The following is a 56,323-nucleotide window of genomic DNA, read 5'->3' on the forward strand; positions in this document are numbered from 1 at the left end:
TCGAAGATTTCTTCAACAACTTCAACCACTTGCGCTTCCGATCTCTCGTTAGCGGGAGGCGAATTCTACAGCGTTACACGCTGCTGTCAACACCTCTTTTTCTCCGCTTTCGACCGAGAAGATCGAAACGTCAAAAGAGCCAAACATCACTGCCCTTTCAACTCCTTCCAGGCTTCGATGAACTGAAGCAAACCGCTGCCGAAAACTGCGCAACTCATTGAATCTCAAGGAGTTTTCCGTTTCGACTGCGCCGGAAGTGGGGCGAATTATAGAGACTCAGAATCTGCCGTCAACCCTTATTTTCATAAATCTGTCATATCGGTCAAAAAAGCCCGAAACGCGAAGGCCGACCTTATAAGGTCGGCCTTCTATGCACTGCCCTGCTACTTACAAGCTAGGGAAAGCGAATTGCGAAGCTTCATGGCTCGCACGCTGCGGCCAGCGCTGGGTGATGGCCTTGCGACGGGTATAGAAGCGCACACCATCCGGGCCATAGGCATGCAAGTCGCCGAACAGCGAACGCTTCCAGCCGCCGAAGCTGTGGTAGGCAACCGGTACCGGCAGCGGTACGTTGACGCCGACCATGCCGACTTCGATCTCGTCGCAGAACAGACGCGCCGCTTCACCGTCACGGGTAAAGATGCAGGTGCCGTTGCCGTATTCGTGATCGTTGATCAGCTTCATCGCTTCTTCCAGGCTGTTGACCCGGACCACGCACAACACCGGCCCGAAGATCTCTTCCTTATAGATGCGCATCTCAGGGGTGACGTTGTCGAACAGACAGCCGCCGAGGAAGAAGCCCTCTTCGTTACCCGGAATGCTCAAGCCGCGACCATCGACGACCAAGGTCGCGCCCGCTGCCACACCGTCATCGACATAACCACTGACCTTGTCCCGCGCCTGACCGGTTACCAGTGGCCCCATGTCCAGGCCACACGAAGTGCCGGCACCGATTTTCAGTGCCTTGATCTGCGGGACCAGTTTCGCCACCAGCGCATCCGCTACCTGATCGCCGACACACACTGCGACCGAAATCGCCATGCAGCGCTCACCGCAGGAACCGTAGGCCGCGCCCATCAGCGCGCTGACCGCGTTGTCCAGATCCGCATCCGGCATCAGTACCGCGTGGTTCTTCGCCCCGCCCAGTGCCTGAACGCGCTTGCCGCGCTTGGTGCCTTCGGCATAGATGTACTCGGCAATCGGCGTCGAGCCAACGAAGCTCAGTGCTTTGACTTCCGGCGCTTCAATCAGCGCGTCCACTGCTGTCTTGTCGCCATGCACCACGCTCAGCACGCCTTTCGGCAGGCCAGCTTCCAGCAACAGTTGAGCGATCAACAGCGTCGAGCTCGGGTCACGCTCGGATGGTTTGAGAATGAAGCAGTTACCGCAGACGATCGCCAGCGGATACATCCACAGCGGCACCATCGCCGGGAAGTTGAACGGTGTGATACCAGCAACCACGCCCAGTGGCTGGAAGTCCGACCACGCGTCGATGTTCGGGCCAACGTTGCGGCTGTACTCACCCTTGAGGATTTCCGGGGCAGCGCAGGCGAACTCGACGTTCTCGATACCACGCTTCAGTTCACCGGCGGCGTCTTCGAGGGTCTTGCCGTGTTCTTCGCTGATCAATTGCGAAATACGCGCTTCGTTCTGCTCCAGCAGTTGCTTGAAGCGGAACATCACCTGGGCACGTTTGGCCGGCGGGGTGTTGCGCCATGCCGGGAACGCAGCCTTGGCGGCGTCGATCGCGTGTTGAATGGTTTCGCGGGTGGCCAGCGGCAGCTTGTGGATCGCCTGACCGGTAGACGGGTTGAACACATCAACCGCGCGACCGTTCTCGGTCACCAGTTCGCCATTGATCAAATGCGGGATAACGCTCATCGAAAACTCCTGAATTCTTGTGTACAGACGCCCGCATGGGGCGCCTGTTATTCGCAGGTATATATAGAGGGAAAAATCAGTCGAGCTTGTTCAGCACTTCGCCAACCGCGTCGAACAGACGATCGAGGTCTTGCGGCTTGCTGTTGAAGGTTGGGCCGAACTGCAGGGTGTCGCCGCCGAAGCGCACGTAGAACCCGGCTTTCCACAGGGCCATGCCGGCCTCGAACGGACGCACGATGGCGTCGCCATCACGGGCCGCGATCTGGATCGCACCGGCCAGGCCGTAGTTACGGATATCGATGACGTTCTTCGAACCTTTCAGGCCGTGCAGGGCGTTTTCGAAATGCGGGGCGACGTCGGCCACGCTCTGCACCAGGTTTTCCTTTTGCAACAGGTCGAGTGCCGCCAGACCAGCGGCGCACGCCACCGGGTGCGCCGAGTAGGTGTAGCCGTGCGGGAATTCCACCGCGTATTCCGGAGTCGGCTGATTCATGAAGGTCTGGTAGATCTCGGAGCTGGCAATCACCGCGCCCATCGGGATCGCGCCGTTGGTGACTTGCTTGGCGATGCACATCAGATCCGGGGTTACACCAAAGCTCTCGGCGCCGAACATCGAACCGGTGCGGCCGAAACCGGTGATCACTTCGTCGAACACCAGCAGGATGTTGTGCTGATCGCAGATCTCGCGCAGACGCTTCAGGTAACCCTGAGGCGGAACCAGTACGCCAGCGGAACCGGCCATTGGCTCAACGAAGACCGCCGCGATGTTCGATGCGTCGTGCAGTTCGATCAACTTCAGCAGTTCATCAGCCAGCGCGATACCGCCCTGCTCCGGCATGCCACGGGAGAATGCATTGCTGGCCAGCAGCGTGTGCGGCAGGTGATCGACATCCATCATCGCCTGACCGAACAGTTTGCGGTTGCCGTTGACGCCGCCGAGGCTGGTGCCGGCGATGTTCACGCCGTGATAGCCACGGGCACGGCCGATCATTTTGGTCTTGGTCGACTGGCCTTTCAGGCGCCAGTAGGCACGGACCATTTTCACTGCAGTGTCGGCGCACTCGGAGCCGGAGTCAGTGAAGAACACGTGGTTCAGATTGCCCGGGGTCAGGTCAGTGATCTTCTCGGCGAGCTGGAACGACAGCGGATGGCCGTACTGGAAGCCTGGCGAGTAATCGAGAGTGCCCAGTTGCTTGGAGACCGCTTCCTGGATTTCCTTGCGGGTGTGCCCGGCGCCGCAGGTCCACAGACCGGACAGCGAGTCATAAACCTTGCGGCCCTTGTCGTCGATCAGCCAGCTGCCTTCGGCGCCAACGATCAGACGCGGATCGCGCTGGAAGTTGCGGTTGGCGGTGTACGGCATCCAGTGCGCGTCCAGCTTCAGTTGGCTGGCCAGTGGCGACGGCGCGTTTTCAGGCATGTTCATCGGGCAAAACCTCGCAGGGCATAAGCATCAGGGAGATAAAAAGCGTTGTTGCAGCTAAATTGCCACGGCGATAAAGTCGGTGAAATCCAACTTTTCTAACCTTCAGTTAGAAGTCTGCTAAACAATGAGAACAACAATATGAGCAGCCGTCGCCCCGATCCGCTGGCCCAGGTCAGTGATTTTGATATTCGCCTGCTGCGGATTTTCCGCAGCGTGGTGGAGTGCGGCGGCTTCTCGGCGGCGGAAACCGTGCTCGGCATCGGTCGCTCGGCGATCAGCCAGCAGATGAGCGATCTCGAACAGCGTCTCGGCCTGCGCCTGTGCCAGCGCGGGCGCGCCGGCTTCTCGCTGACCGAAGAGGGCCGCGAGGTTTATCAATCGGCGTTGCAACTGTTAAGTGCGCTGGAAAGTTTCCGCACCGAGGTCAACGGCCTGCACCAGCACCTGCGTGGCGAACTGATCATTGGCCTGACCGACAACCTCGTCACCCTGCCGCACATGCGCATCACCCATGCCCTCGCCCAGTTGAAGGAACGCGGGCCGGACGTGCAGATCCAGATCCGCATGATCGCGCCCAATGAAGTCGAACAAGGCGTGCTCGACGGCCGCCTGCATGTCGGCGTGGTGCCGCAGGCCAGTGCGCTGTCGGGGCTGGAATATCAACCTTTGTATAGCGAACGTTCGCTGTTGTATTGCGCGGTGGGTCATCCGCTGTTTTATGTCGATGACAAGCAACTGGATGACGAGCGCCTGAACAGCCAGGACGCGATTGCCCCGACGTTCCGTTTGCCGGCGGAGATTCAGGCGCATTATCAGGCGCTCAATTGCACAGCCAGCGCGTCCGATCGTGAGGGCATGGCGTTTCTGATTCTGACCGGGCGTTACATCGGTTATCTGCCGGATCACTACGCCAGTTTGTGGGTGCAGCAAGGCCGTTTGCGTGCGCTGAAATCGAAGACGCGTTTTTATGATTTGAGTCTGGCATCGGTCACGCGCAAGGGTAGGCGCCCTCATTTGGTGCTGGAGAGCTTTTTAGAGAGTTTGGCGGCGACGCGTTGATCGGGATTGCGATGTTGGTGAAGTACAGCAAGATCAAGGGATCGCAGCCTTCGGCAGCTCCTACAGAGAGAATAAGTTGAGCAAGTGGACAGGTTTTTGCAGAGGAGGAATTACTTCGTTCCTTTGATAAGAAGCCCTCAGCCATGCAGCCAGACTCCGTACCGTCCAGCGACCTGATTTACGGCCTCGACGACCGCCCCAAACCACCCGCCGCAATCCTCGCCGCCCTGCAACACGTGCTCGCCAGTTTCGTCGGCATCATCACCCCGCCGCTGGTGATTGGCTCGGCCCTCGGGCTGACCGCGCACTTGCCGTACCTGATCAGCATGGCCTTGATGGTGTCGGGCGTCGGCACCTTTATTCAGGCGCGGCGGCCGTTCGGCATCGGCGCCGGGATGATCTGTTTGCAGGGCACCAGTTTTGCCTTCCTCGGCGCGGTGCTGTCCGCCGGATTTCTGGTCAAGCAGCGCGGCGGCAGCCCGGAAGACATTCTGGCGATGATCTTCGGCGTGTGCTTTTTCGGCGCCGTGGTGCAGATCGTCCTCAGCCGTTTCATCGGTCAATTACGCCGGGTTGTTACGCCGCTAGTGACCGGGATCGTCATCACCCTGATCGGCGTCAGTCTGATCAAGGTCGGCATCACCGATCTGGGCGGTGGATTCAATGCGCCGGACTTCGGCGCGCCGGGCAATCTGGCGCTGGGGGTGTTCGTGTTGCTGACGATCATCCTGCTCAATCGCTCGAACACGCCGTGGGTGCGGCTGTCGGCAATCATTGTCGGACTGCTGCTTGGCAGTCTGGCCGCGTGGTTCAGCGGAAAACTGGTCCCACAGGCATTGCCTGACCTGCCGCTGGTCAGTCTTCCTGCGCCGTTCAAGTTCGGGTTCAGCTTCGACTGGACGGCTTTCCTGCCCGTCGCGCTGATTTATCTGATCAGCACCATCGAAACCGTCGGCGACCTCACGGCCAATTGCATGCTCGCCCGCCAGCCGATCAGCGGCCCCTCTTATATAAGCCGACTGCGTGGCGGCGTGCTCGGTGACGGCGTGAGCTGCATGATCGCCGCCACCTTCAGCGCCTTCCCCAACACCACGTTTGCGCAGAACAACGGCGTGATCCAGTTGACCGGCGTCGCCAGCCGCTATGTCGGACTTTACATCGGTGCGATCCTGTTTTGTCTCGGCCTGTTCCCCATGATCGGCGCGGTGCTGCAACAGATCCCGAAACCGGTGCTCGGTGGCGCCACTCTGGTGATGTTCGGCAGCGTGGCGGCGGCCGGGGTGCGGATCCTCGCACAGTCGCCGCTGGACCGACGCAGCATGCTGATCATCGCCACCTCGCTCGGCGTCGGCCTGGGCATTGCCGCGCAACCCAACCTGCTGCACCTGCTGCCGAAACTGGTGCAGAACCTGTTCGACTCGGCAATCACCAGCGGTGGCCTGACCGCGATCATCCTCTGCCTGTTACTGCCAGAAGCGAAAACCAACCCCGTCGAATCCGCCGCAGCGCTGAACAAGATCGAACAGGCGTAACGGTTTTATTGCTTCAGGACTTGTCGGATGCCTGTGGGTGCGTTATCAACGCAACTGGTTGCACCCACAGACAAACCGGAAGTGCCTATGACCTTTGAAGTCCCCGCTCACGGCGGCAAACCCGCCAGCCGCATTCGTCAGAAGAACGAAGAGACCATCCTCAAAGCCGCCGAAGACGAGTTCGCCCGTCACGGTTACAAAGGCACCAGCATGAACACCATCGCCCAGAATGCCGGGTTGCCCAAGGCGAACCTGCATTACTACTTCACCAACAAGCTTGGGTTGTACGTGGCGGTGCTGAGCAACATCATCGAGCTGTGGGACAGCACCTTCAACACCCTGACCGCCGAGGATGATCCGGCCGAAGCGCTGACCCGCTACATTCGCGCCAAGATGGAATTCTCCCGCCGCCAACCGCAGGCGTCGCGGATCTTCGCGATGGAAGTGATCAGCGGCGGCGAATGCCTGACCGAGTATTTCAACCAGGATTACCGCGCCTGGTTCCAGGGCCGCGCGGCCGTGTTCCAGGCGTGGATCGATGCCGGCAAGATGGACGCGGTGGATCCGGTGCACCTGATCTTCCTGCTGTGGGGCAGCACCCAGCATTACGCCGACTTCGCCACGCAGATCTGCCGCGTCAGCGGGCGCAACAAGTTGACCAAACAGGACATGGAAGACGCCGGCAACAACCTGATCCGCATCATTCTCAAAGGCTGCGGCCTCACCCCGACTATTTAAGACGTTTATGCCTTTCACCCTCAGCGGTTTTTGCGAGTACCGCGAAGAGATTCGCAAAAGCCGCTTCATCACCTTCGCCGCGCCGATCGGCAGCCCCGCCGACGCGCAGGCGTTCTTCGAACAACACAGCGACTTGAATGCCTCGCACAACTGCTGGGCGTGGAAAATCGGTGCTCAATACCGCAGCAACGACGATGGCGAACCCGGCGGCACCGCCGGACGACCGATTCTGGCAGCCATCGAGGCGCAGGATTGCGACCAGGTCGCGGTGCTGGTGATCCGCTGGTATGGCGGCATTCAATTGGGTACCGGCGGTTGGGCCCGGGCCTATGGCGGCGGCGCGAACAAGTGCCTGCAAGCGGCGGCAAAAGTCGAGTTGATCAGCCGTGTGCCGCTCAGTTGTGCCTGCGGCTTTGCCGAGTTGGCGTTGGTGAAGCTGCGGGTGGCGGATCTGGGTGGCTTGGTAGTGGAAGAAAACTTCACTGCCAATGGTGTTGAGTTGCAGTTGGCAGTGGGTGAGGCGCAGATCGAGTTGCTGCAAACGCAGTTGGCGGATTTGAGTCGGGGGCGGATAGTGCTGCAGCGTTAGAAGATCAAAAGATCGCAGCCTTCGGCAGCTCCTACACAGGACTTTGCGTTTCCCTGTAGGAGCTGCCGAAGGCTGCGATCTTTTAGGGCAGCCCACAATCTGCTTATTCCACGGAGTTGCCCACATCTGCTGTGCACCCGACTGTGGATAACCTGAGCACATATGGCTGTAACCCTTCTGTCACGTGGCTTTGCGCGATTTGCTCAATTTTCGTCCATTCCACCTGAAAAAGATTAATCCCACGTAAAAACAAATAGTTAGCGCTTTTTATCACCTTTGGGAGATAGCACTGCGGCGCTTATGCCAAGGATTTCCAATTGCGCACAAATACTGTGGAGCAACCTGTGGATAACCCGTTCATGGCTGGCGCAGCCGCAGGTTCTGTATAGCTTCGACCCGGTTGCTCGTTTTTTAACCAGTTCGTCACGGTGCAAAAGTGGAGCCGGATCAACAGCTTTGCGCTGAATTGGTGCCCGCTCCCCCTGCGATTTTCATCGCGAAGCTCTGCCGCCGGCGCGCGGCGACAGTGACGGCGGGCGTTCCTGACTCAATGGCCAGGAAATTGCTTTATCCACAGGCACAACTCCAAGCCAGTCGAGCCTGTCATGCCAAGCCCAGATTCAACGCCGCGCCTGCAACTGCGCCAGATCAGCAAACGCTACCCCGGTTGTCTGGCCAATGACGCCATCGACCTGAGCATCGCGCCGGGAGAAATCCACGCACTGCTGGGTGAGAACGGCGCGGGCAAAAGTACCTTGATGAAGATCATCTACGGCGTGACCCAGGCCGATTCCGGCGAAATGCTCTGGCAGGGGCAACGGGTGAATATTCGCAACCCGGCACAGGCCCGGCAGTTGGGGATCGGCATGGTGTTTCAGCATTTCTCGCTGTTCGAAACCCTCAATGTGGCGCAGAACATTGCCTTGGCGATGGGCGCCAGAGCCGGAACGCCGAAACAACTGGAGTCGAAGATTCGCCAAGTATCGCGCCGCTACGGCATGGCGCTGGAGCCGGAGCGACTTGTCCACAGCCTGTCGATTGGCGAGCGACAACGGGTGGAAATCATCCGCTGCCTGATGCAGGACATCCGCCTGCTGATCCTCGACGAGCCGACGTCGGTGCTGACACCGCAAGAGGCCGACGAGTTGTTCATCACCCTGCGTCGTCTGGCGGCCGAGGGCTGCAGCATTCTGTTCATCAGCCACAAACTCGCGGAAGTGCGCGCGCTGTGCCATAGCGCGACGGTGTTGCGTGGCGGACGAGTAGCTGGACATTGCGTCCCCGCCGAATGCTCGGATCAGCAGTTGGCGCAGATGATGGTCGGCGAAGCGGCGGCGTTGATCGGCGAATACCCGAAGGTCAGTGGCGGCGCGGATTTTCTACAGGTCAACGGTTTGAGCTGGCACAACCCCGATTCCTTCGGTTGTTCGCTGAGCGATATCGACCTGCAAGTACGCAGCGGCGAAATCGTCGGTATCGCCGGGGTCGCGGGCAATGGCCAGGATGAGTTGCTCGCCCTGCTCAGCGGTGAGCAAACCCTGCCTCGCGACAGCGCGACAACGATTCGTTTCGCCGGGCAAGCGGTCGCTGATTTGCGCCCGGATGCGCGGCGCCAACTCGGTCTGGCGTTTGTCCCGGCAGAACGCCTGGGCCACGGCGCGTTGCCGGAACTGAGTCTGGCTGACAACGCCCTGCTCACGGCCTTCCAGCAAGGACTGGTCAACCATGGCTTGATCGAGCGCGGCAAAGTCGAGGCTCTCGCCCAACAGGTCATTCAGCGCTTCGGGGTGAAAACCCCGGGCACTCACGCTGCCGCACGCAGCCTGTCCGGTGGCAATCTGCAGAAATTCATTCTTGGCCGGGAAATCCTCCAGCAACCGAAACTGCTGATCGCCGCGCACCCTACCTGGGGCGTCGACGTTGGCGCGGCGGCGACCATTCACCGCGCGCTGATTGCCCTGCGCGATGCCGGCGCGGCGATCCTGGTGATCTCCGAAGACCTCGACGAACTGTTCCAGATCAGCGACCGCCTCGGCGCGCTGTACGCGGGGCGTCTGTCGCCGCTGCAGAACACCACCGACACCCTGCTGAGCGATGTCGGCGGCTGGATGGCCGGGCACATCAACCACGCGCATTCATCGGCCACGGCCTGACGGAGTTTCCCCAACATGCTGCTTTCTCTCGAACCCCGTGGCCAGCAATCGCGCCTGATGCTGTGGTGCTCGCCGTTGCTGGCGGCGCTGCTGACCCTCGGTTGCGGCTCGCTGTTGTTCATCGCCCTGGGGCATGAGCCGCTGCAAACCTTGCACACGCTGTTGATCGCACCGATCAGCGATCTGTATGGCGTCTCCGAACTGCTGGTCAAGGCGCTGCCGATTCTGCTTTGCGCACTCGGTCTGGCGGTGGCTTATCAAGCGCGGATCTGGAACATCGGCGCCGAAGGTCAATTGCTCCTCGGCGCACTCGCCGGCAGTGCCTTGGCGGTGAACATCATCGACCTGCAAAGCCGCTGGGCACTGGTGCTGATCCTGCTCACCGGCACCTGCGCCGGCGCCGCTTGGGCCGGGCTGACGGCATGGCTGCGCACACGCTTCAACGCCAACGAAATCCTCACCAGCATCATGCTCAATTACATCGCGCTGAACCTGTTGCTGTTCTGCGTGCACGGGCCGCTGAAGGATCCGGCCGGCTACAACTTTCCCGAGTCGGCGATGTTCGGCGACGCCAGTCGCCTGCCACTGCTGATGGAGGATGGGCGAGTGCATGCCGGGGTGTATTTCGCCCTGCTCGCGCTGGTTGCGGTGTGGGTGTTGTTGCAGAAAAGCTTTGTCGGTTTCCAGATCAAAGTGCTCGGTCTGGATAAACGTGCCGCAGGGTTCGTCGGCTTTCGCGAAAAACGTCTGATCTGGCTCGCGCTGTTGATCAGCGGCGGCTTGGCCGGGCTGGCCGGGGTTTGCGAAGTGACCGGGCCGATCGGGCAATTGGTGCCGCAAGTCTCGCCGGGCTATGGCTATGCAGCAATCACCGTGGCGTTTCTCGGGCGGTTGAACCCGATCGGGATTCTGTTCTCCAGCCTGCTGATGGCGCTGCTGTACATCGGCGGTGAGAGCGCGCAGATGACCCTCAATCTGCCGCAAGCGATCACCCAACTGTTCCAGGGAATGATGCTGTTTTTCCTGCTGGCCTGCGACGTGCTGATTCTCTATCGGCCACGTCTGAAACTGCGCTGGACACGGCGCGCATCGTCCCTTGCCGTAACCGCCGGAGCGCTATGATGGATATCGATCTGCTGAGCAATATTTTCTACGCCATGGTGCGTTGCGGCACGCCACTGTTGTTGGTGGCGCTGGGTGAGTTGATCTGCGAAAAGAGCGGCGTGCTCAACCTCGGCCAGGAAGGAATGATGCTGTTTGGCGCGGTGATCGGTTTTATCGTCGCCCTCAACAGCGGCAGCCTGTGGCTCGGTGTGCTGCTGGCGATGCTGGCGGGGATGCTGCTGTCGTCGCTGTTTGCCTTGGTGGCGCTGGTGTTCAACGCCAATCAGGTGGCGACCGGGCTGGCGCTGACGATTTTCGGCGTGGGCCTGTCGACCTTTGTCGGCGCGGCGTGGGTCGGCAAGCCGCTGGCCGGATTCGAGCCGTTGGCGATTCCGTACTTGAGTGAGATTCCGCTGATTGGACGGATGCTGTTTGCTCAGGATCTGCTGGTGTATCTGTCGTTCGCGCTGTTTGCGCTGGTGGCCTGGGTGATCATCAAGAGCCGTGTCGGCTTGATCATTCAGGCCGTTGGCGAGAACCCGGACGCGGCCAGTGCGATGGGCCTGCCGGTGCTGACCGTGCGCACGCTGGCGGTGCTGTTTGGCGGGGCGATGGCCGGGCTGGCCGGGGCGTATCTGTCGCTGGCGTACACACCGATGTGGGCCGAGAACATGACCGCCGGGCGTGGATGGATTGCGCTGGCGCTGGTGGTGTTCGCCAGTTGGCGGGTGTGGCGCTTGTTGCTCGGGGCGTACCTGTTCGGCCTCGCCAGCATCCTGCACCTGGTGGCGCAGGGGTTGGGGCTGGCGATTCCATCGAGCCTGCTGGCGATGCTGCCGTATGTGGCGACGATTGTGGTGTTGGTGCTGTTGTCGCGCGATGCCGTTCGGACTCGGTTGTATGCGCCGGTGTCGTTGGGGCAGCCGTGGCAGGCCGGGCATTAAGGCGGTGATTTCACCGACCTCATCGCTGGCAAGCCAGCTCCCACAGATTTTTGCAGTGTGATATGGATTTCACTTACACCCTCGATCCCTGTGGGAGCTGGCTTGCCAGCGATGGGGCCCTGACAGGCAACACCTGCGCAACGCCCCACGCCAACTCGAAGACCAGAAAACCGATCAGCAACGAACTGGCGCCATGCATCAGGGCATACGCCTGCCAAGCCGCAAACAGAAACCGCGCCACCGCGTCATAGCGCCCATACACCGGTTGCGGATCACGAATGCGCAGCACCGCCCACACACAAACCACCGAGCCCAGCAGGTTTGCCATCAACATATGCACGGGCTGAAACGCAGGCAGCTCACCGGGCAAATTCAACGCGGTCAAAAAACCGTGCAACACAGCAAAACTCCACGGCGTGGCAAACGCCGCCGTCACGATCAGGTCATACCAGGCGCTGCCGCGCACCACGTTTCGATACTGGGTCGAAGTCCACATCATCCATGCTCCAGAAATTCAGGGAGCACTCACGGTAAAGCCTGGAGTATGCTCCAGGGTCAAGACCTCTTTTGAGACCCAGTATGCGCATCGGTGAATTAGCCCAGGCCAGCGCCGTCAGCCGCGACACCTTGCGTTTCTACGAGCAACGCGGACTGATCGCGGCGCAACGCAGTGCCAACGGTTATCGCGACTACCCGCCGGAAATGCTGCAACTGGTGCTCTACATCAAGACTGCACAGCGCCTGGGTTTTACTCTCGGCGAAATCGGCGACAGTGTCGCCGCGTTGTGGAACGCGCCCGACCCGGAAAATGCCGTGGCGCAGTTGCTGCGCGACAAACTGCATTTGATCGAAACCCGCATGAGCGAACTTGATGTGTTGCGACGAGAGTTGCAACAACGGCTCGGTCAGGCGTGTCCATTGAATCCGTGAACCGTAACTTTCAAGGAATCCCGTCATGTCCCAGGCAAAACACGCACTGATCATCGGCGCCTCTCGTGGCTTGGGCCTCGGGCTGGTGAAAACCCTGCTGGCCGACGGCTGGCAAGTGACCGCCACCGTGCGCAATCCGCAGAAGGCTGAGGCGCTGCAAGCGCTGGGTAACGTGCGGATCGAGAAACTCGACATGGACGACCAGCAAGCAGTGATCGCCCTGAGCCAACAGCTCAAGGGCGAGACCTTCGACCTGCTGTTCGTCAACGCCGGGGTCAAAGGTCCGGAGGTGCAAACCCCGGGCGGCGCGACCCTGGCCGAAGTCGGGCAACTGTTTTTCACCAACGCCGTGGCGCCGATCAACCTCGCGCAGCGCTTCGTCGGACAGATCCGCGACGGCAGCGGCGTGCTGGCGTTCATGAGTTCCGGCCTGGGCAGCGTCACCGTACCGGACGCGCCGGAGTTGGCGCTGTACAAGGCGAGCAAGGCCGCGCTGAACTCGATGACCAACAGTTTCGTCACCCAGCTGGGCGAGCAGAAACTCACCGTGCTGTCGTTGCATCCGGGCTGGGTGAAAACGGATATGGGCGGTGAAGGTGCTGATCTGGATGTAGAGACCAGCACTCGCGGGCTGATTGATCAGGTGAATGCGTATACCGGCAAGGGCGGGCATCACTTCATCAACTACAAGGGTGAAACCATTCCCTGGTAAGCACTGCCCCCCCTGTAGGAGCTGCCGCAGGCTGCGATCTTTTGATTGTAAAAAACAAGATCAAAAGATCGCAGCCTGCGGCAGCTCCTACAGGGGGTGATGCGTTGGCTGTCGGGTTGGGCTTGCCCGATCCGGCGATTTGTTTGAAACTGCGCGCCTCGTCCTTCGCGGCGACCCTGGATCAGCAGACAGGGCAACACTGAGCTGGCAACCCTGAACCCAACTTTCAGAGGAGCCGGCCACAATGCCTGCGACCCGTACCTGGTTAAAAAATCCCCTCGCCATTTTCACGGCCAACGCGCTCGATGCCCGTGGCGGTCTGGTGCTGCAAGACGGCGTGATCGTCGAAGTGCTGGCAGCCGGTCAGCAACCGTCCGCGCCATGCAATGACGTGTTCGATGCCCGCGAGCATGTGATCCTGCCGGGCCTGATCAACACCCATCACCACTTCTATCAAACCCTGACTCGCGCCTGGGCGCCGGTGGTCAATCAGCCGTTGTTCCCGTGGCTGAAAACCCTGTACCCGGTATGGGCGCGGCTGACCCCGGAAAAACTCGCCCTTGCGACAAAAGTGGCTTTGGCTGAATTGCTGCTGTCGGGTTGCACCACCGCCGCCGACCACCACTACCTGTTCCCGGACGGTCTGGAAAACGCCATCGACGTGCAAGTCGACACCGTGCGCGAACTGGGCATGCGCGCCATGCTCACTCGTGGTTCGATGAGCCTCGGCGAGAAGGACGGTGGCCTGCCGCCGCAGCAGACCGTGCAGGAAGGTCAGGTGATTCTCGACGACAGCCAGCGCCTGATTCACGAGTACCACGAGCGCGGCGACGGTGCGCAAATTCAGATCGCGCTGGCCCCGTGCTCGCCATTCTCGGTGACCCCGGAAATCATGTCCGCCAGCGCCGAACTGGCGAATCAACTCGACGTGCGCCTGCACACGCATCTGGCCGAAACCCTCGACGAAGAAGATTTCTGCCTGCAGCGTTTCGGCCTGCGCACCGTGGACTACCTGGACAGCGTCGGCTGGCTCGGCCCGCGCACCTGGCTGGCCCATGGCATCCACTTCAACCCGGACGAAATCGCCCGCCTCGGCCAGGCCGGCACCGGTATCTGCCATTGCCCGAGTTCGAACATGCGCCTGGCCTCCGGCATTTGCCCGAGTATTGATCTGACCGATGCCGGTGCGCTGTTCGGTCTGGGCGTGGACGGTTCGGCCTCCAACGATGCCTCGAACATGATCCTCGAAGCGCGGCAGGCGCTGTACATTCAGCGCCTGCGTTACGGGGCCGAGAGGATCACCCCGGAACGCGTGCTGGGCTGGGCAACCAAAGGCTCGGCAAGCCTGTTGGGGCGTACCGACATCGGTGAGCTGGCGGTGGGCAAGCAGGCGGATCTGGCGTTGTTCAAGCTCGATGAACTGCGTTTCTCCGGCAGTCATGATCCGATTTCGGCGCTGCTGTTGTGCGGTGCCGATCGGGCGGACCGGGTGATGATTGGTGGCAAGTGGCGGGTGGTTGATGGCCAGGTCGAAGGCCTTGATCTCAAAGGCCTGATCGCCGATCACAGCCAGGCGGCTCGCCATTTGATCGCCGGCACCTGATCCAATAAAAACTCTGTAGGAGCTGCCGAAGGCTGCGATCTTTTGATCTTGATTTTGATTTTAAAACAAGATCAAAAGATCGCAGCCTGCGGCAGCTCCTACAGGGGGATTTGTGGTGTTTCTAGAGGCCCAGTAGCGACAGCATGATGAACGTCGCAAACAGCACAAAGTGCGTCATGCCTTCGATGGCATTGGTCTCGCCGTCATTCAGGTTGATCGCACTGACGATCAGCGTGATGAAGATCATCACCGTCTGCACCGGGGTCATCGCCATCTGAAATGGCTGGCCGGTGTACAGCGCCATCGCCTCCATCACCGGCACCGTCAAAATGACCGTCGACAGTGACGCGCCCATCGCAATGTTCACCACCGATTGCATGCGATTGGCCAACGCGGCACGCAACGCCGTCAGAATCTCCGGCGCTGCGGAAATCGCCGCCACCAGAATCGCCGTGATCACCGGCGGTGCGCCCGTGCCTTCCAGGCCCAGATCAAGGGTCTTGGACATCACTTCGGCCAGGGCGCCGATCACCACCACGCCGAACACCAGAATGCCGATCGACCAGGCCAGGCTCAGCGGTTTCGGCTCATCCTCCACCGGCTCTTTCTTGCGGCGTTTGTCCGGGTAGCTGTAGCTGAAAAAGTAACTGTGCGGCCCGACCTGCATGCGCAGGAACAGCGCGTAAAGCACCACCATCGCACCGATGGTGAACGCCGAATAAACCTTCCAGTTGGCCGCCGGAATAAACTCCGGCACCACCATCGATACGCCCATGGCGGTGAGGATCATCACGCTGTAGCTGCGTGCCGAATCATCGTTGTACGACTGCTCGCCGTGCTTGAGTCCGCCCATCAACGCGGCGAGGCCAAGGATGCCGTTGATGTCGAGCATCACCGCCGAGTAGATCGTGTCCCGCACCAGTGTGGCCGAGGCTTCGTTGCTCATCATGATCGCCAGGATCACCACTTCCACCAGCACCGCAGCGAGGGTCAGGATCATCGTGCCGTAAGGGTCGCCGACTTTTTCTGCGAGCAGTTCGGCCTGATGAGCGACGCGCATCGAGGCGGCAACGATGAAGGCGATCAGAACCAGACCCGAAATCAACGCGACGATCTGCCCGCTGTGCAGCATCCAGTGTTCCAGTGGATAGGCGATGCACGCGGCAATCACCGCCAGCAGCAGAAAGCTTTCTTGCTTGAGGATCGTGAGCATGGCGGGCCTTTTTGCCGAGAGATTCGAATGAGCTACTGACTGCGGCGTGGCGCTAACGTTTCGTTACACCTTAGCGCACCAGCCGATAGCGTGAATCCGCTGGCTTGCACTGCGTTGGTTCCGACGCTGAAAAGATCGCAGCCTGCGGCAGCTCCTACAGGTTGCGCATCCCCTGTAGGAGCTGCCGCAGGCTGCGATCTTTGGCTTTGTTGTCCTGTTGGTCAGCAATTTGCATTGCCTCCGTCCACACACAACAAAATGGGGCTCCAATTCATGCACATACGTCCGCTGCACAAACTGCTGTGCGCCGCCATCGGTCTGGGGATCAGCCTGAGCGCCAGCGCTGCCGATCCGCTGAAGGTCGGTTTCGTCTACATCGGCCCGATCGGCGACCACGGCTGGACGTATCAGCATGAACAGGGGCGCAAGGCGCTGGCGGAGAAATTCGGCGCGCAGATCAGCACCAATTACGTCGAGAATGTGGCCGAGGGTGCCGACGCCGAGCGGGTGATTCGCAACATGGCCAAGGACAACTACGACCTGATCTTCACCACCTCTTTCGGCTACATGAACCCGACGCTGAAAGTCGCCAAACAGTTTCCCAAGGTGACCTTCGAACACGCCACCGGCTACAAGCAGGACAAGAACCTCGGCACCTATCTGGCGCGCACTTACGAGGGGCGTTACGTCGGCGGTTTCCTCGCGGCGAAGATGACCAAGACCAAGAAGATCGGCTATGTCGCCTCGTTCCCGATTCCGGAAGTGATCCGCGACATCAACGCCATCCAGCTGGCGCTGAACAAGTACAACCCCGGCACCGAAATCAAAGTGGTGTGGGTCAACTCGTGGTTCGATCCGGGCAAGGAAGCCGATGCGGCCAACGCGCTGATCGATCAGGGTGTGGACGTGGTGTTCCAGCACACCGACAGCCCGGCGCCGATTCAGGCCGCCGAACGGCGTGGCGTTTACGCCGTGGGTTATGCCTCGGACATGGCGCACTTCGGCCCGAAAGCGGTGCTGACCTCGATCGTCAACGACTGGGCGCCGCACTACATTCAGGCCACGCAAAGCGTGATCGACCACAACTGGAAGTCCCAGGACTACTGGGGTGGGCTGAAGGAAGGCACGGTTGAACTGCCGATCAGCGATCTGGTGCCGGCACCGGTGAAAGCCGAGGCCGAGCAAATCATTGCCGACATCAAGAGCGGTGCGCTGCAACCGTTCACCGGGCCGATCAAGGATCAGGCCGGCGTTGAGAAAATCCCGGCGGGGGTGAGTGCGACGAATGCGGAATTGGCGTCGATGAACTATTACGTGGAAGGGATGAAGGCCGAGATGCCGAAGTAATCTCTTCAAACTTGCATCGACCCTGTGGGAGCTGGCTTGCCAGCGATGAGGCCCTCACATTCGACATCATTGTTGCCTGTCAGACCGCTATCGCTGGCAAGCCAGCTCCCACATTTTGATCTTCAGCGCTCTCAAGGATTGTGTATGGATCAGCTCCCGATCATCGACATCAGCCCGCTCTATAGCGACGACCAAAACGCCTGGCCCACCGTCGCCTCACAGATCGACCAGGCCTGCCGCGAATGGGGCTTCTTCTACATCAAGGGTCACCCGATTTCCGCGCAGCGCATCGATTCGCTGCTCAACCACGCCCAGCGCTTTTTTGCGCAACCGACAGAAGAAAAACTCAGGATCGACATCACCCAGACCCGCCATCATCGCGGCTACGGCGCCATCGCCACCGAACAGCTCGATCCCGACAAACCCAGCGACCTCAAAGAAACCTTCGACATGGGTCTGCATCTGCCGGCGGATCACCCCGAGGTGCTTGCGGAAAAACCGCTGCGCGGGCCGAATCGCCATCCGCACATGGCCGGTTGGCGAACGCTGATGGAGCAGCATTACCTCGACATGCAGGCGCTGGCGCAAACCCTGCTGCGCGCCATGACTATTGCACTGGGCATCGAACGCGACTTCTTCGACACCCGCTTCAATCAGCCGGTCAGTGTGCTGCGGATGATCCACTACCCGCCGCGCCACACCGCCAGCAGCGCCGAGCAGCAAGGCGCCGGCGCGCACACCGATTACGGCTGCATCACCCTGCTCTACCAGGACAGCGCCGGCGGCCTGCAAGTGAAGAACGTCAAAGGTGAATGGATCGACGCACCGCCGATTGACGGCACCTTCGTGGTCAACCTCGGTGACATGATGGCGCGCTGGAGCAACGACCGTTATCGCTCGACCCCGCATCGGGTGATCAGTCCGCTGGGGGTGGATCGCTATTCGATGCCGTTCTTCGCCGAACCGCACCCGGACACCCGCATCGAATGCCTGCCCGGTTGCCAGGACGCACAGCACCCGGCGAAATATCCGACCACCACCTGCGCCGAATTCCTGCTGTCACGCTTCGCCGATACCTACGCCTACCGCCGTGAACCGCAAGCGGTGTGATGAATCGCTTGGTCAGGTTTTGCCAATTGTTTCGGCGCGCATCTGTAGAATGGCCGCCATCTGCACCTGATGAGAAAAGAATATGTACGATTGGCTCAACGCCCTGCCCAAGGCCGAACTGCACCTGCATCTGGAAGGCTCGCTGGAGCCCGAGCTGCTGTTCGCCCTGGCCGAACGCAACAAGATCGCCCTGCCGTGGAGCGATGTCGAAACCCTGCGCAAGGCCTACGCCTTCAACAACTTGCAGGAATTCCTCGACCTGTATTACCAGGGCGCCGACGTACTGCGCACCTCGCAGGACTTCTACGACCTGACCTGGGCCTACCTGCTGCGTTGCAAAGCGCAGAACGTGATTCACACCGAACCGTTCTTCGACCCGCAGACCCACACCGACCGGGGCATCCCGTTTGAAGTGGTGCTCAACGGCATCGCCGCGGCACTCAAGGATGGCGAGCAGCAACTGGGCATCACCAGCGGTCTGATCCTGAGCTTCCTGCGCCACCTGAGCGAAGACGAAGCGCAGAAAACCCTCGATCAGGCGCTGCCGTTCCGTGATGCATTTGTCGCCGTCGGCCTGGACAGCTCCGAGATGGGTCACCCGCCAAGCAAGTTCCAGCGTGTGTTCGACCGCGCCCGTCACGAAGGCTTCCTGACCGTCGCCCACGCCGGTGAAGAAGGCCCGCCGGAATACATCTGGGAAGCCATCGACCTGCTGAAAATCCAGCGCATCGACCATGGCGTGCGCGCCATCGAAGACGAGCGCCTGATGCAGCGGATCATCGACGAGCAGATTCCGCTGACCGTGTGCCCGCTGTCGAACACCAAGCTCTGCGTGTTCGATCACATGTCGCAGCACAACATCCTCGACATGCTCGAGCGTGGGGTGAAGGTCACGGTGAACTCGGATGACCCGGCGTACTTCGGCGGTTACGTCACCGAGAACTTCCATGCGCTGCATGAACACCTGGGCATGACCCAGGATCAAGCTAAACGCCTGGCGCAGAACAGCCTGGATGCGCGTCTGGTAAAACCTTAAAGAGCAATACAAAAACTGTGGGAGCGGGCTTGCCCGCGATGAGGCAATCAGTTCCAACATCAATGTTGACTGACAGTCCGCCATCGCGGGCAAGCCCGCTCCCACAGGAGTTGTGTTTAGCTGGAAATCTCGAGTTCAGTCAGCTCTTCCAGCGTCTTGCCCCGCGTCTCCATCCCGAACAGCCACACCACCCCCGCCGCAATCGCAAAGCACAGCGCACCCAGCGCAAACACCCCGCCCTGCCCGGTAATCGGGAACACCAGCCCGGTCACCAACGGCCCGAGCAACGAGCCGACGCGGCCAATCGCCGAGGCAAAGCCCGAGCCTGTGGCGCGCGCTGAGGTCGGGTACAACTCCGGCGTGTAGGTGTAGAGCACTGCCCACATGCCGAACAGGAAAAACTGCATCAGCAGCCCGGAGCTGATCAGCAAGGCGACGTTGCCGCCGAACACCGCGCTCTGCCCGTAGAGAAACGCCATCACCCCGCCGCCGAGCAACGTCACGATGCACACCGGTTTGCGCCCCCAGCGCTCCACCAGCCACGCCGCCATCAGAAACCCGGGAATCCCGCCCAGAGAAATCAGCACGGTGTAATACACCGACTGGGTCACGGCAAAACCCGACTGTTGCAACAACGCACTGAGCCACGACGTCAGCCCGTAAAAACCGAGCAAGGCAAAAAACCACAGACTCCAGATCATCGTCGTGCGCTGGCGGTATTGCGGTGACCAGGTCTGCTTGAGGGCCGAGAAGAAATTGCCCGGCGGCGTTGCTGTCCTTGGCAGGCGCACCGGCTCAGGCAGCGTTTCGACACCGAGCGACGTGCGCACGCGGGCCTCGATCGCGCTCAGTACTTTGTCCGCCGCCTCATGGCGTCCGGCTTGCTCCAGCCAGCGCGGTGATTCGGGAATAAAGAAACGGATCGCCAGCACAAACACCGCCGGCACCGCCAACACCAGAAAGATGTCGCGCCAGCCAATCAGCGGCAGCAGAACGTACGACAGCACCCCGGCGGCAACAAAACCCAGCGGCCAGAAACCGTCCATCAATGCAATGTAGCGCCCGCGCCGCTGCGCCGGGATCAACTCGGAAAGCATCGACTGTGCAATCGGAAACTCCATGCCCATGCCAATCCCCAGCAGGATGCGGAACAGCGTCAGGCTCTCGACCGTTTGCGCGGTCGAACACAGATAACTGGCCACGCCCCACAGCACGATGCTCCACTGAAACACCGGTTTACGCCCGAAACGATCGGCGAGCATGCCCGACAGCGACGCCCCCAGCACCATGCCGAAAAAACTCGAACTGGCGAGCAGGCCGGCTTGTGCACTGCTCAAGCCGAATTCGGTTTTGATCGAGCCAAGCAGGAACGTCATCATGGCCAGGTCCATGGAGTCGAAAAAGAATGCCAGGGCGATGATGATGAAAATGACCCGGTGATAACCGCTGAGCGGCAGCCGTTCCAGGCGCTCTGCCGCGCTGAAGTTTCGCGTATCCATGCCCCATCCCCCATCCACAATGTGTGCGGATCGAGTGTGCGCGATTACGCCCCGGCGCTTTTTCTGGATACGACCTGTTCGCAGTCACAGGCGACGCCAGCGTCGAAGTGTCGGCCGGCGAACGCTCTACTACGCCAATTCCAGCTCGGTTTCCTTGGCGAAACGCTGGATTTCCCGCTGCCCGGCCGGGGTCACTTGCAAGGCTCGGGAGTCCTTGGGCAGCACCAGCCAGCCGGACTGCATGAACAGTTGCAGCACCGCCGCGCCCAGTGAACCGCCCAAGTGCGGGCGACGTTCACTCCAGTCCGGACAGGCACACGCCACCTGAGCCTTGCGATGAGCGAGGGCCTGGATGAATACCCCGCGGTTGGCCAGTTGCGTCGAGCCTTTGAGGGTCACCACGACCCGCTGCTCGATCTGTTCGAGCCAGCCGGCATCGAGCAGACGCTGATACAGATCGGCAGCCAGCGTGCCCCCCAGATGGTCATCGCAAAAGCGCGCACGCAGCAGTGAAGACGGCGCAGTCCGGGGATTGGCGCTCGGCGTCGAGCGTTTGAATACGTGAGGAATTTCTCGCGGTGCGCTGGCGATGGTGGCACTGGCCAGGGCTTCGATGGCCGCCGCAATCTCCGGGGCTGCCAGGCGGAAAAAGCGCTTGCGTCCACGGACCTCGACTTTCAACAGGCCCCCGGCGGACAAACGCCCCAGATGCGCACTGGCCGAGGATGGCGACAACCCTGCCAGCAGCGCCAGCTCTTCGGTCTGGCGTGCCGAGCCATCCATCAACGCCCACATCATCGCACTGCGCTTGGGGTCGGCCAGCAGCGTGGCGATCTGGCTGATGCAAGGTGCATGTTCCATGTGTTCACTCCCTGTTGAATCGTATCGTCTACTGCTCGAAGACATCTTGACCAGTAATGTGTCGTCGGCCAAGACGGGTAAAACGCCGTGAACCGGAGCACGCCAGGCCGGTGCTGCTGCACCCGTCAATGACGTGTCCGCGGCGTTTGTGCAGCGCTCGCCAGGCCCTGGAAAAACCACGCGGATTCTGTCCTGGCCGGTTATCGGTGCAGGTTTGAGGCGGTCGCTAGTATAAGCGGGATGCACGCCGCTTCCTGCGCCGTGGCTGACTCGAATGGTGATAGTTCCTGAGAGAAATTTCGCTAATTGCCTGCGACTAATGATCAACTTTCGGGAAATGCGGAAATTGACTACTCAATTCGGCGCATCGGCTGGCGAGCATTTCCCTTAAAAGGTTCACCGGCTTACTCAATTGTGCGCGATGGGCGCACAACAAATTCAGCGGAGCACGCTCACAGAGCAATTCCGGCAGCAACACCTTGAGGCGTCCGGCAAGGACATCCGCGCCAACGTCGAGCCACGACTTGTAGGCGATTCCCGCCCCCGCCACCGCCCACAACCGCACGACGTCGGCGTCATCGCTGAAGCGATCGCCACTGACCGTCAGGCCGACTTCACGTTTGCCGTCATGAAAACTCCAATGGTCGTGCACGCGGCTGCCGAGCATGTACAGCAGGCAATTGTGCTGCGCCAACTGTTCGAGCTGACGCGGTTCACCGTGGCGCGCCAGATACGCCGGCGAGGCGCAAAGCACGCGGCGATTGTCCGGAGCGATGGGCAGCGCCACCAGGCTCGAATCCTCTGGCTCGCCGTAGCGCAGGGCGATGTCCACCGGCTGGCGGAACAGGTCGGCGATGCGATCACCGAGCAACAGGCGCACGGTCAGCTTCGGATGCTCGCGTTGAAACTCGTCGAGCCATGGCAACAACAGGTTGCGCCCGAAATCCGAAGGCGCCGACAGCTGCAGGATGCCGCTGACCTGATCCTGCGCGCTGGAGAGAAAACGCCGGCCTTCGTCCAGCGAACTCAACGCGGCCCGCGCGTATTCGAGAAAGCCTTCGCCCTCGGCAGTCAGGCGCAGGCTGCGGGTCGAGCGCGCCAGCAAGCGCACGCCCAGTTGCTGTTCGATGCGTTTGAGCGCCGCGCTGGCCACAGCGGCAGACATGTCCATCACCCGCGCCGCTGCAGACAGGCTGCCCAGATCCGCCGCGCGCACGAACAACTGCAAATCGTCGAAACGCAGCATTCCCAGCCTCGATTATCAAAAAAATATTGAAAGAGACTGCTCTTTTAGCCGGTTTTATCGCGCCGAGAAATAGCCAATGATGGGTTCAAGCGAATTTATCCCGCGACCGGAGCCGCACATGTCCCAAGCATTCACCGCCATCGCCACCCTGATCGCCAAACCCGGCCAGCAGGACACCCTCGAAAACGCCCTGCGCGCACTGGTTGAACCGAGTCGCGCCGAAAAAGGCTGCAGCCAGTACGACCTGCACCGCGACCTCGCCGATCCGCTGACTTTCTATGTGATCGAACACTGGGCCAGCGAGGAAATCCTTTCGGCGCACAACGCCAGCGCGCATTTTCAGAACTTCCAGGCCGCCGCCGGCCACTGCATCGAACACTTCCAATTGAAACGCCTGGGCGCCATCGCCTGAGCCCTTCTTCTATTACCGTTATGGAGCAAGTCATGAAAGCCATCGCCTATTACGCCTCCCTGCCGATCAGCGACGAACAATCCCTGCAAGACATCGAACTGCCGGAGCCGGTCGCCGGCCCGCGCGACCTGCTGGTGGAAGTCAAAGCGATCTCGGTCAACCCGGTGGACACCAAGGTACGGCAGAACGTGGCGCCGGAGAACGGCGCGGCGAAAGTGCTGGGCTGGGACGTTGCCGGCGTGGTCAAGGCTGTCGGCAGTGAAGTGACGCTGTTCAAGGCTGGCGACAAAGTGTTCTACGCCGGCTCCATTGCCCGTGCCGGTGGCAACAGCGAACTGCACGTGGTTGATGAGCGCATCGTCGGCCACATGCCCAAGTCCCTGAGTTTCGCCGAAGCTGCCGCTCTGCCGTTGACCGCGATCACCGCGTGGGAGTTGTTGTTCGAACGCCTGCAGATCAGCGAAGGCAAAACCGATGTGGGCCAGAGCCTGCTGATCGTCGGTGCCGCTGGCGGCGTCGGTTCGATCCTCACCCAACTGGCCAGCCAATTGACCGGGCTCAAGGTCATCGGCACCGCGTCCCGTGCGCAGACTCGCGACTGGGTGACCGAGCTGGGTGCCGACCTGGTGATCGACCATAGCCAGCCGTTGAGCGAAGAACTCAAGCGCGCCGGCATCGATCACGTGACCCACGTCGCCAGCCTGACCCAGACCGATCTGCACCTCGATCAACTGGTCGAGGCCCTGGCGCCGCAAGGCAAACTCGCGCTGATCGACGATCCGAAGTCGCTGGACGTGAGCCAGCTCAAGCGCAAGAGCTTGTCGTTGCACTGGGAGTTCATGTACACCCGCTCGCTGTTCGAAACCCCGGACATGATCGAGCAGCACAAACTGCTCAACCGCGTGGCCGAGCTGATTGATGCGGGGACTTTGAAAACTACGCTGGGCGAACATTTCGGCACGATCAATGGGGCGAACCTGCGTCGCGCGCACGAGTTGCTGGAAAGTGGCAAAGCCAAGGGGAAAATTGTTTTAGAAAGTTTCTGAGAATCCGAAGGCCGCAATCAGCGCCAGACCCTTTAAGGGCTGGTGCTGTTTTTTGCCGTCAGTCAGATGCTTGAGCGTTGTCACAAATGCGATCGTATTCAGGTCTACAATCGAAGCCTCTGCGATGCATCTTTTACACAAGGGAGGTCAGCAATGAAGATCCTGATAAAAGAAGTGGCAAAGTCTCAATGGCAGGTTCGTCTGGACCAGCACGCCGTGACCTTTCGCAGTGAAGCCGAAGCCCTCGCCTTCACCCGCACCCTCGAAGCGCGCCTGCACGCGCCCCATCAGTTTCCCGACCCCGGACAGCAACGCGCCGCCGGCTGAAGGTTTCAGGCTTCGGCCTGTGCTTGCGCCAGTGCCCGGGCATTCTGCAAACGCCGGGTGTACATCGCAACGCTCACCACCAGTAATCCGCACAGGCTGATGACCATGGCCATCGGCATGGCGCTGCCGTCGTGCAGAACGCCCACCAGCGAAGCCGCGCCGGACGCCACGCTGAACTGCAGGCAACCCATCAGCGCCGAAGCACTGCCAGCACGCGCGCCCTGACCGTTCATCGCACAGGCCGCTGCGTTAGGTAGGATGCAGCCGAGGCTGGCAATGCACACGAACAACGGAAGCAACAGCGGCCACAAGGCATCGGTGTGCATCGAGCTGACCGCGAGCAAAGTCACACCGGCCAACAGATACACCCAGACCGCCCGCGCCAGCAGGAATGCCGGACCGCGCTTGGCCAACAGCCGCGCATTAACCTGGGCCACCAGAATGAAACCCGCGGCATTGGTGCCGAACAGCCAGCCGAAATGCTCGGCCGGTACGCCGTAGAGCTTGATGAAGACGAACGGTGAACCGGCGATATAGGAAAACATCCCGGCGACGGCGATACCGCCGGTCAGGGCGTGGCCGAGAAACACCCGGTCGCCGAACAACCGGCCGTATTGGCGCAACGCACCGGACAGTGGCTGGCGCGGCACATGGGCCGGCAGACTTTCCGGCAGACCCAGCGCCACAGCCAAGCCCGCCAGCGCACTGAAGCCGGTGAGCACGAGGAAGATCGACTGCCAGCCCGTGGTGTTGACCAGCAGACCGCCGAGCAGCGGCGCGAGGATCGGCGCCAACCCCATCACCAGCATCAACTGCGAGAAGACTTTCGCCGAACCAACCGCATCGCACTTGTCACTGACCACCGCCCGGGAAATCACCATCCCCGCGCAACCGCCCAGCGCCTGAACGAAACGCGCGCCGATCAGCCATTCCAGATTCGGTGCGTAGGCACAGGCCAGCGAGGCCAGGGTGAACAGGCCGACCCCGCCAAGCAACGGCAGGCGCCGCCCAAAACGGTCCGCCACCGGGCCGTAAAGCAACTGCCCGATCGACAGGCCGGCGAAATAGGCCGCCAGGGTCAGCTGCACATGCTTTTCATCAGTGCCAAAGGCCAGCGCCATCGACGGAAACGCGGGCAAATAGAAGTCGATCGCCAGCGGACCGAAGGCGCTCAAGGCACCGAGAATCAGAATGGTACGGAAGTTCATCAGGCATCCAGGTGGGATAGAAGTCGGCAGCCCGACAGTCTAGCCGCGCTGAGACACCTTGAACATTCCGATAGCTCGCTAACTATTAAAAATCAGATGACCTACACCTGAAACCTGTGGCGAGGGAGCTTGCTCCCGCTGGCCTGCGCAGCAGGCCCAGTGTTTTTCAATTGGAAAAAGGGCCGCTTCGCGACCCGACGGGAGCAAGCTCCCTCGCCACAGGGGATTTATCATTATCCGGCGAGTTTTACCGGGTAGCCTTCTTCACTGATCACCTCGATCACCTGCTCGGCACTCAGCGAACTCTCGACGCCGACTTCTTTGGCCCCCAGATCGACCCGCACGCTGGCCGCCGGATCTTTCGCCTGCACCGCGTTGGTAATGGCTTTGACGCAGTGACCGCAGGACATGCCTTGAACGTTGAACACTTGCATGGATGGACTCCTTTGAGTGAGGTTGCCGGCAGTGTCGAGCTTGCCACCATGGCAAGGTCAAGTTCTGCAGAAACCTGCCGGGCTGGCATTCGGCGCCGCGCTCAGCCAAGCTGCGTGCATCAATGACTCAAATTCAGGAGATTCAGCCATGCGCTGGTCAGCTTTCAGCCTGTTTGGCCTGCTCAGCCTCTTTGCCGCCCTGCCCCAGGCCAATGCGACCGGCGAGGACTACGCCGTACTGATCATCTCGCGCGAGCGTCTGGAAGTACCGACTCCCTGCGAGATTGGCGTGTACGTCAATGATGAACTGGCAGCGCGCCTGCTGCAGGAACAGACCACTTCGTTCAACCTGCCCCACGGCACGATTTCCATTCGGCTGAAACAGCTTCCTGGCCAAGTTCCAGGTTGCCAGGCAGGCATGCTCGCGCCGCCCGCGCAGGAGATCTCGCTCAAGGCCGGCGATGTGGTGAAGTACCGGATCGCGGCAAATGCCAAAGGTTTGTACCTGCGACCTGCCGCCCTCGAATACTGAGTCAACCGCCGAAGGCTGCGATCTTTTGCGCTTGACCTTGCCCGCATGGCAAGGTTGATCCTTGTAGACATCTTCTACAGGGAGTAAGACCGATGTCCGATTCCATCACTTTCGATCTGCCGATTGCCGGCATGACCTGCGCCAGTTGCGCCGGGCGTGTCGAGCGGGCGTTGCGCAAAGTCAGCGGCGCCCGTGCCGTCAGCGTCAATCTCGCCACCGAACAGGCCCGCGTCCAGGCGCCCGGCGACAGCTTGCCGGCGTTGATGGAGGCGGTTGAACGCGCCGGTTACAGCGTGCCACAGCAAACCGTGGAACTGAGCATCGACGGCATGACCTGCGCCTCGTGCGTCGGTCGCATCGAGCGCGCCCTGAACAAAGTCCCCGGGGTGAAGAGCGTCAGCGTCAACCTCGCCAACGAACGTGCGCACCTCGAATGGCTCGGTCAGGTCGATATTCAGTCGCTGCTCGATGCTGTGAGCAAGGCCGGTTACTCGGCCAGCGTCTGGCAAGCCGAATATCCGGCCACCGATAACCAGCAACAGCGCCTGCAACATGAGCGCTGGGCGCTGATCTGCGCGATCGTCCTGGCGTTGCCGTTGGTGCTGCCAATGCTGCTGCAACCGTTCGGCATTCACTGGATGCTTCCGGCCTGGGCGCAATTCGCCCTCGCCACCCCGGTGCAATTCATTTTCGGTGCACGTTTTTACGTGGCCGCGTGGAAAGCCGTGCGCGCCGGCGCCGGCAACATGGACTTGCTGGTCGCCCTCGGCACCAGCGCAGGCTATGGCTTGAGCCTGTACGAATGGGCCACCGCCGCCGGGCGCATGCCGCATCTGTATTTCGAAGCCTCAGCCGTGGTGATTGCCTTGGTGCTGCTCGGCAAATACCTGGAAAGCCGCGCCAAACGCCAGACCGCCAGCGCCATCCGCGCCCTCGAAGCCTTGCGCCCGGAGCGGGCGATTCAAGTGATCGACGGTCGCGAACAGGACGTGGCAATCAGTGCCCTGCGCCTCAACGATCTGGTTCTGGTCAAACCTGGCGAACGCTTTCCGGTGGACGGTGAAGTGCTGGAAGGCCAGAGCCACGCTGACGAAGCCTTGATCAGCGGTGAAAGCCTGCCAGTGCCAAAACAGCCGGGCGACACGGTCACCGGCGGCGCGATCAACGGTGAAGGTCGCCTGCTGGTGCGCACCACTGCCCTCGGTGCAGAAAGCGTGCTGGCGCGGATCATCCGTCTGGTGGAGGACGCTCAGGCGGCGAAAGCGCCGATCCAGAAACTGGTGGATAAAGTCAGCCAGGTGTTCGTGCCCACCGTGTTGCTGATCGCTTTGGCGACGCTGATCGGCTGGTGGCTGTACGGCGCGCCCATGGAAACGGCGTTGATCAATGCGGTCGCTGTGCTGGTGATTGCCTGTCCGTGTGCCCTCGGTCTCGCCACGCCGACGGCGATCATGGCTGGCACCGGCGTGGCGGCGCGCCACGGCATTCTGATCAAGGACGCCGAAGCGCTGGAACGTGCCCATGAAGTCGACAACGTGGTCTTCGACAAGACCGGCACGCTGACTTCCGGCACGCCACGCATCGCGCATTTGAGCGCGGTGGATGGCGATGAGAATACGTTGCTGACAACGGCCGGTGCCCTGCAACGCGGCAGCGAACATCCGCTGGCCAAAGCCGTGCTGGACGCGGCCGCCGAGTGTGGCCTGAACGTGCCGGATGTCAGCGACAGCCAGTCCCTGACCGGGCGTGGCATCGCCGGCAATCTTGGCGGTCGGCGTCTGGCGCTGGGCAATCGGCGTTTGCTGGAAGAAAGTGGCCTGAACGCGGGCAATCTCGCCGAATCCGCCGAGGCCTGGGAAAGCGAAGGCCGGACCTTGTCGTGGCTGATCGAGCAAAGTCCTGAACCGCGCGTAATCGGCCTGTTCGCCTTCGGTGACACGCTCAAGCCCGGCGCATTGCAAGCAGTGCAACAACTGACCGCCCGCGATATCCACAGCCATCTGCTGACGGGCGACAACCGTGGCAGCGCGACAGTGGTCGCCGAGGCTTTGGGCATCGAAAACGTGCACGCCGAAGTGCTGCCCGCCGACAAAGCCGCCACCGTCGCCGAACTGAAGAAAACCGGCGTGGTGGCAATGGTCGGCGACGGCATCAACGACGCCCCGGCACTGGCCGCAGCGGACATCGGTATCGCCATGGGTGGCGGCACCGACGTGGCGATGCACGCCGCCGGTATCACCCTGATGCGCGGCGATCCACGGCTGGTACCGGCGGCACTGGAGATCAGCCGCAAGACCTACGCGAAGATCCGCCAGAACCTGTTCTGGGCCTTCGTCTACAACCTGATCGGCATTCCGCTGGCGGCGCTCGGCTTCCTCAACCCGGTGCTGGCCGGCGCGGCGATGGCGCTGTCGAGCGTCAGCGTGGTGAGCAATGCGCTACTGTTGAAAACCTGGAAACCGAAGGATCTGGAGGAACACCGATGAACATCGGCCAAGCGGCCCGGCACAGTGGTCTGAGCGCAAAGATGATCCGCTATTACGAGTCGATCGGCCTGCTCAAGGCGGCCCATCGCACCGACAGCGGCTACCGGGTCTACAGCGATGATGACCTGCACACCCTGGCGTTCATCAAGCGTTCGCGGGACTTGGGGTTTTCTCTGGAGGAGGTCGGCAAGCTGCTGACCCTGTGGCAGGATCGCCAACGTGCCAGTGCCGATGTGAAAGCCCTGGCGCGTCAGCACATTGACGAGCTGAATCAGAAGATCCGCGAACTCGGCGAGTTGCGCGACACCCTGCAGGATCTGGTCGAGCACTGTAATGGCGACCATCGTCCCGACTGTCCGATCCTCAAGGAGCTGGCGTCGGGCTGCTGCGCGCAACCCGCCCGCGCCTGAGCGCCAGCAACCTCACGGTCAACAGCGTACCGAGCGGGATGCCGTGGAACAGCATGACCACGGCACCCGGCGTCCACCATTCGTAGAACGGCGCGGCAATCAGCATGCCGACGCCAAACCCGGTCATTTGCAGCAAGGTCAGGAAACTGAAAATCGGCAGCCGTAAATGCTCAGGCTCACGTTGCAGGCGCGACATCAGGCCGACTTCGGAAACGCCATCACCCAACCCCGCCGGCAGCGAAAACAGCAGCAGGCCGAGCAGGCTGTGCTGCTGGAACATCAGGATAAAGCCGCAGGACATCAACGCCACGCCGAAGAAATACCGTCGCTCCAGATCACGGTTATCCGTGCCTTTGAGGCGACTGGCAATTCGTGCGCCGAGCAGTTTGCCGCTGGCCCACACCGCCAGCATCAGGCCCAGCGTGGTGCTGGCCGAATCGGGTGTCAGCAGTCTGGAGATGATCGGGAACCCTACGTTGTGCGCGGCGCTGCCCAAGGTGTCGGCCATGGTCACGGCGAGCATCGCCGCAATCACCGGGGCACTGCGCAGGCCCTGCTTGAGGGCTGACAATTCGCCGCGTTCGCTGGCCGATTGTTCGCTGACTTCTGCAGCGGCGAAGCGCAACGGCGCAATCAACAGCGCCGCCAGCAGATAGGTCAGTGCGTTGAGCGCGAACACCGTTTCGAAGCCGAATGCCGCCACCAGCAACCCCGAGACCAGACTGCCGCCAACCATCGCCGCCGACGACGCCGAGGTGATCCAGGCGTTGGTTTTCAGTAGCTGCGCCGGGGCGATCAGCCTCGGCAACTGGCTGTTGAGGCCGATGGCGAACATCGAGTTGCCAAAGCCCAGGCCGAAAGCGATTACCGGCAACAGCAACGCCTGCTGGCTCACTGGCAGGATCAACAGCAGACCGAGCAACGTCGCACGCAAAAGATCGAAGACAATCAACGGCATCCGGCCATTCCAGCGCCGGTAGAAGCGCGTACCGATCAGACTGGCAAAAATCCCCCCGCCAACCCGGCTGGCGAGAAAGATCCCGACGCTCATGGCGCTGTTGCTCAGCAGGTAAACGTAAGTCGCCAGCGCGACCATGTTGAGGAAAGCGCCGAAGTCTGAGATCAAACGGGCGGTGATGATCAGGCGGGCGTTCACATTCAATCCTTGAGTGTGCGGGGGCGGACAAGATTCCCATATAACGTCCATAGATACCACCGCCCCCTGTGGGAGCTGGCTTGCCAGCGAAGAGGCCGGTACATCCGATAAAATTTTCAGCTGAACCACCGCTATCGCTGGCAAGCCAGCTCCCACAGTGAGGTGTGGTGACGGAATATACGGGCACAAAAAACCCGGCCGAAGCCGGGTTTCTGTTCAAGCGCTTACTGCATCCACGGTGGCGGCGGTGGTTCGTCGGACTTGCCTTTGGGCTCGTCATCCGCCGCACGGATCGCCTGCTTGCGCTCTTCGTCGAGCCGCGCCGCTTCGATCTCGCGCAATACACCGCCAACATCAGCCAGATCTTCCGGATCGTCGAACTCACCGGTCAGCACGCTGTTGGGATGCAAGGTGCCGGCTTCGTACAACGCCCACATTTCTTTCGCGTAGCGGGTCTGCTTCAGCTCCGGGGCAAAGCGCCCGAAGTACGAAGCCATGTTGCCCACATCGCGCTCGAGCATGCTGAACGCGTGGTTGTTGCCGGCGGCATCCACTGCCTGCGGCAGGTCGATGATTACCGGGCCGGTCGGGGTAAGCAGCACGTTGAACTCCGAGAGGTCACCGTGCACCAGACCGGTACACAACATCAGCACGATCTGCGAGATCAGGAACGCGTGATATTCGCGGGCCTGATCCGGCTCCAGCACCACGTCGTTCAGACGCGGCGCGGCATCGCCATACTCGTCGGCCACCAGCTCCATCAGCAGCACGCCATCGAGAAAGTCGTATGGCTTGGGCACTCGCACACCGGCACCGGCCAGACGGAACAACGCCGCGACTTCGGCGTTCTGCCAGGCGTCTTCGGTCTCCTTGCGACCGAATTTCGAACCCTTGGCCATCGCCCGGGCCTGCCGGCTGTTACGCACCTTGCGGCCTTCCTGATACTCGGCTGCCTGGCGGAAACTGCGTTTGTTCGCCTCCTTGTAAACCTTCGCGCAACGTAACTGGTTACCGCAGCGCACCACATAAACAGCTGCTTCTTTACCACTCATGAGTGGGCGCAGCACTTCGTCGACCAGACCGTCTTCGATCAGGGGTTCAATGCGTTTTGGAGTCTTCATCAGCTTTTATTGTGGGTCCTTTATTACCAAACACGCGAATGTCACTCGTTATACGGCAATCCTCGCGCTACGGGGAGGGGTTGCCGACCTGTGAACCCTCTGGATGCACACACTGTGCCGAAATAATCGAGCTTTGCCGATCATAGCCGAGCCGACCTTGCTTGTAGTTATCGGCTGTCGAGGGCATTTGCGACAGAATCTGACACGCAGCGGTGATGAAAAGATTCAAGGTCAAAGGATCGCAGCCTGCGGCAGCTCCTACATGAAATTGGCGTCGAAGGCTGCGATCTTTTAGCGTTCGATGATTGCGGTGACACCCTGCCCCCCAGCCGCGCAGATCGAGATCAGCCCCCTGCCCTTGCCCGCCGCATCCAGCAGTTTCGCCATGTTCGCGACAATCCGCCCACCGGTCGCGGCAAACGGATGCCCCGCCGCCAGCGAGCTGCCTTTCACATTCAACCGGCTGCGATCGATCGAGCCCAGCGGTGCGTCCAGCCCTAAACGCGTCTTGCAATACTCAGGGTCTTCCCAGGCCTTGAGCGTGCACAGCACCTGGGCGGCGAACGCTTCGTGAATTTCGTAGTAATCGAAGTCCTGCAGGGTCAGCCCATTACGCGCCAGCAAGCGCGGAACCGCATACACCGGCGCCATCAACAGGCCTTCGGCGCCGTTGACGAAATCCACCGCCGCCGCTTCGCCATCGCGCAGATAGGCGAGGATCGGCAAACCACGTTCTTTCGCCCACTCCTCGCTGCCCAGCAGCACCACCGAAGCACCGTCGGTGAGTGGCGTGGAGTTGCCCGCCGTCAGCGTGCCCTTGGCGCTTTTTTCGAAAGCGGGTTTGAGCGTGGCGAGTTTCTCCAGGGTCAGGTCCGGGCGCAGGTTGTTGTCGCGGGTCAGGCCGAGGAACGGTGTCATCAGGTCGTTGTGCCAGCCTTCGCTGTAGGACGCGGCAAGTTTGTGATGGCTTTCGAGGGCCAGTTGATCCTGCTCTTCACGGGGAATATTCCAGGCCTGCGCCATCAGTTCGCAGTGCTGGCCCATCGACAGGCCGGTGCGCGGTTCGCCATTACGCGGAAACTCCGGGATCAGGTGCCGTGGGCGCAGTTGCAGAAAAGTTTTCAGCTTGTCGCCGGTGGTCTTGGCGCGGTTGGCCTGCAGAAGGATTTTGCGCAAGCCTTCGCTGACGCTGATCGGCGCGTCCGACGTGGTGTCGACACCACCGGCAATACCGCAATCGATCTGGCCGAGGGCGATTTTGTTGGCCACCAGCAGCGCCGCTTCCAGCCCGGTTCCGCAGGCTTGCTGGATGTCATAGGCCGGGGTGGCCGGTGACAGCCGCGAGCCGAGCACGCACTCGCGGGTCAGGTTCATATCCCGTGACAATTTAAGCACCGCCCCCGCCACCACTTCGCCGATGCGCAGGCCGTGCAGGTTGTAGCGTTCGATCAGGCCTTCGAGGGCAGCAGTGAGCATCACCTGATTGCTGGCAGTGGCGTACGGCCCGTTGGAGCGGGCGAAAGGAATACGGTTACCGCCGATGATGGCGACGCGGCGCAGCTGACTCATGAAAAGCTCCTTGTTGATCCGAATTCATGGAATCCCTGTGGGAGCTGGCTTGCCAGCGATGGGGCCGGCACATCCAGCATTTCCAGTGACTGACACTGCGCCATCGCTGGCAAGCCAGCTCCCACAGGGACGGTGGTCTACTCTGCTGTTCTAGCGTAGGCCTTATTGCGTGGATCGAACGATTGATTGCCGTTGGTAGTCCACACTTTGAACCCCAACTTTTGGAGAGCGTTCCATGTCTGACCGCTATATCGACTTCGCCAACTCATCCATCGGCCACCGTCTGGTCGGGGCTTTGGGCCTGCCGTCGCCGGTGCGGCTGGAACGCTGGCAGGCCGGGCGCCTGCGGCCGGTGGACGGTGCGCTGCTGATCGGCGGCGGGCCGCTGGCCGAGCGGATCAACGCGTTCGCCAACCGCCTGACCGATGCGATCTACAGTTACGGCAGCGAACCGTCGCTGGCCACCGCGTGGATTCCCGGGCACGGGCCGAAACTCAAGGCCGTGGTGTTCGATGCCAGCGATCTGCAGCACACCGACCAGCTCAAACAGCTGCGTGAGTTCTTCCAGCCGTTGATGAAAAATCTCGACAGCAGCGCGCACCTGGTGATCCTCGGCCGCGCCCCGGAAACCTTGCGCGATCCGTTTGCGTCCAGCGCACAGCGGGCACTCGAAGGCTTTTCGCGCTCGCTGGCCAAAGAGCTGCGCAGCGGCGGCACGCTGCAAGTGATCTATGTCGGTGAGGGCGCCGAAGATCAGCTTGAGGGGCCGCTGCGGTTTTTCCTCTCGCCGAAAAGCGCCTTTGTCTCCGGGCAGGTGATTCGCCTCACCGCGTGCGCCACACCGGTCACCGACTGGACCCGGCCATTGGCCGGACGCAAAGCGCTGGTTACCGGCGCGGCACGCGGGATCGGCGCCTCGATTGCCGAGACTCTCGCCCGCGACGGAGCGGAAGTGATTTTGCTCGACGTACCACCGGCCAAGACTGATCTGGAAGCCCTCGCCGCGCGCCTCGGCGGACGGGCGATCACCCTCGACATCTGCGCCGAAGACGCCGCTGCGCAATTGGTCGAACAATTGCCGGACGGCCTCGACATTCTGGTGCACAACGCCGGGATCACCCGCGACAAGACCCTGGCCAACATGACCCCGGAATTCTGGGACGCGGTGCTGGCGGTCAACCTCAATGCTCCGCAAGTGCTGACCAAGGCCCTGCTCGACAGCGGCACCCTGCACGACAATGCGCGGGTGATTCTGCTGGCCTCGATCAGCGGCATCGCCGGCAATCGCGGACAGACCAATTACGCCGCAAGCAAGGCCGGGCTGATCGGCCTGGCGCAGGCCTGGGCGCCGACGCTGCACGAACGCGGCATCAGCATCAACGCCGTGGCCCCGGGCTTCATCGAAACCCAGATGACCGCGCACATCCCGTTCGGCCTGCGTGAGGCCGGGCGGCGCATGAGTTCGCTGGGCCAGGGCGGTTTGCCGCAAGACGTCGCCGAAGCCGTCGCGTGGTTGGCGCAACCGGGCACCGGCGCTTTTACCGGCCAGGCATTGCGGGTCTGTGGACAAAGTGTGCTGGGGGCATAGGCATGAGCATTGAATGGCACACCCTCGACCGTGAACCGAGCCTGTCCGCCCTGTACGCGCGGGCCGCGACCCGGCGCAAGATCACCGGTACCCGACTGCCCGACAGCGGTTTGCGCTGCTGGGTCGATGTCGACGGCCAGAAACTGGCGGCGTATCGCAAGGTCTGCGGCTTTGCCGATGACGGCCTGCTGCCGCCGACTTATCCACACATCCTCGCGTTCGCCCTGCAGATGCAATTGCTCACGGCCAAGGAATTTCCGTTCCCGCTGCTGGGGCTGATTCATCTGAGCAACCGCATACGCGTATTGCGACCGATGGGCGGGATCAGTCGAGCGCAAGTCAGTGTTCGCGTGCACAACCTGCAGCCGCATCCCAAAGGTGCGACCTTCGACGTACTGACCACTCTGGACGATCAACTCGGACCACTGTGGGAGGCCGAAAGCCAGATGCTCTGTCGCGGGGTGAAACTCGATGGCGAACCTGTCGAGCAACACTGGGAGCCGTCCCAGGTGTTGACGCAAGTGGCGCAATGGAAAGCCCCGGGCGATATCGGTCGGCAATACGCCAAAGTCTCGGGCGACTACAACCCGATTCACCTGAGCGCCGCCAGTGCCAAGCTGTTCGGTTTCCCCACGGCGATTGCTCACGGCTTGTGGAACAAGGCCAGAACCCTCGCGGCACTGGCTGATCATCTACCCAAGGCCAACCTTGAAATCGCCGTGCACTTTCGCAAACCGGTGCGCTTGCCCAGTGAGGTTTCATTGCTGGCGAGTGTGCCGGGATCCAGCGGCGAGTTGCGCCTGATCGGCCACGGCGATCTGGAACACATGGTCGGGCAATGGCAACCGATTGCCTGATCCTCACCCCCGGGCAAGCCTGTAAATTGTGTATATATCACTTAAGTTTTTCCACGCTTGGCGCCGCACTCTGAAAAACCCCAGGCCTTGATTTTCAAGGCCTTTTTTTATGCGTCTATATCCTGGGTATTAGTCCTTAGGCACGGCGCGGCGCCTTATATATAAAGGCGTTAATACCAACTTGAGAATGGTCGAAACCTGCGGCGCGATTGAGATTGACACCACGGACGAGGCATTACCGGCGACAGATCGGTGAGCCATCGAAAACGACGAATGTTGTTACAGGTGCAAGGAATCTCAATCATGAAAACTCAAGTGTGGTGCAAATCGGCAACAGCTCTGGCATTGATCCTCTCCCTTGGCCTCGCTGGCTGCAGCAGCGGCGGTGGCGGCCATCACAGCAGCTCCGGCAGCTCTTCGCCAGACAGCGCGACGTCGGGCACCGGCGGCACTAGTGGTACTGGCGGTAGCAGTGGCACTGGCGGTATTGGCAGCACCGGCGGCACTGGCAGCACCGGCGGCACCGATACCGCAGGCACAGGTGGTACCGGCGGCACCGGCGGTACTGGCGGTACTGGCGGTACGGGTACAACCAACCCGACCGATCCGACCAACCCAACCAATCCGACCGACCCTACGGGTCCAACCAACCCGACCAACCCGACCACCACTCCGCTGGTCACCACCACCCTGGTGCAGGATGTCGGCAAAACCGTCGCAGACGTCGGTGATGGCGTCGGCCAGGTCGGCGATTCGCTGAGCACCGTACCGGTCGTCGGTGGCGTCGTGCAAAGCGCGGCCAACACCACTGGCAACGTGGTCAGTACCCTCGGCAATGGCGTGGCCAACGGCATTGGCAAACTGGGCACCGTCGACAACGGTCTGGGCGTCACCGCATCCTCGGTGGGCGGCGTGGTCAGCGATGTCGGCAACGGTGTATCGGACCTGAGCGGCAAACTGGCGACCGCCACCGGCAGCGTTCCGGTTGTCGGCGGCGTGGTCACCAAAGTCGCCCCGGTACTCGACGGCGTCGGTGAAAAAGTCACCATGCTCGGCGACACCCTGAGCCTGGCCACCACCACCGGCCCACTCGGTTCAGTGACCAAAAGTGTCGGCAACGGTCTGGTGCCCGTGATTGCGATGGTTGAAAGCACCACCGACAAAGTCGGCGCTGCGACCGGCCTCGGCGCTCCGCTCAATGGCGTACTCGGCCAGGTCGGTGGCGCCGTCAAAGGCGTGGGCGGTCAGGTAACCGGTGCTGGCGGCGGCAACGCCTTGACCAACACCGTTGGCGGCGCGTTGACCAACGTCGGCACCGCGGTTGGCAAAGCCGGCGGGCTGGTGGATAACGGCACCAGCACCGGTGGTGGATTGGGCGGCGGTCTCGGCGGCGGCCTGGGCGGTACCGGCTTGCTGCAAACGGTTGGCGGCGCCGTGGTCAACGTCGGCTCCGGGCTGAACGCTGGCAGCACCAACGGCGTGGTCAGTGCCGGCGGCGTCACGGCTGGCGGACTGGGCAATACCGTCGCCTCGCTCAACACCGTACTCGGCGGCTCGGGTACTCCGATCACCGCCACTACCTCGCCACTGGCCAGCGTCGGCGCCACCGTCGGTGCCGGGCTTAATCCGGTCACCAGTGCAGTCACCAGCGTCACCCAACAAGTTGGCGCAGCGACAGGCCTGGGCGCACCGGTCGCCGGTCTCACCGGCCAGGTCGGCGGCGCAGTCAGCACCGTTGGCGCCACCATCGCGTCCACCAACAACCCGGTCACTACCGCCGTCGGCGGTGTGGTCAGCAACGTCGGCGCAACCGTTGGTGCAGTCGGCGGCCTGCTCAACGGCGGCACCAGTACCGGCGGCACCGCCACCGGTGGCACCGCAACCGGTGGCCTGGGTGGTGTACTCGGTGGCCTGACCGGCGCTCTTGGAGGCAACAAACGCTAAATTGCACCTGGCCGATTCGACGGCCTCACCTACAGCGCCTACGCTTGGTTGAGGGCGGAAGATTCCCACGAGTCTTCCGCTTTTTTCTTAGGAAAAATTTAACTCAGCGCTGTGATCTGACCATGGAGTGTCCTATGCGCGTAATGGCATCCCTGCTGTTCCTCAGTATCAGTTCCGCCGCCCTCGCCGACACCCTGCCCAGCTTTCTCAACAGCAACGAAACCACCCGCAACCTGCCCGTGCCAAACCTGCCGGCAGATGCCTATCGCCCCGCGGCCACGCCTCTGCAAGTCCCCGACCCCGGCGCGGCCACGGCGCAGCCGCTGTTGATGGACACCAAAATCAATCTGAAAACCGTGCAGATCGAAGGCGGCACGATCTACCCGCTCAACGAACTGGCCGAAGTCTACAAACCTCTCATCGGCCACCAGATCAGCCTGGCCGAGCTGATCGAAGCCACCCGCGACATCACCCGTCGTTACCAGAAGGACGGCTATCTGCTGTCCTATGCCTTCCTGCCGCAACAGCGTTTCGACGATGGCGTGGCCCGGGTCGTGCTGGTGGAAGGTTATGTGCGCGACGTGCAGGTGCAAGGCGATGTCGGCCGGGTCAAAGGCCTGCTCGACGAGCTGGCGGCAAAAATCCAGGCCGAACGCCCGCTGACCCGCAAAACCTTCGAACGCTACACCACCCTGATGACCCGCATTCCCGGGGTGACCCTCCAGGCGCAAGTGCCGCCGCCCGGCACCACCGACGGCGCAACAACACTGGTGGCCCAGGCCAGTCGCAAACCGTTCACCAGCACCATGAGCACCACTGAAGACAACCGCAATGGCACCCAGGCTTTGCTGGGGGTCAGCAGTAATTCGCAGACCGCCATGGGCGAACAGTTGACCCTCAGCGGACTGTTTCCGCCGGGGGACGATCATGAGCATTACTACCGTGTGGACTACAACCAGTTCCTCAACAGCGAAGGCACGCAACTGAGCCTGTTCGCCTCACGCTATCGCGCGGATCCGGGCACCAATGTGCTGACCAGCGACGGCTTTGAACTCAAACCGCACAAGGAAGATGACCGCTACTCGATCGGCGTCAGCCACCCGTTCATTGCCGCCTCCAACGAGCTGCTTAACGCGGGAGCGCGGCTCTATGCAGTGGATGACAAAAACCGCTACAACGTGGTCGGCTACCCGATCAGCATCGAAGAGCGCACCAACGTGCGCGCCCTCGCGTTCGAAGGCGACTGGCGCAAGACCGATGCCCGGCAGCTGCGGATTCTCAGTGGTGGCGTGTATCAGGGCCTCGACAGCATGGGCGCGCATTCCAACAACGCGGCGCTGGACCTGAACTTCCTGCGCCTGCGCCTCTCCGGCGTACAGAGCGACAAGTTCTTCGACAACTGGCAGGGCGTACTGTCGGCCGCGTTGTACTGGAGCGACGACACCCTGCCCGACAGCGAGCGCGCGGTATTTGGCGGGCAGAATTTCGGCCGTGGTTACCCGGACGATCAGGCGTCGGGCGACAAGGGCTGGGGCGCGGCTTACGAGGTCAACTACAGCTTCAATCGCGACGGCAACTGGGTGCGCATCCTGCAACCCTACGTGGTGCTGGACCGTTCGAAAACCTGGTTCAACAAGCTGGCGGTGCAGAGCAATGACCTGTCATCGGCAGCCGTAGGCCTGCGTTTTGGCGATGCCAAGTACTACAACATTGCGTTGGAGGCCGCCAAGCCGATGTCGGATGAAGCGCTGGATACGTTCAATCGGCGGGCGCGTTACAGCATCAGTTTCAGCTATCAGTTGTAGGCCTTCAGCCAGTCCGCTATCGCCGGCTTGTCGGCGATAGAGGACTGGTTTGAGCCACGCCATCGGCCTAGTTCTTGGTCTCGATCTTGCCACCCGCATCCGGGTCGTAGAAATCCGGAATCTCGTATTTGTACTTTTTCAACCAGCGCTGCATCGCCTGTTCGCGCTCCGCCGCCGTGGCGGTTTGCGGCTTGGTCGAGGCGGCCTGGTTGCGGCTTTGCAGCACCAGCCAGCCTTCGGTTTCCTGTTGCTGCGCCGAGGCCGGGCCGGCGTCGATCGCCTGGGCCGCAATCGGCAGGCTGAGCAGGGTCAGGCAGCACACACGGTACAAGGTGTTCATGGCAATCTCCCTGGATGTCACTTGAGCGTCGACGGTTGCGGGTCCGCCACCACCGCCACCTGATTGCCGGCGGGTGGCGTAGCCTTGGTCGGTACCTTGAGTTTTTCCGCGCGGGCCTGGGCGTCGGCGAACTGCTCCGGCGTCAGGTGCGCGCGGCTGACGATTTCGGCGGCTTGCTGCCAGTTGTTCTGATACAGCAGCAAACTCACCAGATTCAGCGTGGCCAGTTGATCGTTCTGCTTTAGCTCAATAGCGGTAAGGAATTCGAAGCGTGCGTCCTCAAGACGCAACTGGTTGAGGTAGACCACGCCCAGGTCATTGCGGATTTTTTCATTGGTCGGCGCCAGACGTACCGCGCGCTGCAAGTGCGCCTGGGCCTGACCGTTGTCGCCACGGGCGGCGTAGATCTGGCCCAGGCCATGTTCGGCGTCCGCCGTCAGGCAGGTGCCGAGCAATCCGCGATACAGCGGCTCGGCTTCACTGCGCCCGAGCAAGCGGTAAACCCTGGCCTTGCGCAGGCGTACCTCGACCAGTTTATCGGGCAGGCTCTGCAGGTTGGCCAGGCTGGCGTGCAGCTTGCCGTCGTTGGCCAGATCGTCCGCCAGGTTTAACGCCAGTTCCTGTTCGGAATCGAGCTTGCTGCAACTGGTCGGTGCGAGCATCGCCGACCACGGCGCCTGACCGTCGGTGGCGCAACCACCGAGCAACAACAGGCTTGCCAAGACAATCAGTGCTTTCATCAAACGCTCTCCATGAGCCCACGTCAGTTTGCAAATGCCCGGGTAATCGCGGTGAACCCCGGGCCGGCCAGTACGATCAGCAAGGCAGGAAATAAAAACAGCATCATCACCACCGACATCTTCGCCGACATCTTCGAGATGTATTCCTGCAGTCGGGTCAGGCGGCGATCGTCGAGCAATTGCTTGAGCGCGAGCAGCGATTTCATCGCTCCGCCGCCCTGCTGAATCAATTGCTGCAGGATCACGCAGGTGTCGGTGAACTCATCGACCGCGAGCATCACCGAGGCTTTGTTCAGTTCCAGCCCCAACTCCAGGCCCGAGTCGACCCGGGCCAGAATCAGGCGCAGTTCGCGAGTCAGTTCCGGCAGCAGTTTTTGCCCCTCGGTGCTGAGCACACGCAAGGCTTGTTCGACCGCCATGCCCGACTCGAAGAGGATGCGCAGCAGCGGGATGAACGTGGATATTTCCACGGCGATGGTTTTCTGCCGGCGCCCGGCGGCGTAAGCCAGTAGCCGCTTGGGCAACAGGTAACCGGCACCGGTGGCGAGCATCGGGACGATCCAGCGGTTGGCGGCGTGCGGAAAAAACACTTCCTGGAGAAAGATCGCCAGCCCCAACGCCAGCAGCGGCGTGCCGATCTGGCAGGCGGCGAACAGCGAGCGCTCACTGGCGCGGCGCCAGCCGAGGCGACTGAGCAGGGTCTGGGTTTCGCTGTCGATGCTCACTGAGCGCTGGCCGAACCTGCTGTTGCCCAGAGCACGCAGCCAGTTACCAAAACGGTTCTCGCGCACCAGATGCCCCTGCAACCGCTGGTTGACCTGGCGCACCCGGCGCCGCTCCGTCAGCAGGTGATTGACCACCAGCAACAGCGCGCCGAGCAGCAGCATCAGAGCGGCGAGATAGACCATTTCAAATACTCCGCAACATGCGCCACAGCGCCAGGCAACCGGTCACTTGCAACACCACGGCGATGATCAACATGGTCCGACCACCGGAGTCGTGCCACATGCCGAGCATGTAGCCGGGGTTGGTCAGCATGAAGTAACTCACCAGAATCACCGGCAGCGAACCCAGCACCCACGCGGTCATGCGTGTTTCGCCAGTGAGTGCGCGCAGTTGCCGGGCGCCCTGGTCACGCTCGCGAATCAGCTTGATCAGGTTCTCCAGCAGTTCGCTGGCGTTGCCGCCGTAGCGATGGTTGACCTTGAGGCCGAGGGCGAACATGCGCAATTCGTCCTGTTCGTAGAGTTCGGCGAAATCGCTGACCGCATCCGGCAGATTGACCCCCAGTTGCACGTTGCGCTGCACCCGGCCCATGGCTTTTTTCAGCGGATCCTCGCTCGATTCGATGCCGCCCATGACCGCGTCGCTCAAGGTGCGGCCGGACTTGAGACTGCGTACGGTGTAGTCGAGCAGTTGCGGCAACTGCTCGATCATGCGTTTGATCCGCCGGTGGTACAGCCAGGAAATGTACAGGCGCAGGATCAGCGGCGGCGCCAGCAGCATCGCCAGCAAACCGATCCAGTCTGCCAATAGATAACCGAGGGCAATCGCCACGCCCCACAGGGTCATCCACAGCCCGAAACGTTCGGTGGGACGGCCAAGCCCGGCGCGCAAAAACATCCGTTCAAGCCCGACCCAGGCCGGTTTCTGTGCGACCAGTTGCGGCTGCCCCGCCGCGAGGCGATTGAGCACCCGTTCGTTGTTGGTCTTGTGGATGCCGTGCACGAACAGCCAGATCGACAGCCCGAGCAGGATCAGACACAGGAGGATGAGAATGGCCGGTCCGATCATGATGCAAGTCCCATGTGGTCAGCCCAGGTGGGTCTCGTGGCGCAACTTGTCGCCCGCCGGATTGACCGCTTCGCGCAGGAAGCCGAAACCGGTACGCCGATCAAGGCGAAACAAGGTGTTGGTGACGTAGACGTCTTCGCGGATGCCGACCACTTCCACCACTTCGCTGACACAGCGGCGGCCGTCGGGCATGCGGGTCAGCTGAATGATCACGTCGAGGGCGGCGCAGATCATCTGGCGCAAGGTGCGCTCGGCGATCGAGCGACCGGTCAGCCCCACCAGCGTCTCCAGCCGCAACAACGCATCTTGGGCATTGTTGGCGTGCACGGTGCTCATCGAACCGTCGTGACCGGTGTTCATCGCGGTCAGCACATCGACTACCTCCACCCCACGAATCTCGCCGAGGATGATCCGGTCGGGGCGCATGCGCAGGGCGTTGCGGATCAGGTCGCTGGCCTTGACTTCACCGTGGCCCTCGGCGTTCGGCGGGCGGGTTTCCAGGCGCACGACGTGCGGGTGGCCGAGCTGCAATTCGGCGACATCTTCGATGGTCACCAGACGTTCGTGGGGGTTGATCAATTGGCTGAGGATGTTCAGCAACGTGGTCTTGCCGGTGCCGGTACCGCCGCTGATCAGCACGTTGCAACGCTTGCCCACCGCCTCCTGGAGGAACTCGAAAATCGCCACATCGATGGTCTGCATCGCCATCAGGTCACTGCTCTTGAGCATGTCCTTGCGGAACTTTCGAATCGACAGGCAGGGGCCGTCGAGGGCGATTGGCGGGATGATCGCGTTGACCCGGCTGCCGTCCGGCAGACGCGCATCGACCATCGGTGAAGACTCGTCGAGGCGCCGTCCGAGTGGTGCGAGAATCCGTTGCATGACCCGCTCGACGTGATGCGCGTCGATAAAACGCAGGTCACTTTGATGCAGCACGCCATCGCGTTCGATGAATACCCGGTGCGGGCCGTTGACCAGAATCTCGGTCACTGACTGATCGCGCAGCAGCACCTCCAGCGGGCCGAAACCGGTGAGTTCGTCGACGATTTCCTCGGCCAGGCGCTCCATCTCGTAGCGGGAAATCGCCAGGTGCAGGCGGGCGATGTATTCGGCGACCTTGTCGGTGACAAACTGCGCCAGCAACTGACGCGAGCCCTCCAGCAGGTTTTTCCCCGACTCTTCGATGGCGTCGATGATGTAGCGATGCAGGACCAGTTTCAGGCCTTCGTGATCGGTATTGCCGACCGCGCCGTGGTGTACCGCGCCGAACAGTTTTTCCGCGCTCATGAGGTGCCTCGCAAGCGGTCGAACCAGGTGACCTTGGGTTTGGCCAGGCCTTCCGAGCGCTTGGCCAGACGTTCGCCGAGAGCGCGCAGGCTTTGCGTGAGTTTTTCCCGCGGGGCCAGTTCGAACAGGCTGACGCCCTGGTTCTTGGCGTTCAGGCGCACTTCGGCATTGGCCGCCAATACCGCGATCACTTCGAGGTTGAAGGTTTTGCCCAGGGTTTCAGCATCCGGGGCCACGCTGCCCAGATAGCCGTCCACCAGCAAACGCGCGTGGTCGAGCTTCATGCCCTTCTCGCGCCACAAGTTGAGCACAGCGAGGTTGCGGCGGCAGTTGAGCACGTTCTGATCGGTGTACCAGATCAGCTTGTCGCAGTGGCTGACGAACGTGCGCAAGGCTTCACTGTCGGACTGCCCGGTGAGGTTCACGACGATGTGCTGGAAGTGTTGGCGCAAGGCGCTGAGCAACATGTACAACTCGGCGGCACTGGTGCTTTCCAGCGGCTCGTCGCTGCCGGCATACGCCAGAATCCGCAGACCCGCTTCAGCGCTGGTGAAGGCACTGTCGATCAGCGTCGCGTCGAGCCTGCGCAAGTGACGCAAGGCATCGCCGAAATGAAACGAACTCTCGAGCCCGAGCAGCGCCAGGCTGTCACCGCGCGGCAGGCCCAGATCCAGCAGCAAGGTCTGCTGTCCACTCTTCTGCACTACTTGCGCCATATGGTTGGCCAGCAGCGCGCCATCCGAATAGCTCTGCGTGCCGTACAACACCGTAAGGCCGCCAAGCTGCGTGTTGGCCGCCACCGGTGGCAGGCGCTTGTTCAAGCGCCGCACCAGCCCGGCGACTTCACTGGCGCGCGAACCGTAGGCGACGAAATCCCGGGCGCCGGCACGCATGGCATTGAGCACCAGTTGGTTGTCCATGCCATCGCCGAGCGCAACGATGGCGAGCATCGGTTTGGCTTCCAGCGCGCCTTCGATCAACGCACTCTGCGCGACCACATGCTCGCGATCGAGGCCGACGAACACCAGGCTGGCGAAGGTGACGTCGACCAGCGCCAGCAATTCGTCCAGGCCCCCGGCTCCGGCGCTCACCACCTGGCCCAGCGGCGCGAGTGCGCCTTGCAGCCACTCCAGATCGGTGTTGTTACGGGTGATCGCCAGAAAGGTCTGGCTCAGGTTCTGGTTCATTGGGACAGCCCACTGCGTTTGTCGAAGTTGCCGTTTTCGAGGAAGAACATGCGGTAGAAATTCGGGTCGTAGTTGCGCAGTTTTTCCCCCGGCAACGACGGCAGTTGCGCGTCCGCCGCCAGTGGCTGCACCAGGTGCGGGGTGACAATCATCAGCAGTTCACGCTCTTCGCGCTTGATCTGCGAGCCTTTGAAGAAGGCGCCGAGCACCGGGATATCGCCCAGCCCCGGAAACTTGTTCACCTGCGAGGTGTTGGTGGTGCTGATCAGGCCGCTGATCACGAAGCTTTCGCCGTCGGCCAGCGAAACGCTGGTGTCGGTGCGGCGGATGGTCAGGGCCGGCACGGTAGTGCCGGCGATTTGCACGGCGTTACTCAGATCCAGTTCGCTGACTTCCGGTGCGACTTTCAGCGCGATGCGGTCGTGGCTGATGACAGTCGGCGTCAGGGTCAGGCGGATACCGAACTCCTTGTATTCGATCGACACGTTGTCGCTGCCGGCGCTAGGCACCGGAATCGGGATTTCACCACCGGCCAGAAAGCTTGCGCTCTGCCCGCTCAGCGCCACCAGGCTGGGGCGCGCAAGGGTGTAGGCGAAACCGCTGGTTTCCAGGGCGTTGATGATCGCCATGGTCTTGCCACCGATCCACGAAAAGTTGAACAAGCCGTTATCCACCGGCAGTCTCGGCGTCGGCACGCCGTCGATGGGTGGCAACGTACCGGGCGAACCAAACAGGAAATTGCCCCGGGTGCCGATCAGCGAAGCGGTGGCTTCCTTGAGTTTGGTGCGGCTGACTTCGACGAAACGAATGTCGGTCTGCACTTGCGAGGGCAGTGTCGGATCGTCGGAAGGCATTCTGCTGGCGCTGGTCAGTGCGGCGGTGGCACTGCCCTTGACGAACACCATGCTCTGGCGGGGTTCGCTGGAGCACGACGTCCAGACCATCAGGCTGGTGGCGCCGGGAGCCACCCCGGTGAGTAGAAACGAGGCGCTGCCGGTGTCGTGCACGTCGGCGATTTTCGGGTCGCCGATGGCCACGCGGGTGATCGCCACCGGCGACTGGATGTCCTGCTGGAAGCCTTCGCCGATCTCGATCACCGGCGGCATACGGCCGAGTGCCGAGCAATTGCCGGTGGCCGCGATGGCGGCGTTCATCGACAGTCCCATCAGTATCAAGGCCCGGACTAAAGGTGTTAATAGCGGCCTGAATCGACTCTGCATGCACGTGGATCCTTGCTCAGTCATGGGGCTTGTTGGGAAAGCTGATTGCCGCGGATCACTTCCATCGGCCGCGCACCGCCATGGCCGCCAGCGGCCGGCGCTTTCGGCGCGGCACCGAGGGCCAGTTGGGTGAACTGGAAGAGCTGGCTGTTGGCGTTATCCACGTGCGCCGGTGACTGGGTTTCACCGGCCCAGTACCTGGCCAGACGCTGTTCTTCGCTGCTGCGCACGGCCAGGCGCAACGTGCCGACCTGAGTGGCGAGCATCATCCGGCTGAGCAATTGTTCGGGCACCGCCAGCACCACGGTGCGCGCAGCAATCCGGCGTTGATCCTGTTTGAGTTTTTCGTCGGCGCTCAAGGCTGGGTTGGCGGGTTGCCCATCGTTGGTCAGGCCGTATTGCTCACCAACACCGAGCACGCGCATCGCCGGTACGACGATCTGCGCCGACTGCTGCAGATTGCTCGCGTCCTGACGCAGGTAGAGCAGCACATCGACGTAGTCACCGGGGATCAGTTGTCCGGCGGCGCCGATCACTTCGTCCACGGCCACGGTCAGCGCGCGCTCATCACTGTGAATCATCCGCGCCAGTGAGCCACCGGCCTGAAAGCTTTCATCGTTGAGCCAGGTGCCAGCGCTCAGGTGCCGCCACGGCGTGCGACCGATTGCCTGATCAACGCTGGCGAGGCTGCCGGCTGGCGCACTGCGCAATTTTTCCACTGCCACATCGGCAGCCGTGAGCGGCGTGAACGGCGGGACATCGTGCAACAACACGACCACTGGCTGGCGGGTTTGATCTTCGGCGGCGGCGACGGTTTTTTCCACCACGACTGCTGACGCGGCAGGCGCCTGAGCAACGGGAGCCGGTTGCCGACTGAGGACCAGGCCCCAGTAACCGACGACGATTGCTCCCAACAGCAGCACTGCTGCAAGACCCATGGTGACGCGACTGTTCATGACGGCTCTCCCTTTCCTGCTGCACCGACAGCCTGTACTTCCTGTCGAGAGAATTTTTCGCGATCAGGCAGCTATGAACATGCAACGATTTCGCTATTTCCACGCTAGCTGATCCGAGCAAAAACGCCATTACTGACAGGAAAATAACCCACTAAAGTATGAGCCTTGGCCAATTAACTGTAGGGTTTGGCTCGACTAACGTTCTGGTTAATCCTTTGTGATTAATCCGTTCTTACAGTTGTTGAGCGGGGGTTTGTTGACAATGCTCTGATAGCACGGTGAAAGCATGCCGCTGTAGCGTTGGATCGGCGCCAGAGGCGCAAAGGAGTGGACGTATGTTTCGGATGATCATCGACTATCTACTGGCCAGGGCCAGGCTGCTGTGCAGAAGTGAAGAAGGCGCGTCTGCCATCGAATACGCGATTGTGGTGGCAATGGTGGCTGTCGTGGTTGTGGTGTTTGTGACGCCCATCGGCGACAAGGTGCTGGCCATTTTCAACCTGGTGCTGACCAAGCTCGGTGGCACGGCACAGAGCAGAGTCGCGCCTTAATCAAAATCCTTTCCCTTCTGCCAGTGCCTTGGCCCCCTGCTGAAAACAGTAACGCTCCGGCACTGGCAATCATCGGATTTCACAGGTCCGATCTCCCGCTGTCATGAGGAGAATTTCAATGATCCTTGAATACCTGATATTGCGCCTGAGGTCCTTTCTGGCCAGCACGGAAGCCGCTTCAGCCATCGAGTACGCGATTGTCGTGGCTATGGTGGCGGTCGTGGTGGTGGTGTTCATCACACCGCTGGGCGCGAAAATCTTTGCGATTTTCAACAACGTCCTGGTATCCCTCGGCGGCACTGCACAAACCGCTCCGGTGCAAACCCCCTGATGTGAGTCGCGTCCGGCGAATGTCGCGCTACACTCGATCTCACTTTCAGCTTTTCAGGGACTGCCCATGACTGCTTCCTCACTCCCCCGCCAACAGTTGCTTCTGGTTGACGATGAAGAGGACGCGTTGCTTGAGTTGGCCGAGCTACTGGAGGGCGAGGGCTTTGTCTGCCACACCGCGACGTCGGTGAAACTCGCCCTGCATCACCTCACCCGCTTTCCGGATATTGCCTTGGTGATCACCGATCTGCGCATGCCAGAGGAGTCCGGCATGTCGCTGATCAAACGCCTGCGCGAACACACCTCACGCCAGCATCTGCCGGTGATCGTGACCTCCGGACATGCCGACATGGAAGACGTCAGCGACATGCTGCGCCTGCAGGTGCTGGACCTGTTTCGCAAGCCGATCTACCACGTGCGCCTGCTGGAAACCCTGGACAATCTGTTCCCCAAACCGAAGACGCAGGCCGGGTAATTCACTCAGGGGTTTTTTGGAAGAATTGACTGCCTGCCCGCGAGGAACAGGCAATCGTGATCAGTGTGCTGTCACACGCTGACGGGCGGCCGAAGCACTGGGTGATAGCGCCAATGCCAACTGGGTGCGGTTGTGCATATGGGTCAGGCGCAAGACCTGCGAGACATACAATTTCACGGTGTTTTCGGTGATGCCCAACTCGCAGGCGATCTGATAGTTGGTCTGCCCTTTGCCCACCAGCCGCGCCACATCCAGTTGCCGCGGCGACAGCTGATTGAAGATCGCCGGAATCTCCTGCTCGGCTTCGGCGCCGTCGCCGCCGAGCATGTCTTTGACCACCGCCGCCGGATTGCGCCGGACCTTATCCAGGTCCTGGTAGAGATCGTCGATGGATTCCGAGAGAAACTGCAGCTTCTGGTTCAGGTGTCCCAACTGGACATTCTTGTGCCGCTCTTGCAGGGCTGCTTCCTGACGCTTCACGCCTTCGAGCAGTTCATCCAGCTGGATCGGCTTCTGGTAGTAGTCGGCAATCCCGGCGCGCAGCGCCTTGATCACGTCCTGTTTGTCGGCGCGCCCGGTGAGCATGATCGCCTCGAACACCCGGTGTTTGCCACTGATGCGTTGCAGCTCCTGCACCAGTTGAATACCGTCCATGTCCGGCATGTGCAGATCGCTCAGCACCAGGCCGATTTCCACGTCTTCGCTGAACCGTTCGATCGCCTGCGTGCTGGATTCACACGGCACACAGCGGTAACCGCTGCTTTCGAGAAACTCGCACAACTCTTCGACAATCAACGGTTGATCATCGACCACGAGCACTTTTACCGCCGACGTAAGCTTGTTCACGAACCACTCCATTGCTCGGGCCAAAGCTGACTTTTTCTGCACTTTGGCGATGTAACCACTTCATTTGAAAGTAGACGCACTTTCCGACTATGTACATAGAACTAGTGGCACCTGGCGACTAATGGATCCAATGAATCGAAGCCAGTACCCCCAGCAGCACGAACGGTGCAAATGGCAGCTTCTTTGACGCTCCCGGCTCCATATATCGAAGATGTTCTCTAAGTCGTTGACTCATATGAAGCCAGACTCTTGGCGCGATCAGTAGCCAGAGCAGACTGGCGATACCCGCGCCGATAAACGCACAAAGAATGAATAAACCGTTCGTCGCAAGGCCCATGGCTGTCATTAATTTCACATCGCCTGCGCCCATCCGGCCCATGAAATACCCCGGCAAGGTCAACACCAGAGCAATCACGCCCGCCCAAAGTCCCTGCTGCGCATCGGCACCGAGCCAGGTGGTGCCAGTCGCCAACAGATGGATCAGCGCCAGCGCTCCTGCACCGAACGTCAGCACATTAGAGATGCGCCGTTGCCGGGCATCCTGGGCGGCGCACAGGGCCAGCCAGATCAGGAGAACTAAACTCTGCATCCGGTTAAATCCGTCCGATTTTGCTGAATGATTCTATGCTGATACTACGCAGTGAACGTCAGGGTAGACGCAGTCATGAAAACCGGCTTCGCAAAATCACAGGCAGGCGCAGTGGCGATCGAATTCGCCTTGGTATTCGTGATTTTTTTCGCCGTGTTCTACGCGCTGGTCAGCTACAGCCTGCCGTTTGTATTGATGCAGACTTTCAACGAGGCGACGTCCGAAGCGGTGCGCCGCAGCGTCGCGGTCGACCCCAATACCCCCGGTTACGCCTCCGTGGTGGTGAGCACTGCCAATACCGCGCTGACCCAGCAGTTGCAGTGGGTGCCATCGGCGCTGAACCTGGTGGTCGGCGTCGACACCTCGGCGGTGTATGACGCCACTCAAGGGACGCTGACGGTCAGGGTCGATTACCCCACCAGCAAGCTCAATCAGGTCATTCCGTTTCTGGTGCTGCCGGGCGTGGGTGCAGTGCCGAGCCTGCCCGCCACCCTCTCCGCCGCGTCGAGCCTGAAATTTTGACCGCCGGCGACAATCTGTTCGGGCGCCTGCTCAAGCGCGCGCCACCGCCGGCCAACGAACTGCCCGATCATCTCGGCGCACCGCCGCTGGGCCTGCACCTGCAACTGGACCACGACGGCGGCGTATTGCAGATGGCCGGGCCGTTGCGTCATCTGTTGGCGCAACAGCCGCCTCACGACTCGCCGCTGCCGTTGTCGGCTTATTTACTCGCGCACAGTACGTTGGCGATTGAAGGCCGCCCGCAAGACTGGCAGGGGCAAATGCTCGACCTGGATTTCCCCGGTCTCAGCGATCAGACCCTGCACCTGCGCGGTTGGCTGCAGCCTTCGGCCGAGGGCTGGATGCTGCAACTGATGGACATCGGCGACCTGCTGCTGGAGCGCCAGCAGTCGCGCCACCGCGAAGCCTGCCAGGCACTTGCCGGGCAGATCAGCGAGCACCTGCGCGTTTGCAGCCTGACGCGTCTGCCGATGGTGCTCAGCGAGCAATTACAGGCCATCGCCCAGCGCTGGCATATCCCGTGTCTGGCTCTCGCCCTGCTCGACGAACAGGAGCAGGGCTGGCAGATCTACGAGCAATATCGCGCCCACGACGCGCCGCTGCTGTGGCAGGACGGCCAGCGTCTGGGCACGCCGCTCGACAGCCTCAACGGCAGCGCGCCGCAACGCCTCGGCACCCATCATGGTTGGTACGAACACGCGCGGGTGGAGGCCACGTTCGGCAACGCCAACGGGTTCGCCGTGCCCTACAGCGACGATCGTGGGGTGGTCGCGTGGCTGCTCTGCGGCTTCTACACCGTGGACGTTGCCGCCCCGCACCTGAACGACCGCGACTGGATGGCCCTGACCAGCGCCCTCGCCGGCCCGTTGCTCAGCCGCCTGCGAGAACAGCAACATCATCAATACAGCGAACGCCTCGAATCGCTGCAGACCCTGCTCGGCACCGGTTGGTGGGAGATGCTCGGCAACGAGATGTTGCTGTCCCCGTCGCTGCTCGACGTGTTGCCTGCGGACAGTGCGCGCATGCCCGTGCAAGACTGGCTGGCACTGATTCATCCGGCCGATCGCGAAGAACTGCGCAGCCGCCTGCACGCCCTGCAACTGCATGGCGAAGCGCTGACCCTTAACGTTCGTCTGCACAATTCCAGCCCCGCACAGACACCGCTGTGGTACCGCGTGCAGGGCCAGGTCGCCGGCAGCGGTGAACAGCGGCGGCTGGTGGGGTTCATGCTAAACATCAGCGACATGCGCAACCAGCAGCAGCGCGCCGAAGCCGCCCATGCGCGGCTGGATAATCTGATCGCCAGTTCGCCGGCAGTGATTTATGTGCAGCGCTACGTCGAGGGTGCGCTGCTTCCTGACTTTTTCAGCGCCAGCCTGCAGCCGCTGCTGGGCTGGACGCCGGCCGAGGGCTGCGCCGCCGACTGGGTGCCACTGATTCACCCCGAGGACCGCGAACTGTATTTCGCCCGCACCCGCCAGCTGTTGCGCGAAGGCTCGGTCCGCGCGCGTTATCGCTTGCGCGACGCGCGCGGTGAATACCACTGGCTGCTCGACGAAGCCAGGCTGCTGCGCAACGACCTTGGCCTGCCGGTCGAAGCCGTCGGCCTGTGGCTGGATGTCACCGAAGCGACCCTCGCCGCCGAGCAGGTCAGGCACAGCGAGGAGCGCTATCGAATTCTGGTGGAAGACTCGCCGGCGATGATCTGCCGTTACCGCCCGGACCTGACCCTGACCTTCGGCAACCGGCCGCTGGCGACTTATCTGGAATGCACGCCGGAGCAATTGCCGGGGGTCGATCTGGGCAGCTGGATGTCCGACGAACAACGCGCCGCCTTCCTCCAGCGTCTGACACTGCTGACCCCGGAGCTGCCGGTGAGCACCGCCGAAATCAGCCTGCAATTACCTGGGCGCGAGCATGCGTGGTGGGTGTGGTCCGACCGCGGGGTGTTCGATGAACACGGACGCTTGATTGAAGTGCAGGCCGTGGGCCGCGACAACACCGAGGTACGGCGCTCGCAGCAGCAACTCACGCAAAGCGCGAAAATGGCCACCCTCGGCGAAATGGCCACCGGTCTGGCTCATGAAATCAACCAGCCGCTGAACGTGATGCGCATGGCCATCGTCAACGTGCTCAAGCGTCTGGGCAACGGCGATGTGCAGATCGATTACCTCACCGACAAGCTCAACCGCATCGATGCCCAGGTGCAGCGCGCGGCGAAAGTGGTCGATCACATGCGCGTGTTCGGCCGCCGCTCGGAGATCGAACAGCAACTGTTCAACCCGGCCTCGGCTATCGAAGGCACGCTGTCGTTGCTCGCCGAAGGCATGCGCGGCAAAGGTGTCGATCTGCGCATCAGCGAAACCGCTTTCAGCGTGCAGGTGCGCGGTTATGTCGATCAGCTGGAACAGGTGCTGATCAATTTGATGGTTAACGCCCGCGATGCGCTGCTCGGCAAACGCGAGAAAGACTCATCGTTCAAGCCATGGATCTCGATTTATGCCGAGCGCGACGAGCACAAGGTTCGGCTGTGGGTCGAGGACAACGGCGGCGGCATCGAGCCGCGTTTGCTGGAGCGGATTTTCGAACCGTTCTTCACCACCAAACCGGTGGGCGTCGGCACCGGGCTGGGGCTGTCGGTGAGCTACGGCATCATCGAAAACATGGGCGGGCAATTGAGCGTGCGCAACTCGCTGGAGGGCGCACGTTTCTGCATCGAGTTGCCGATTGCCCCGGCCCCCTAGATCACCAGATAGGCCTTGCCGGTCTGGCCACAGGTCATGTTGGCGCCGACGTCGACGTCCATCAGGTTGATGCCCAGGCTTTTAAGCAGATTGTTGAGCAATGGATCGAGCAACGGGCTGACCAGGTTGGTCACCACAGGCAGCAGATGATTGGTGACGTCACTGATCAATGAGGCGACGCCAGTCACGATTGCGCCCAGTGGATTACTGCCTTGCGGTCTGTATACGATCAAATTGATCCCCGCCAACGTGTTGCTCAGGCTGCCGACGATATTGGAGGTCGGCGCAGCTGATTGCACGCTTGGCGGCAGTTTCAGGTTGGCGGGTGTCGCGAATGGCGTACCGCTGGAAAACAGCAAGTCCTGCGAGTTTTGCGCGACGGGGGTATCCAGCATGATCGCGATCCCGCCCGCCCCGTATTGAATATGCGAATTGGGGTCGCAACTGCCGAGCCCGGCGACCCTGTAACACGTCGCGATGCCCAGGTCGATCAGCGGCAATGGCGTGACCGTCGGCTCGGCTGAGGATGAGAACGCATTAGTGGGATCGATCTTGCCGAGTTTGAGGTCGGCAATAGAGGTAACGGTATGTGCGGTCAGGCTCTTGGTACCGGTGGATCCGGTCGGGCAGCTGTAATCGGTAACATAACTTTTGGCACCACCGGCATCCAGGCTGATATCGATTCTCGGCGACGGCAAAAGCAGTGGATCCAGTTGCTGGCAGCCAAGACATACCACCGAGTTCAGCACTGCCACCAGATTCAGACCGAGCACCGCATTGAGTGTCGAGGTCAGCCCACCCACCAGCCCCAGCACCGCATTGGTCAGCCCGGCCACCCCGCTCAATACCGGCAGATCCACCGAGAGCATCGTGCGAATCTGCGCCGTGCGCACATAAATCCGGTCCGCCCCCAACGGATTGGCCTTGGCCCGCGCCGGGTCGCCAATCGCCGAGAACTGCGGTGGCTCGATCACCTTGACCCGCACCGTGACATTCGCCAGCCCCAGCACGCTGATCGGCAAGGTCGCGGCCACCGCGCTTTTGCTGTTGGCCAGTTGCACCACGCCCTGAATCAGTTGCAGCAGTTGCAGGTTGGCATCCAGCCCGGCGGCGGTGGTGCCGGTCTGCAACTGCAGGATGTCGCCGAGTTTGACCGGTGCGGCATTGATCGCCGCCACCTGCAGCTGACCCAGCGCAGTGATCACCGTAGCGGTCGCACCATTGAGCTGGACCACCGTGGCCGCCGCCTGAATCAGCTGGGTGACCGTGGCCTGAGTGTTGAGCAGTTGCGTGTAGTTGCCGGCGGCGACGTTGAGGTTGATCGCCAGTTGATTGAGGTAGCTGAGCAGGTTGATGTCGGTATTGAGCAGGCCATCCCAACCCAGAGCCGTGAGGTTGACGTTGCCGCCGAGCAGTCCGGAAAACAGCGGATTGAGAATGTTCGACTGGGCGGTGTTGATGCTCGCCAGGGTGCTGCGGATGTTCAGTTGCGCCACCGTTGGTATCGGTTGCGCGGCGACGGCTGAGGCATTGAGCGTGGTGTTCAGGCTGACCGCCGAGCCGCTGAACAAGGCCTGCACGCCGCCGGCAAAACTGGTGATGACCGTGCGGCTGGCGACCACTTTGATCGCGCTCGACTGGGTTGCATCGACGGTAAACGCACGCAGGCCGCTGGCGGCGGTCTGCACACTGCCGCAGGTCGTCGCGAGGGTGTTGTTGCTATCGACGATGTAGCCATTGCGCACCGCGCTTTGCCCGGCATACGTGGCCGCGCTCAGACCGGACTGACAATTGCCGCCGCGACTGACCGCTTCCAGCGCCGCGCTGTCGACCACTCGCTGCAATTTGCGCTGCTCCATGTACAGCCGACCGGTGTCGACCACCAGCAACATCAACACCAGCGCCAGACTGAGGGTGGCAGCCGCCATCAACCCGATCGCCCCGCGTTGCCGGGCCGGACCGTTGAACTGCGTACGAGGCGACATGGCGCACTCCTTTGCCGGCGCGTTGCCGAGCGCTACCTCCGATGGTGGATTTGAGTGTAGACGGCGCTAGTGGCAACGCGCCATTTGGTGCCGCACAAAACCCTGCAGACCTCGCTTGCTCGCGAATGCGCTGTGCCATTCAACATGGATGTGGCTGGCACGCCGTCTTCGCGAGCAAGCTCGCTCCCACAGGGGGATTTGTGGTGGGCAAAAAATGGGAGCCTCTTGGGCTCCCGTTTTTTACAGCGGACTAGCGTGGTGGATAGTTGGCCAATATCCGGCTGACGGTTTCGCGCACCGCGTTGCTGCGATCCTGTGGATTGGGCGTGCTGCTGAGCATCTGCTCATCGCTGCCGCGCCACACCAGTTTGCCGTCCTTGCCGTCGAGCAGGTCGATCTGGATCGTTGCCACCTTGTAGGTGATGTTGCGGGTTTCGTTGTACATCGGCGCGCCCCAGTAACCGTTCCACGGGCCACCCCAGCCGCCGCCGTAGTTGGTGGTCACTTGCTGCTGGCGATCCTCGACGATCAGATAGGTCTGCACGCTCAGGTCACCCTTGGCCCCGGCAGCGGCTGGGCGCAAACCACGCTGGTCAAGTTGATCGCTGACGGCCTGGCGGATGCGTTGCTCGGTCAGGTCGCTCTTGATCCGTGGATCATCCGGGCGGTATTGCAGCGCGGGTTCTTTCCAGCTCCAGCTGCGATAGGCGGCAAAGTCGCGGCTGGCGTCGAAATCATGGTTGACCTGGTTGGCGGCGCAGGCGCTGAGCAGCGCGGCCATGGTCAATAAAGCGAGACGGCGGAACATGGATTTTCTCCGGTTGAAGGCCTGAACCTGCGAAACGTTCTCACATGAAGTCTAGCTCGGCGGATAGGCCG

At 61.5% G+C, this 56,323-nt stretch carries 54 protein-coding genes (1 of these 54 cut by a window edge); 29 read left to right on the forward strand and 25 right to left on the reverse strand.

Going from position 1 to position 56,323, the window contains the following annotated elements; translation table 11 throughout:
* Positions 1-221 (forward strand): hypothetical protein (locus ACU680_RS26545; RefSeq protein ID WP_448180973.1); only part of this gene is annotated, 221 nt, incomplete at its 5' end.
* A 166-nt stretch (positions 222-387) separates the two neighbouring features.
* On the opposite strand, the gene ACU680_RS26550 is transcribed toward ACU680_RS26545, so the two are convergent.
* Positions 388-1,881, reverse strand: a complete 1,494-nt coding sequence (locus ACU680_RS26550; protein WP_041067919.1) for a CoA-acylating methylmalonate-semialdehyde dehydrogenase — start codon at positions 1,879-1,881, stop codon at positions 388-390.
* Positions 1,882-1,957: 76 nt separating this feature from the next.
* The gene (gene aptA, locus ACU680_RS26555) at positions 1,958-3,307 is read right to left on the reverse strand and encodes an omega-aminotransferase AptA (RefSeq protein ID WP_448180974.1); all 1,350 of its coding nucleotides are present in this window, start codon (positions 3,305-3,307) and stop codon (positions 1,958-1,960) included.
* A gap of 138 nt (positions 3,308-3,445) precedes the next feature.
* Between aptA and ACU680_RS26560 the strand changes: the two genes are divergently transcribed.
* The 7 genes from ACU680_RS26560 (at position 3,446) to ACU680_RS26590 (ending at position 11,426) form a co-directional block, all read left to right on the forward strand.
* On the forward strand, positions 3,446-4,366 hold the full coding sequence (locus ACU680_RS26560) for a LysR family transcriptional regulator (RefSeq protein WP_108588956.1): 921 nt from the start codon (positions 3,446-3,448) through the stop codon (positions 4,364-4,366).
* Between the two features lie 143 nt (positions 4,367-4,509).
* A complete protein-coding gene (locus tag ACU680_RS26565) occupies positions 4,510-5,898 on the forward strand; it encodes a uracil-xanthine permease family protein (protein ID WP_367082971.1) in 1,389 nt (462 codons plus the stop codon).
* Positions 5,899-5,985: 87 nt separating this feature from the next.
* Positions 5,986-6,636 (forward strand): TetR/AcrR family transcriptional regulator, encoded by a 651-nt coding sequence (locus ACU680_RS26570; RefSeq protein ID WP_448180975.1) that lies wholly within the window; start codon positions 5,986-5,988, stop codon positions 6,634-6,636.
* 7 nt (positions 6,637-6,643) lie between these two features.
* Positions 6,644-7,225, forward strand: a complete 582-nt coding sequence (locus ACU680_RS26575) for an IMPACT family protein (protein WP_448180976.1) — start codon at positions 6,644-6,646, stop codon at positions 7,223-7,225.
* Between the two features lie 605 nt (positions 7,226-7,830).
* Positions 7,831-9,378 carry an ABC transporter ATP-binding protein gene (locus ACU680_RS26580; protein ID WP_448180977.1) on the forward strand — a complete coding sequence of 516 codons (1,548 nt, stop codon included), beginning with the start codon at positions 7,831-7,833 and terminating at the stop codon, positions 9,376-9,378.
* A 15-nt stretch (positions 9,379-9,393) separates the two neighbouring features.
* Positions 9,394-10,500: an ABC transporter permease gene (locus ACU680_RS26585; RefSeq protein ID WP_448180978.1), complete on the forward strand. Its 1,107-nt coding sequence runs from the start codon at positions 9,394-9,396 to the stop codon at positions 10,498-10,500.
* Positions 10,500-11,426, forward strand: a complete 927-nt coding sequence (locus ACU680_RS26590) for an ABC transporter permease (protein ID WP_007968104.1) — start codon at positions 10,500-10,502, stop codon at positions 11,424-11,426. Before ACU680_RS26585 ends, ACU680_RS26590 begins: the two co-directional genes overlap by 1 nt.
* A 73-nt stretch (positions 11,427-11,499) precedes the next feature.
* Here ACU680_RS26590 and ACU680_RS26595 read toward each other — a convergent pair whose 3' ends face one another.
* On the reverse strand, positions 11,500-11,922 hold the full coding sequence (locus ACU680_RS26595; protein WP_448180998.1) for a hypothetical protein: 423 nt from the start codon (positions 11,920-11,922) through the stop codon (positions 11,500-11,502).
* A gap of 83 nt (positions 11,923-12,005) precedes the next feature.
* On the opposite strand from ACU680_RS26595, the gene ACU680_RS26600 reads away from it, so the two are divergent.
* The 3 genes from ACU680_RS26600 (at position 12,006) to ACU680_RS26610 (ending at position 14,671) form a co-directional block, all read left to right on the forward strand.
* Positions 12,006-12,356: a MerR family transcriptional regulator gene (locus ACU680_RS26600; RefSeq protein ID WP_007968100.1), complete on the forward strand. Its 351-nt coding sequence runs from the start codon at positions 12,006-12,008 to the stop codon at positions 12,354-12,356.
* A gap of 25 nt (positions 12,357-12,381) precedes the next feature.
* Positions 12,382-13,068 (forward strand): SDR family oxidoreductase, encoded by a 687-nt coding sequence (locus ACU680_RS26605; RefSeq protein WP_007968099.1) that lies wholly within the window; start codon positions 12,382-12,384, stop codon positions 13,066-13,068.
* Between the two features lie 244 nt (positions 13,069-13,312).
* Positions 13,313-14,671 (forward strand): 8-oxoguanine deaminase, encoded by a 1,359-nt coding sequence (locus ACU680_RS26610; RefSeq protein WP_448180979.1) that lies wholly within the window; start codon positions 13,313-13,315, stop codon positions 14,669-14,671.
* A 121-nt stretch (positions 14,672-14,792) separates the two neighbouring features.
* On the opposite strand, the gene ACU680_RS26615 is transcribed toward ACU680_RS26610, so the two are convergent.
* The gene (locus ACU680_RS26615; protein ID WP_108588947.1) at positions 14,793-15,884 is read right to left on the reverse strand and encodes a calcium:cation antiporter; all 1,092 of its coding nucleotides are present in this window, start codon (positions 15,882-15,884) and stop codon (positions 14,793-14,795) included.
* A 273-nt stretch (positions 15,885-16,157) separates the two neighbouring features.
* Between ACU680_RS26615 and ACU680_RS26620 the strand changes: the two genes are divergently transcribed.
* The 3 genes from ACU680_RS26620 (at position 16,158) to ACU680_RS26630 (ending at position 19,377) form a co-directional block, all read left to right on the forward strand.
* A complete protein-coding gene (locus tag ACU680_RS26620) occupies positions 16,158-17,231 on the forward strand; it encodes a BMP family ABC transporter substrate-binding protein (protein WP_367082959.1) in 1,074 nt (357 codons plus the stop codon).
* 144 nt (positions 17,232-17,375) lie between these two features.
* Complete coding sequence (locus ACU680_RS26625) at positions 17,376-18,341, forward strand: isopenicillin N synthase family dioxygenase (RefSeq protein WP_448180980.1); 966 nt, start codon at positions 17,376-17,378, stop codon at positions 18,339-18,341.
* 82 nt (positions 18,342-18,423) lie between these two features.
* The gene (locus ACU680_RS26630; protein WP_003221371.1) at positions 18,424-19,377 is read left to right on the forward strand and encodes an adenosine deaminase; all 954 of its coding nucleotides are present in this window, start codon (positions 18,424-18,426) and stop codon (positions 19,375-19,377) included.
* A gap of 116 nt (positions 19,378-19,493) precedes the next feature.
* Here the strand turns inward: ACU680_RS26630 and ACU680_RS26635 are convergent, their stop codons facing one another.
* The 3 genes from ACU680_RS26635 to vimR all read right to left on the reverse strand — a co-directional run bounded on the left by ACU680_RS26635 (position 19,494) and on the right by vimR (position 22,983).
* A complete protein-coding gene (locus ACU680_RS26635) occupies positions 19,494-20,876 on the reverse strand; it encodes an MFS transporter (RefSeq protein WP_448180981.1) in 1,383 nt (460 codons plus the stop codon).
* A 129-nt stretch (positions 20,877-21,005) separates the two neighbouring features.
* Entirely contained in the window at positions 21,006-21,737 is a 732-nt protein-coding gene (locus tag ACU680_RS26640; protein ID WP_007962957.1) for an ArsR/SmtB family transcription factor, read from the reverse strand.
* Between the two features lie 316 nt (positions 21,738-22,053).
* A complete protein-coding gene (gene vimR, locus ACU680_RS26645) occupies positions 22,054-22,983 on the reverse strand; it encodes a transcription regulator VimR (protein WP_007962958.1) in 930 nt (309 codons plus the stop codon).
* 118 nt (positions 22,984-23,101) lie between these two features.
* Between vimR and ACU680_RS26650 the strand changes: the two genes are divergently transcribed.
* From ACU680_RS26650 to ACU680_RS26660, 3 genes are all read left to right on the forward strand, one after another.
* Entirely contained in the window at positions 23,102-23,395 is a 294-nt protein-coding gene (locus ACU680_RS26650) for a putative quinol monooxygenase (protein WP_448180982.1), read from the forward strand.
* Between the two features lie 32 nt (positions 23,396-23,427).
* Positions 23,428-24,441 carry a zinc-binding alcohol dehydrogenase family protein gene (locus tag ACU680_RS26655; RefSeq protein WP_448180983.1) on the forward strand — a complete coding sequence of 338 codons (1,014 nt, stop codon included), beginning with the start codon at positions 23,428-23,430 and terminating at the stop codon, positions 24,439-24,441.
* 153 nt (positions 24,442-24,594) lie between these two features.
* Positions 24,595-24,768: a hypothetical protein gene (locus ACU680_RS26660; RefSeq protein ID WP_007962962.1), complete on the forward strand. Its 174-nt coding sequence runs from the start codon at positions 24,595-24,597 to the stop codon at positions 24,766-24,768.
* A 5-nt stretch (positions 24,769-24,773) separates the two neighbouring features.
* On the opposite strand, the gene ACU680_RS26665 is transcribed toward ACU680_RS26660, so the two are convergent.
* The gene (locus ACU680_RS26665) at positions 24,774-25,976 is read right to left on the reverse strand and encodes a multidrug effflux MFS transporter (protein ID WP_007962963.1); all 1,203 of its coding nucleotides are present in this window, start codon (positions 25,974-25,976) and stop codon (positions 24,774-24,776) included.
* A 233-nt stretch (positions 25,977-26,209) separates the two neighbouring features.
* Positions 26,210-26,410 carry a heavy-metal-associated domain-containing protein gene (locus ACU680_RS26670; RefSeq protein ID WP_007962964.1) on the reverse strand — a complete coding sequence of 67 codons (201 nt, stop codon included), beginning with the start codon at positions 26,408-26,410 and terminating at the stop codon, positions 26,210-26,212.
* A gap of 148 nt (positions 26,411-26,558) precedes the next feature.
* Here ACU680_RS26670 and ACU680_RS26675 point away from each other — a divergent pair, with 148 nt between their 5' ends.
* The 3 genes from ACU680_RS26675 to cueR all read left to right on the forward strand — a co-directional run bounded on the left by ACU680_RS26675 (position 26,559) and on the right by cueR (position 29,838).
* On the forward strand, positions 26,559-26,942 hold the full coding sequence (locus ACU680_RS26675; protein WP_262142923.1) for a hypothetical protein: 384 nt from the start codon (positions 26,559-26,561) through the stop codon (positions 26,940-26,942).
* Positions 26,943-27,034: 92 nt separating this feature from the next.
* Positions 27,035-29,428 (forward strand): heavy metal translocating P-type ATPase, encoded by a 2,394-nt coding sequence (locus ACU680_RS26680; RefSeq protein ID WP_448180984.1) that lies wholly within the window; start codon positions 27,035-27,037, stop codon positions 29,426-29,428.
* Positions 29,425-29,838, forward strand: coding sequence for a Cu(I)-responsive transcriptional regulator (gene cueR, locus ACU680_RS26685; RefSeq protein ID WP_007962968.1), 414 nt, complete (start codon positions 29,425-29,427; stop codon positions 29,836-29,838). Before ACU680_RS26680 ends, cueR begins: the two co-directional genes overlap by 4 nt.
* On the opposite strand, the gene ACU680_RS26690 is transcribed toward cueR, so the two are convergent.
* The 3 genes from ACU680_RS26690 to ACU680_RS26700 form a co-directional block, all read right to left on the reverse strand.
* A complete protein-coding gene (locus tag ACU680_RS26690) occupies positions 29,792-31,045 on the reverse strand; it encodes an MFS transporter (protein WP_448180985.1) in 1,254 nt (417 codons plus the stop codon). The two genes, cueR and ACU680_RS26690, sit on opposite strands and share 47 nt — an antisense overlap.
* A 173-nt stretch (positions 31,046-31,218) precedes the next feature.
* On the reverse strand, positions 31,219-32,115 hold the full coding sequence (locus ACU680_RS26695) for a PA4780 family RIO1-like protein kinase (protein WP_003221347.1): 897 nt from the start codon (positions 32,113-32,115) through the stop codon (positions 31,219-31,221).
* A gap of 291 nt (positions 32,116-32,406) precedes the next feature.
* Entirely contained in the window at positions 32,407-33,684 is a 1,278-nt protein-coding gene (locus tag ACU680_RS26700) for an acetyl-CoA C-acetyltransferase (RefSeq protein WP_448180986.1), read from the reverse strand.
* A gap of 235 nt (positions 33,685-33,919) precedes the next feature.
* On the opposite strand from ACU680_RS26700, the gene ACU680_RS26705 reads away from it, so the two are divergent.
* The 4 genes from ACU680_RS26705 (at position 33,920) to ACU680_RS26720 (ending at position 39,878) form a co-directional block, all read left to right on the forward strand.
* Entirely contained in the window at positions 33,920-35,272 is a 1,353-nt protein-coding gene (locus ACU680_RS26705; RefSeq protein ID WP_448180987.1) for a 3-oxoacyl-ACP reductase, read from the forward strand.
* Between the two features lie 2 nt (positions 35,273-35,274).
* Complete coding sequence (locus ACU680_RS26710; protein WP_448180988.1) at positions 35,275-36,129, forward strand: MaoC family dehydratase; 855 nt, start codon at positions 35,275-35,277, stop codon at positions 36,127-36,129.
* Between the two features lie 303 nt (positions 36,130-36,432).
* Positions 36,433-38,073, forward strand: coding sequence for a collagen-like triple helix repeat-containing protein (locus ACU680_RS26715; RefSeq protein WP_448180989.1), 1,641 nt, complete (start codon positions 36,433-36,435; stop codon positions 38,071-38,073).
* Between the two features lie 134 nt (positions 38,074-38,207).
* Positions 38,208-39,878, forward strand: coding sequence for a ShlB/FhaC/HecB family hemolysin secretion/activation protein (locus tag ACU680_RS26720; RefSeq protein ID WP_448180990.1), 1,671 nt, complete (start codon positions 38,208-38,210; stop codon positions 39,876-39,878).
* Between the two features lie 67 nt (positions 39,879-39,945).
* Here the strand turns inward: ACU680_RS26720 and ACU680_RS26725 are convergent, their stop codons facing one another.
* Genes ACU680_RS26725 through cpaB form a run of 8 tightly spaced genes read right to left on the reverse strand, consistent with a single transcriptional unit; the run spans position 39,946 to position 47,402 of the window.
* On the reverse strand, positions 39,946-40,218 hold the full coding sequence (locus ACU680_RS26725; protein WP_367082933.1) for a DUF3613 domain-containing protein: 273 nt from the start codon (positions 40,216-40,218) through the stop codon (positions 39,946-39,948).
* A 17-nt stretch (positions 40,219-40,235) separates the two neighbouring features.
* Positions 40,236-40,958 (reverse strand): tetratricopeptide repeat protein, encoded by a 723-nt coding sequence (locus ACU680_RS26730; protein ID WP_367082932.1) that lies wholly within the window; start codon positions 40,956-40,958, stop codon positions 40,236-40,238.
* 23 nt (positions 40,959-40,981) lie between these two features.
* Positions 40,982-41,866, reverse strand: a complete 885-nt coding sequence (locus ACU680_RS26735; protein ID WP_367082930.1) for a type II secretion system F family protein — start codon at positions 41,864-41,866, stop codon at positions 40,982-40,984.
* A gap of 1 nt (position 41,867) precedes the next feature.
* Positions 41,868-42,752: a type II secretion system F family protein gene (locus ACU680_RS26740; RefSeq protein WP_007962998.1), complete on the reverse strand. Its 885-nt coding sequence runs from the start codon at positions 42,750-42,752 to the stop codon at positions 41,868-41,870.
* Between the two features lie 18 nt (positions 42,753-42,770).
* Positions 42,771-44,039, reverse strand: coding sequence for a TadA family conjugal transfer-associated ATPase (locus ACU680_RS26745; RefSeq protein WP_448180991.1), 1,269 nt, complete (start codon positions 44,037-44,039; stop codon positions 42,771-42,773).
* The gene (locus ACU680_RS26750) at positions 44,036-45,226 is read right to left on the reverse strand and encodes a CpaE/TadZ family protein (RefSeq protein WP_448180992.1); all 1,191 of its coding nucleotides are present in this window, start codon (positions 45,224-45,226) and stop codon (positions 44,036-44,038) included. The genes ACU680_RS26745 and ACU680_RS26750 overlap by 4 nt, the downstream gene beginning before the upstream one ends.
* Entirely contained in the window at positions 45,223-46,446 is a 1,224-nt protein-coding gene (locus ACU680_RS26755) for a type II and III secretion system protein family protein (RefSeq protein ID WP_400760429.1), read from the reverse strand. Before ACU680_RS26755 ends, ACU680_RS26750 begins: the two co-directional genes overlap by 4 nt.
* 20 nt (positions 46,447-46,466) lie before the next feature.
* Positions 46,467-47,402, reverse strand: a complete 936-nt coding sequence (cpaB, locus tag ACU680_RS26760; RefSeq protein WP_448180993.1) for a Flp pilus assembly protein CpaB — start codon at positions 47,400-47,402, stop codon at positions 46,467-46,469.
* A gap of 335 nt (positions 47,403-47,737) precedes the next feature.
* Here cpaB and ACU680_RS26765 point away from each other — a divergent pair, with 335 nt between their 5' ends.
* From ACU680_RS26765 to ACU680_RS26775, 3 genes are all read left to right on the forward strand, one after another.
* Positions 47,738-47,953, forward strand: coding sequence for a Flp family type IVb pilin (locus ACU680_RS26765; protein WP_007963010.1), 216 nt, complete (start codon positions 47,738-47,740; stop codon positions 47,951-47,953).
* A gap of 118 nt (positions 47,954-48,071) precedes the next feature.
* Positions 48,072-48,284, forward strand: a complete 213-nt coding sequence (locus ACU680_RS26770) for a Flp family type IVb pilin (protein WP_007963011.1) — start codon at positions 48,072-48,074, stop codon at positions 48,282-48,284.
* A gap of 66 nt (positions 48,285-48,350) precedes the next feature.
* Positions 48,351-48,758 (forward strand): response regulator, encoded by a 408-nt coding sequence (locus ACU680_RS26775; RefSeq protein ID WP_095138201.1) that lies wholly within the window; start codon positions 48,351-48,353, stop codon positions 48,756-48,758.
* A 60-nt stretch (positions 48,759-48,818) separates the two neighbouring features.
* On the opposite strand, the gene ACU680_RS26780 is transcribed toward ACU680_RS26775, so the two are convergent.
* Positions 48,819-49,604: a response regulator gene (locus tag ACU680_RS26780; RefSeq protein ID WP_400760423.1), complete on the reverse strand. Its 786-nt coding sequence runs from the start codon at positions 49,602-49,604 to the stop codon at positions 48,819-48,821.
* A 118-nt stretch (positions 49,605-49,722) separates the two neighbouring features.
* Positions 49,723-50,193, reverse strand: coding sequence for an A24 family peptidase (locus ACU680_RS26785; protein WP_448180994.1), 471 nt, complete (start codon positions 50,191-50,193; stop codon positions 49,723-49,725).
* A gap of 75 nt (positions 50,194-50,268) precedes the next feature.
* Here ACU680_RS26785 and ACU680_RS26790 point away from each other — a divergent pair, with 75 nt between their 5' ends.
* Positions 50,269-50,715: a TadE/TadG family type IV pilus assembly protein gene (locus tag ACU680_RS26790; RefSeq protein WP_007963015.1), complete on the forward strand. Its 447-nt coding sequence runs from the start codon at positions 50,269-50,271 to the stop codon at positions 50,713-50,715.
* Positions 50,712-53,459, forward strand: coding sequence for a PAS domain-containing sensor histidine kinase (locus ACU680_RS26795; protein ID WP_448180995.1), 2,748 nt, complete (start codon positions 50,712-50,714; stop codon positions 53,457-53,459). The genes ACU680_RS26790 and ACU680_RS26795 overlap by 4 nt, the downstream gene beginning before the upstream one ends.
* Here the strand turns inward: ACU680_RS26795 and ACU680_RS26800 are convergent.
* From ACU680_RS26800 to ACU680_RS26810, 3 genes are all read right to left on the reverse strand, one after another.
* Entirely contained in the window at positions 53,456-55,444 is a 1,989-nt protein-coding gene (locus ACU680_RS26800; RefSeq protein WP_007963017.1) for a pilus assembly protein TadG-related protein, read from the reverse strand. The two genes, ACU680_RS26795 and ACU680_RS26800, sit on opposite strands and share 4 nt — an antisense overlap.
* 250 nt (positions 55,445-55,694) lie before the next feature.
* Complete coding sequence (locus tag ACU680_RS26805) at positions 55,695-56,252, reverse strand: DUF4136 domain-containing protein (RefSeq protein WP_400760415.1); 558 nt, start codon at positions 56,250-56,252, stop codon at positions 55,695-55,697.
* A 51-nt stretch (positions 56,253-56,303) separates the two neighbouring features.
* A protein-coding gene (locus ACU680_RS26810) for a DUF4136 domain-containing protein (protein WP_448180996.1) crosses the window boundary here: on the reverse strand, positions 56,304-56,323 show its 3' end. It continues 592 nt past the right edge of the window; only the last 20 of its 612 coding nucleotides appear in the window; its start codon lies beyond the right edge, outside the window — the gene reads right to left on this strand; the stop codon is at positions 56,304-56,306.

This window comes from Pseudomonas sp. LF020 (genome assembly GCF_053456425.1).

Coding starts and splice junctions, on each gene's coding strand:
- ACU680_RS26550 (WP_041067919.1), bottom strand. CDS start 1,881: ATGAGCGTTATCCCGCATTTGATCAATGGCGAACTGGTGACCGAGAAC.
- aptA (WP_448180974.1), bottom strand. CDS start 3,307: ATGAACATGCCTGAAAACGCGCCGTCGCCACTGGCCAGCCAACTGAAG.
- ACU680_RS26560 (WP_108588956.1), top strand. CDS start 3,446: ATGAGCAGCCGTCGCCCCGATCCGCTGGCCCAGGTCAGTGATTTTGAT.
- ACU680_RS26565 (WP_367082971.1), top strand. CDS start 4,510: ATGCAGCCAGACTCCGTACCGTCCAGCGACCTGATTTACGGCCTCGAC.
- ACU680_RS26570 (WP_448180975.1), top strand. CDS start 5,986: ATGACCTTTGAAGTCCCCGCTCACGGCGGCAAACCCGCCAGCCGCATT.
- ACU680_RS26575 (WP_448180976.1), top strand. CDS start 6,644: ATGCCTTTCACCCTCAGCGGTTTTTGCGAGTACCGCGAAGAGATTCGC.
- ACU680_RS26580 (WP_448180977.1), top strand. CDS start 7,831: ATGCCAAGCCCAGATTCAACGCCGCGCCTGCAACTGCGCCAGATCAGC.
- ACU680_RS26585 (WP_448180978.1), top strand. CDS start 9,394: ATGCTGCTTTCTCTCGAACCCCGTGGCCAGCAATCGCGCCTGATGCTG.
- ACU680_RS26590 (WP_007968104.1), top strand. CDS start 10,500: ATGGATATCGATCTGCTGAGCAATATTTTCTACGCCATGGTGCGTTGC.
- ACU680_RS26595 (WP_448180998.1), bottom strand. CDS start 11,922: ATGTGGACTTCGACCCAGTATCGAAACGTGGTGCGCGGCAGCGCCTGG.
- ACU680_RS26600 (WP_007968100.1), top strand. CDS start 12,006: ATGCGCATCGGTGAATTAGCCCAGGCCAGCGCCGTCAGCCGCGACACC.
- ACU680_RS26605 (WP_007968099.1), top strand. CDS start 12,382: ATGTCCCAGGCAAAACACGCACTGATCATCGGCGCCTCTCGTGGCTTG.
- ACU680_RS26610 (WP_448180979.1), top strand. CDS start 13,313: ATGCCTGCGACCCGTACCTGGTTAAAAAATCCCCTCGCCATTTTCACG.
- ACU680_RS26615 (WP_108588947.1), bottom strand. CDS start 15,884: ATGCTCACGATCCTCAAGCAAGAAAGCTTTCTGCTGCTGGCGGTGATT.
- ACU680_RS26620 (WP_367082959.1), top strand. CDS start 16,158: ATGCACATACGTCCGCTGCACAAACTGCTGTGCGCCGCCATCGGTCTG.
- ACU680_RS26625 (WP_448180980.1), top strand. CDS start 17,376: ATGGATCAGCTCCCGATCATCGACATCAGCCCGCTCTATAGCGACGAC.
- ACU680_RS26630 (WP_003221371.1), top strand. CDS start 18,424: ATGTACGATTGGCTCAACGCCCTGCCCAAGGCCGAACTGCACCTGCAT.
- ACU680_RS26635 (WP_448180981.1), bottom strand. CDS start 20,876: ATGGATACGCGAAACTTCAGCGCGGCAGAGCGCCTGGAACGGCTGCCG.
- ACU680_RS26640 (WP_007962957.1), bottom strand. CDS start 21,737: ATGGAACATGCACCTTGCATCAGCCAGATCGCCACGCTGCTGGCCGAC.
- vimR (WP_007962958.1), bottom strand. CDS start 22,983: ATGCTGCGTTTCGACGATTTGCAGTTGTTCGTGCGCGCGGCGGATCTG.
- ACU680_RS26650 (WP_448180982.1), top strand. CDS start 23,102: ATGTCCCAAGCATTCACCGCCATCGCCACCCTGATCGCCAAACCCGGC.
- ACU680_RS26655 (WP_448180983.1), top strand. CDS start 23,428: ATGAAAGCCATCGCCTATTACGCCTCCCTGCCGATCAGCGACGAACAA.
- ACU680_RS26660 (WP_007962962.1), top strand. CDS start 24,595: ATGAAGATCCTGATAAAAGAAGTGGCAAAGTCTCAATGGCAGGTTCGT.
- ACU680_RS26665 (WP_007962963.1), bottom strand. CDS start 25,976: ATGAACTTCCGTACCATTCTGATTCTCGGTGCCTTGAGCGCCTTCGGT.
- ACU680_RS26670 (WP_007962964.1), bottom strand. CDS start 26,410: ATGCAAGTGTTCAACGTTCAAGGCATGTCCTGCGGTCACTGCGTCAAA.
- ACU680_RS26675 (WP_262142923.1), top strand. CDS start 26,559: ATGCGCTGGTCAGCTTTCAGCCTGTTTGGCCTGCTCAGCCTCTTTGCC.
- ACU680_RS26680 (WP_448180984.1), top strand. CDS start 27,035: ATGTCCGATTCCATCACTTTCGATCTGCCGATTGCCGGCATGACCTGC.
- cueR (WP_007962968.1), top strand. CDS start 29,425: ATGAACATCGGCCAAGCGGCCCGGCACAGTGGTCTGAGCGCAAAGATG.
- ACU680_RS26690 (WP_448180985.1), bottom strand. CDS start 31,045: ATGGACGTTATATGGGAATCTTGTCCGCCCCCGCACACTCAAGGATTG.
- ACU680_RS26695 (WP_003221347.1), bottom strand. CDS start 32,115: ATGAAGACTCCAAAACGCATTGAACCCCTGATCGAAGACGGTCTGGTC.
- ACU680_RS26700 (WP_448180986.1), bottom strand. CDS start 33,684: ATGAGTCAGCTGCGCCGCGTCGCCATCATCGGCGGTAACCGTATTCCT.
- ACU680_RS26705 (WP_448180987.1), top strand. CDS start 33,920: ATGTCTGACCGCTATATCGACTTCGCCAACTCATCCATCGGCCACCGT.
- ACU680_RS26710 (WP_448180988.1), top strand. CDS start 35,275: ATGAGCATTGAATGGCACACCCTCGACCGTGAACCGAGCCTGTCCGCC.
- ACU680_RS26715 (WP_448180989.1), top strand. CDS start 36,433: ATGAAAACTCAAGTGTGGTGCAAATCGGCAACAGCTCTGGCATTGATC.
- ACU680_RS26720 (WP_448180990.1), top strand. CDS start 38,208: ATGCGCGTAATGGCATCCCTGCTGTTCCTCAGTATCAGTTCCGCCGCC.
- ACU680_RS26725 (WP_367082933.1), bottom strand. CDS start 40,218: ATGAACACCTTGTACCGTGTGTGCTGCCTGACCCTGCTCAGCCTGCCG.
- ACU680_RS26730 (WP_367082932.1), bottom strand. CDS start 40,958: ATGAAAGCACTGATTGTCTTGGCAAGCCTGTTGTTGCTCGGTGGTTGC.
- ACU680_RS26735 (WP_367082930.1), bottom strand. CDS start 41,866: ATGGTCTATCTCGCCGCTCTGATGCTGCTGCTCGGCGCGCTGTTGCTG.
- ACU680_RS26740 (WP_007962998.1), bottom strand. CDS start 42,752: ATGATCGGACCGGCCATTCTCATCCTCCTGTGTCTGATCCTGCTCGGG.
- ACU680_RS26745 (WP_448180991.1), bottom strand. CDS start 44,039: ATGAGCGCGGAAAAACTGTTCGGCGCGGTACACCACGGCGCGGTCGGC.
- ACU680_RS26750 (WP_448180992.1), bottom strand. CDS start 45,226: ATGAACCAGAACCTGAGCCAGACCTTTCTGGCGATCACCCGTAACAAC.
- ACU680_RS26755 (WP_400760429.1), bottom strand. CDS start 46,446: ATGCAGAGTCGATTCAGGCCGCTATTAACACCTTTAGTCCGGGCCTTG.
- cpaB (WP_448180993.1), bottom strand. CDS start 47,402: ATGAACAGTCGCGTCACCATGGGTCTTGCAGCAGTGCTGCTGTTGGGA.
- ACU680_RS26765 (WP_007963010.1), top strand. CDS start 47,738: ATGTTTCGGATGATCATCGACTATCTACTGGCCAGGGCCAGGCTGCTG.
- ACU680_RS26770 (WP_007963011.1), top strand. CDS start 48,072: ATGATCCTTGAATACCTGATATTGCGCCTGAGGTCCTTTCTGGCCAGC.
- ACU680_RS26775 (WP_095138201.1), top strand. CDS start 48,351: ATGACTGCTTCCTCACTCCCCCGCCAACAGTTGCTTCTGGTTGACGAT.
- ACU680_RS26785 (WP_448180994.1), bottom strand. CDS start 50,193: ATGCAGAGTTTAGTTCTCCTGATCTGGCTGGCCCTGTGCGCCGCCCAG.
- ACU680_RS26790 (WP_007963015.1), top strand. CDS start 50,269: ATGAAAACCGGCTTCGCAAAATCACAGGCAGGCGCAGTGGCGATCGAA.
- ACU680_RS26800 (WP_007963017.1), bottom strand. CDS start 55,444: ATGTCGCCTCGTACGCAGTTCAACGGTCCGGCCCGGCAACGCGGGGCG.
- ACU680_RS26805 (WP_400760415.1), bottom strand. CDS start 56,252: ATGTTCCGCCGTCTCGCTTTATTGACCATGGCCGCGCTGCTCAGCGCC.